General features: G+C 73.5%; 46 protein-coding genes (2 of these 46 cut by a window edge). 19 read left to right on the top strand and 27 right to left on the bottom strand.

All coding sequences use genetic code 11. From position 1 onward, the window contains the following. Both ACIA6A_RS08790 and ACIA6A_RS08785 read left to right on the top strand, forming a co-directional pair. Nucleotides 1-1,472 carry the 3' portion of an amidohydrolase gene (locus ACIA6A_RS08790; RefSeq protein ID WP_396096893.1) on the top strand. It extends 37 nt beyond the left edge of the window, so the window shows 1,472 of its 1,509 coding nt (coding positions 38-1,509); its start codon lies off the left edge, out of view; it ends in the stop codon at nt 1,470-1,472. After that, nucleotides 1,469-2,230, top strand: a complete 762-nt coding sequence (locus ACIA6A_RS08785; RefSeq protein WP_396096892.1) for a sulfite exporter TauE/SafE family protein — start codon at nt 1,469-1,471, stop codon at nt 2,228-2,230. Before ACIA6A_RS08790 ends, ACIA6A_RS08785 begins: the two co-directional genes overlap by 4 nt. A 12-nt stretch (nt 2,231-2,242) precedes the next feature. Here ACIA6A_RS08785 and ACIA6A_RS08780 read toward each other — a convergent pair whose 3' ends face one another. Together ACIA6A_RS08780 and ACIA6A_RS08775 are read right to left on the bottom strand one after the other, a co-directional pair. After that, entirely contained in the window at nt 2,243-2,716 is a 474-nt protein-coding gene (locus ACIA6A_RS08780; protein WP_396096891.1) for a hypothetical protein, read from the bottom strand. Nucleotides 2,717-2,742: 26 nt separating this feature from the next. Beyond that, nucleotides 2,743-3,624: a TetR/AcrR family transcriptional regulator gene (locus ACIA6A_RS08775; protein ID WP_396096890.1), complete on the bottom strand. Its 882-nt coding sequence runs from the start codon at nt 3,622-3,624 to the stop codon at nt 2,743-2,745. 115 nt (nt 3,625-3,739) lie between these two features. Here ACIA6A_RS08775 and ACIA6A_RS08770 point away from each other — a divergent pair, with 115 nt between their 5' ends. Beyond that, complete coding sequence (locus ACIA6A_RS08770; protein WP_396096889.1) at nt 3,740-4,783, top strand: medium chain dehydrogenase/reductase family protein; 1,044 nt, start codon at nt 3,740-3,742, stop codon at nt 4,781-4,783. A gap of 77 nt (nt 4,784-4,860) precedes the next feature. Here ACIA6A_RS08770 and ACIA6A_RS08765 read toward each other — a convergent pair whose 3' ends face one another. Together ACIA6A_RS08765 and ACIA6A_RS08760 are read right to left on the bottom strand one after the other, a co-directional pair. Next, the gene (locus ACIA6A_RS08765) at nt 4,861-5,316 is read right to left on the bottom strand and encodes a carboxymuconolactone decarboxylase family protein (RefSeq protein ID WP_396096888.1); all 456 of its coding nucleotides are present in this window, start codon (nt 5,314-5,316) and stop codon (nt 4,861-4,863) included. Nucleotides 5,317-5,341: 25 nt separating this feature from the next. Further along, nucleotides 5,342-7,522: an ATP-binding protein gene (locus tag ACIA6A_RS08760; protein WP_396096887.1), complete on the bottom strand. Its 2,181-nt coding sequence runs from the start codon at nt 7,520-7,522 to the stop codon at nt 5,342-5,344. A 194-nt stretch (nt 7,523-7,716) separates the two neighbouring features. On the opposite strand from ACIA6A_RS08760, the gene ACIA6A_RS08755 reads away from it, so the two are divergent. Together ACIA6A_RS08755 and ACIA6A_RS08750 are read left to right on the top strand one after the other, a co-directional pair. Further along, complete coding sequence (locus ACIA6A_RS08755; protein WP_396096886.1) at nt 7,717-8,418, top strand: Crp/Fnr family transcriptional regulator; 702 nt, start codon at nt 7,717-7,719, stop codon at nt 8,416-8,418. A gap of 118 nt (nt 8,419-8,536) precedes the next feature. Continuing rightward, nucleotides 8,537-9,754 carry a LuxR C-terminal-related transcriptional regulator gene (locus ACIA6A_RS08750; protein ID WP_396096885.1) on the top strand — a complete coding sequence of 406 codons (1,218 nt, stop codon included), beginning with the start codon at nt 8,537-8,539 and terminating at the stop codon, nt 9,752-9,754. Here the strand turns inward: ACIA6A_RS08750 and ACIA6A_RS08745 are convergent. The 7 genes from ACIA6A_RS08745 to ACIA6A_RS08715 all read right to left on the bottom strand — a co-directional run bounded on the left by ACIA6A_RS08745 (nt 9,648) and on the right by ACIA6A_RS08715 (nt 16,358). Next, a complete protein-coding gene (locus ACIA6A_RS08745) occupies nt 9,648-10,349 on the bottom strand; it encodes an isochorismatase family protein (protein ID WP_396096884.1) in 702 nt (233 codons plus the stop codon). The two genes, ACIA6A_RS08750 and ACIA6A_RS08745, sit on opposite strands and share 107 nt — an antisense overlap. Next, a complete protein-coding gene (locus tag ACIA6A_RS08740; protein WP_396096882.1) occupies nt 10,346-11,092 on the bottom strand; it encodes a 2,3-dihydro-2,3-dihydroxybenzoate dehydrogenase in 747 nt (248 codons plus the stop codon). The genes ACIA6A_RS08745 and ACIA6A_RS08740 overlap by 4 nt, the downstream gene beginning before the upstream one ends. After that, nucleotides 11,089-12,312: an FAD-dependent oxidoreductase gene (locus ACIA6A_RS08735; protein WP_396096881.1), complete on the bottom strand. Its 1,224-nt coding sequence runs from the start codon at nt 12,310-12,312 to the stop codon at nt 11,089-11,091. Before ACIA6A_RS08735 ends, ACIA6A_RS08740 begins: the two co-directional genes overlap by 4 nt. A 17-nt stretch (nt 12,313-12,329) precedes the next feature. After that, nucleotides 12,330-13,583: an AMP-binding protein gene (locus ACIA6A_RS08730; protein WP_396096880.1), complete on the bottom strand. Its 1,254-nt coding sequence runs from the start codon at nt 13,581-13,583 to the stop codon at nt 12,330-12,332. Nucleotides 13,584-13,723: 140 nt separating this feature from the next. Beyond that, nucleotides 13,724-14,464, bottom strand: coding sequence for an amidohydrolase family protein (locus tag ACIA6A_RS08725; protein ID WP_396096879.1), 741 nt, complete (start codon nt 14,462-14,464; stop codon nt 13,724-13,726). Further along, entirely contained in the window at nt 14,461-15,585 is a 1,125-nt protein-coding gene (locus tag ACIA6A_RS08720) for a 3-dehydroquinate synthase II family protein (RefSeq protein ID WP_396096878.1), read from the bottom strand. The genes ACIA6A_RS08725 and ACIA6A_RS08720 overlap by 4 nt, the downstream gene beginning before the upstream one ends. After that, nucleotides 15,582-16,358 carry a 2-amino-3,7-dideoxy-D-threo-hept-6-ulosonate synthase gene (locus ACIA6A_RS08715; protein WP_396096877.1) on the bottom strand — a complete coding sequence of 259 codons (777 nt, stop codon included), beginning with the start codon at nt 16,356-16,358 and terminating at the stop codon, nt 15,582-15,584. Before ACIA6A_RS08715 ends, ACIA6A_RS08720 begins: the two co-directional genes overlap by 4 nt. Nucleotides 16,359-16,469: 111 nt before the next feature. Between ACIA6A_RS08715 and ACIA6A_RS08710 the strand changes: the two genes are divergently transcribed. From ACIA6A_RS08710 to ACIA6A_RS08695, 4 genes are all read left to right on the top strand, one after another. Beyond that, the gene (locus tag ACIA6A_RS08710) at nt 16,470-18,248 is read left to right on the top strand and encodes an anthranilate synthase family protein (protein WP_396096875.1); all 1,779 of its coding nucleotides are present in this window, start codon (nt 16,470-16,472) and stop codon (nt 18,246-18,248) included. A gap of 111 nt (nt 18,249-18,359) precedes the next feature. Next, nucleotides 18,360-21,218, top strand: a complete 2,859-nt coding sequence (locus ACIA6A_RS08705; RefSeq protein ID WP_396096874.1) for an AAA family ATPase — start codon at nt 18,360-18,362, stop codon at nt 21,216-21,218. A gap of 59 nt (nt 21,219-21,277) precedes the next feature. Then, on the top strand, nt 21,278-22,879 hold the full coding sequence (locus ACIA6A_RS08700) for an FAD-dependent monooxygenase (protein ID WP_396096873.1): 1,602 nt from the start codon (nt 21,278-21,280) through the stop codon (nt 22,877-22,879). A gap of 68 nt (nt 22,880-22,947) precedes the next feature. Then, complete coding sequence (locus tag ACIA6A_RS08695) at nt 22,948-23,553, top strand: hypothetical protein (protein ID WP_396096872.1); 606 nt, start codon at nt 22,948-22,950, stop codon at nt 23,551-23,553. 109 nt (nt 23,554-23,662) lie between these two features. Here ACIA6A_RS08695 and ACIA6A_RS08690 read toward each other — a convergent pair whose 3' ends face one another. From ACIA6A_RS08690 to ACIA6A_RS08645, 10 genes are all read right to left on the bottom strand, one after another. Next, nucleotides 23,663-25,480 carry a hypothetical protein gene (locus ACIA6A_RS08690; RefSeq protein ID WP_396096870.1) on the bottom strand — a complete coding sequence of 606 codons (1,818 nt, stop codon included), beginning with the start codon at nt 25,478-25,480 and terminating at the stop codon, nt 23,663-23,665. Next, nucleotides 25,477-26,568 carry a hypothetical protein gene (locus ACIA6A_RS08685; RefSeq protein WP_396096869.1) on the bottom strand — a complete coding sequence of 364 codons (1,092 nt, stop codon included), beginning with the start codon at nt 26,566-26,568 and terminating at the stop codon, nt 25,477-25,479. Before ACIA6A_RS08685 ends, ACIA6A_RS08690 begins: the two co-directional genes overlap by 4 nt. Then, nucleotides 26,568-27,449, bottom strand: coding sequence for a hypothetical protein (locus ACIA6A_RS08680; RefSeq protein WP_396096868.1), 882 nt, complete (start codon nt 27,447-27,449; stop codon nt 26,568-26,570). The genes ACIA6A_RS08685 and ACIA6A_RS08680 overlap by 1 nt, the downstream gene beginning before the upstream one ends. After that, the gene (locus ACIA6A_RS08675) at nt 27,446-29,608 is read right to left on the bottom strand and encodes a hypothetical protein (protein ID WP_396096867.1); all 2,163 of its coding nucleotides are present in this window, start codon (nt 29,606-29,608) and stop codon (nt 27,446-27,448) included. Before ACIA6A_RS08675 ends, ACIA6A_RS08680 begins: the two co-directional genes overlap by 4 nt. Before the next feature lie 3 nt (nt 29,609-29,611). Further along, nucleotides 29,612-32,746: a tubulin-like doman-containing protein gene (locus ACIA6A_RS08670; protein ID WP_396096866.1), complete on the bottom strand. Its 3,135-nt coding sequence runs from the start codon at nt 32,744-32,746 to the stop codon at nt 29,612-29,614. A gap of 23 nt (nt 32,747-32,769) precedes the next feature. Further along, nucleotides 32,770-35,064, bottom strand: a complete 2,295-nt coding sequence (locus tag ACIA6A_RS08665; RefSeq protein ID WP_396096864.1) for a vWA domain-containing protein — start codon at nt 35,062-35,064, stop codon at nt 32,770-32,772. A 216-nt stretch (nt 35,065-35,280) separates the two neighbouring features. Beyond that, a complete protein-coding gene (locus ACIA6A_RS08660) occupies nt 35,281-35,778 on the bottom strand; it encodes a hypothetical protein (RefSeq protein WP_396096863.1) in 498 nt (165 codons plus the stop codon). Beyond that, nucleotides 35,775-36,731: a hypothetical protein gene (locus tag ACIA6A_RS08655; RefSeq protein WP_396096862.1), complete on the bottom strand. Its 957-nt coding sequence runs from the start codon at nt 36,729-36,731 to the stop codon at nt 35,775-35,777. The genes ACIA6A_RS08660 and ACIA6A_RS08655 overlap by 4 nt, the downstream gene beginning before the upstream one ends. A 28-nt stretch (nt 36,732-36,759) precedes the next feature. After that, nucleotides 36,760-38,889: a hypothetical protein gene (locus ACIA6A_RS08650; protein ID WP_396096861.1), complete on the bottom strand. Its 2,130-nt coding sequence runs from the start codon at nt 38,887-38,889 to the stop codon at nt 36,760-36,762. Continuing rightward, entirely contained in the window at nt 38,882-39,589 is a 708-nt protein-coding gene (locus tag ACIA6A_RS08645) for a hypothetical protein (protein WP_396096860.1), read from the bottom strand. The genes ACIA6A_RS08650 and ACIA6A_RS08645 overlap by 8 nt, the downstream gene beginning before the upstream one ends. Nucleotides 39,590-39,825: 236 nt before the next feature. Between ACIA6A_RS08645 and ACIA6A_RS08640 the strand changes: the two genes are divergently transcribed. Both ACIA6A_RS08640 and ACIA6A_RS08635 read left to right on the top strand, forming a co-directional pair. After that, nucleotides 39,826-40,380, top strand: a complete 555-nt coding sequence (locus tag ACIA6A_RS08640; protein ID WP_396096859.1) for a Pycsar system effector family protein — start codon at nt 39,826-39,828, stop codon at nt 40,378-40,380. Nucleotides 40,381-40,434: 54 nt separating this feature from the next. Beyond that, a complete protein-coding gene (locus tag ACIA6A_RS08635; protein ID WP_396096857.1) occupies nt 40,435-42,702 on the top strand; it encodes a M48 family metalloprotease in 2,268 nt (755 codons plus the stop codon). A 39-nt stretch (nt 42,703-42,741) separates the two neighbouring features. Here the strand turns inward: ACIA6A_RS08635 and ACIA6A_RS08630 are convergent, their stop codons facing one another. Beyond that, nucleotides 42,742-43,365, bottom strand: coding sequence for a lipoprotein (locus tag ACIA6A_RS08630; protein ID WP_396096856.1), 624 nt, complete (start codon nt 43,363-43,365; stop codon nt 42,742-42,744). Between the two features lie 148 nt (nt 43,366-43,513). On the opposite strand from ACIA6A_RS08630, the gene ACIA6A_RS08625 reads away from it, so the two are divergent. The 3 genes from ACIA6A_RS08625 to ACIA6A_RS08615 are packed head-to-tail and all read left to right on the top strand — an operon-like array spanning nt 43,514 to nt 45,397. Further along, a complete protein-coding gene (locus ACIA6A_RS08625; RefSeq protein ID WP_396096855.1) occupies nt 43,514-44,188 on the top strand; it encodes a hypothetical protein in 675 nt (224 codons plus the stop codon). A 20-nt stretch (nt 44,189-44,208) separates the two neighbouring features. Next, complete coding sequence (locus tag ACIA6A_RS08620) at nt 44,209-44,724, top strand: sigma-70 family RNA polymerase sigma factor (protein ID WP_396096854.1); 516 nt, start codon at nt 44,209-44,211, stop codon at nt 44,722-44,724. Beyond that, nucleotides 44,717-45,397 carry a hypothetical protein gene (locus ACIA6A_RS08615; protein WP_396096853.1) on the top strand — a complete coding sequence of 227 codons (681 nt, stop codon included), beginning with the start codon at nt 44,717-44,719 and terminating at the stop codon, nt 45,395-45,397. The genes ACIA6A_RS08620 and ACIA6A_RS08615 overlap by 8 nt, the downstream gene beginning before the upstream one ends. Before the next feature lie 82 nt (nt 45,398-45,479). On the opposite strand, the gene ACIA6A_RS08610 is transcribed toward ACIA6A_RS08615, so the two are convergent. The 5 genes from ACIA6A_RS08610 to ACIA6A_RS08590 all read right to left on the bottom strand — a co-directional run bounded on the left by ACIA6A_RS08610 (nt 45,480) and on the right by ACIA6A_RS08590 (nt 51,121). Further along, nucleotides 45,480-46,385 (bottom strand): RimK family alpha-L-glutamate ligase, encoded by a 906-nt coding sequence (locus ACIA6A_RS08610; RefSeq protein WP_396096852.1) that lies wholly within the window; start codon nt 46,383-46,385, stop codon nt 45,480-45,482. Then, nucleotides 46,382-46,699, bottom strand: coding sequence for a contact-dependent growth inhibition system immunity protein (locus ACIA6A_RS08605; RefSeq protein ID WP_396096851.1), 318 nt, complete (start codon nt 46,697-46,699; stop codon nt 46,382-46,384). Before ACIA6A_RS08605 ends, ACIA6A_RS08610 begins: the two co-directional genes overlap by 4 nt. A gap of 2 nt (nt 46,700-46,701) precedes the next feature. After that, nucleotides 46,702-47,091 carry an NUDIX domain-containing protein gene (locus ACIA6A_RS08600; protein ID WP_396096850.1) on the bottom strand — a complete coding sequence of 130 codons (390 nt, stop codon included), beginning with the start codon at nt 47,089-47,091 and terminating at the stop codon, nt 46,702-46,704. 67 nt (nt 47,092-47,158) lie between these two features. After that, nucleotides 47,159-48,961, bottom strand: coding sequence for a glycoside hydrolase family 6 protein (locus tag ACIA6A_RS08595; protein ID WP_396096849.1), 1,803 nt, complete (start codon nt 48,959-48,961; stop codon nt 47,159-47,161). A 798-nt stretch (nt 48,962-49,759) separates the two neighbouring features. Continuing rightward, complete coding sequence (locus ACIA6A_RS08590; protein WP_396096848.1) at nt 49,760-51,121, bottom strand: cellulase family glycosylhydrolase; 1,362 nt, start codon at nt 51,119-51,121, stop codon at nt 49,760-49,762. 223 nt (nt 51,122-51,344) lie between these two features. On the opposite strand from ACIA6A_RS08590, the gene ACIA6A_RS08585 reads away from it, so the two are divergent. From ACIA6A_RS08585 to ACIA6A_RS08565, 5 genes are all read left to right on the top strand, one after another. Further along, the gene (locus ACIA6A_RS08585; protein WP_396096847.1) at nt 51,345-53,999 is read left to right on the top strand and encodes a cellulose binding domain-containing protein; all 2,655 of its coding nucleotides are present in this window, start codon (nt 51,345-51,347) and stop codon (nt 53,997-53,999) included. Nucleotides 54,000-54,034: 35 nt separating this feature from the next. Then, nucleotides 54,035-55,180: a lytic polysaccharide monooxygenase gene (locus ACIA6A_RS08580; protein ID WP_396096846.1), complete on the top strand. Its 1,146-nt coding sequence runs from the start codon at nt 54,035-54,037 to the stop codon at nt 55,178-55,180. Nucleotides 55,181-55,197: 17 nt separating this feature from the next. Further along, complete coding sequence (locus ACIA6A_RS08575) at nt 55,198-56,559, top strand: glycoside hydrolase family 6 protein (RefSeq protein WP_396096845.1); 1,362 nt, start codon at nt 55,198-55,200, stop codon at nt 56,557-56,559. Between the two features lie 378 nt (nt 56,560-56,937). Further along, on the top strand, nt 56,938-57,447 hold the full coding sequence (locus ACIA6A_RS08570) for a hypothetical protein (RefSeq protein ID WP_396096844.1): 510 nt from the start codon (nt 56,938-56,940) through the stop codon (nt 57,445-57,447). A gap of 2 nt (nt 57,448-57,449) precedes the next feature. Then, nucleotides 57,450-57,671, top strand: the beginning of a protein-coding gene (locus ACIA6A_RS08565) for a hypothetical protein (protein ID WP_396096843.1). The gene runs 291 nt beyond the window's last position; only the first 222 of its 513 coding nucleotides appear in the window; the start codon lies at nt 57,450-57,452; its stop codon lies beyond the right edge, outside the window.

The raw sequence follows: 57,671 nt of genomic DNA, 5'->3' as shown, positions 1-57,671 counted from the left end.
AGGACCCGGACCGGCCGGTCGCCTCCGCGGTCGCCGTCGCCGGCTCCCGCATCGCGGCGATCGGCGACCTCGCATCGGTACGGGCAACCGTGCCGCCCGGCACCCCGGTCCTCGATTTCCCGTACGTGGTCCCGGGTTTCGTGGACAGCCACGTGCACCTGCTCTGGGCCGGCCGGGCCGCGACCCGGCTCGCCCTGGACGACGCGACCGGCGTCGACGACGTCCTCGGCCGCATCGCGGCGCACGTGGCCGCCCACCCGGGTGAGGCGTGGATCGAGGCGGACGCCGGGTTCGACGGCCCGTTGCCGGACGCCGCCCGGCTGGAGGCGGTGGCACCGGGGATCGGGCTGGTGCTGGACCGCAAGGGCCACGACGCGCTGGTCAACGAGACGGCGCTGCGGCGGGCCGGGATCGGCGCGGGCACCCCGGACCCGCCGGGCGGGCGGATCGAACGGCACCCGGACGGTACGCCGACCGGCCTGCTCGTGGAACATCCCGCGGTCGCCCTGGTCCGGGCGGTCATGCCGGCGGCCACGGTGGACGAACGGGCGCGGTGGATCCGGGCCGGGCAGGCCGAGCTGCTGCCGCACGGGTTCACCACGGTGGTCGACCCGGCGGTGGACGGGACCGGGCTGGCCGCGTACGAGATGCTGGGCCGGACCGGGCAGCTGCGCCTGCGGGTCACCGCCATGCCGCACGGCGTGGTCGCGCCGGCGCTGGCCGGCACCGGCCGGCTGCGGCTGGGGCCCACCAAGATCTTCCTCGACGGCGGCGGGTCGCTGGGCACCGCGCTGCTGTCGACCCCCTGGCCCGGCACGGACGGTTATCTCGGCAATCAGACGGTCGGTTACGACGAGCTGGCGGCCCTGTGCGCGGCCACCGAGCGTGGTGTCGGCATCCACGCCGTCGGTGACGCCGCCATCGACCTGGCCCTCGACGCCATCACCGCGTCGGGGCGCGGTGCACGCAGCCATCTGATCCACGCTTATCTTGGACCGACCCCGGCCGCGATGGCCCGGGCGAGACAGCTGGGGGTGGCGGTGTCGGCTCATCCGGCCCTGCAGTGGGAATTCGGTGCCGGGCTCGCCCAGCGTCTCGGTGCCGAGCGGGCCGCCCGGGCCAATCCGTTGCGCGACTGGCTGGACGCGGGCGTCACGGTGGGTGGTGGATCGGACGGTCCCGGGCCACCGCTGTCCGCGCTGCACGGGATGTGGCAGGCGCGTACCCGGATGGTCCGTGGTCGTGACGAACCGCTCGGAGCGGGCCAGGCGATCACCGCGGCCGAGGCGTTCGCTCTCTTCACCACCGGCGCGGCCGCCATCGCCGGCTTCGGTGACGGCCGGCTGCGTGCCGGCGGCCCCGCGGACCTGGCCGGCCTCGACGTCGACCCGCTCGCCGCCGACCCGGCGGCCCTGTTGGACGGACGCGTGCTGGCCACGGTCCTGGACGGAAACCTGGAGTTCACGCTATGAGCCCGTGGGAAGCGATCGGACTGCTCGCGGCGGGTCTGGGGGCCGGCACCGTCAACGCGATCGCGGGCGGCGGCTCGCTGATCACGTTCCCGGTGCTGGTCGCGATCGGGCTGCCCGGGGTCGCGGCCAACGTCAGCAACTCGCTGTCGGTGGCCCCGGGTTACGCCTCGAGCGCGCTCGGCAGCCGCGCCGACCTGGCCGGGCAGCGTGGCCGGGTGCTGCGGGTCATCCCGACGCTGATCCTGGGCGCACTCGGCGGGTGCGCGTTGCTGCTGCTCACGCCGCGGTCGGTGTTCGACGTGGTGGTGCCGTTCCTGGTGCTCGGCGCGACCGCGATGCTCGCGTTCCAGAACAAGCTGCGCGGGCTGGCCGGGCACCCCAAGGACTACACCCCGCGCCGGGCGGCGGTCTATCTGCACGTCGCGGTGTTCCTGTGCGGACTGTACGGCGGCTACTTCAACGCGGCGCTCGGCGTGCTGCTGATCGCGGGGCTGGCGCTCGTGCTCGACGAGCCGCTGCGCCGGGTGAGCGCGCTCAAGAACGTGCTGTCCGCGGTGGTCGGTGTGGTCACCGTGCTCATCTACAGCGCGTTCGGGCCGGTCAACTGGGCGGTGGTGGCGGTGCTCGCCCCCGCGACGGTCGTCGGTGGCTACGTCGGCGCCAAGCTGGCCCGCCGGCTGCCCTCGCACATCCTGCGCTGGGTGATCATCACCTTCGGCGCGGTCGTCGGCGTGGTCCTGCTGGTCCGCGCGTTCTGAGCAGGGCCCGGATCACCCGAACGCGCGCGGGGCGACCGGCTGCCCCTGCTCCCGCGTGACGAGCGGCTGCTGGTACTCGTCGCGGATCGCCTCGAAGGACTTGCCGGAGAAGACCCGCAGCGGCGGCGTCGGCCAGGGTGTGATCGGCAGCCCGGCCTGGGTGATCGGCAGCGCGGCCTGGGTGATCGGCAGCCCGGCCTGGGTGATCGGCAGCCCGGCCTGGGTGATCGGCAGCCCGGCCTGGGTGATCGGCAGCCCGGCCTGGGTGATCCCCAGCGCGCCGGCGTCTCCAGCTGGGTGCGGATCTCGTCCTCGGTCAGCCCCTCGACCATGCCGAGGTGTCCGTTGCCGATGGTCGAGGATCCGCGGTGGCGTGGCCGGGCCGCACTCGCCCTGACCGCGGCCGGCCCCTCCCCCACCCCCACCGCGCCGGCGATGCTCCTGGCCCTGCGCCACGTGGCGGCGATGCTCCTGGCCCTGCGCCACGTGGCGGCCTCGCCGGTGTGACCGGTTCAACCTCTCCCGGCCGGGTCGAGGATGCTGTCGAGCTCAAGGTTGATCAGCATCTCGGCGTCGAGGGGATGGTCGTCGAGCATGCCGGTGAGCTCGAGGCCCACGATCCCGTGGACCCGGGTCCAGATCAGGAGCGCGGCACCGGCAACGCGTGGCGTGATGTCCGGCCGGCCCTGGATCCGGGCCCACGCCTTCAGCCGGCTGTCCAGTTCCGGGCTGCCGCCGGCACTCTCCCGCGGGGCGTCCTCCGTCGCGGCGACCATCAGGTCGATGAGCAACGCCATCGCCCGATCCAGCGGCGTCCGGGTACCGGGCCCACCGGCTGCCCGCTCCCCGGAACCAGCGACCGCCCGCTCTCCGGAACCAGCAGTGGCGCGGTCTCCCGGGACCGCGGCGGCGCGGTCTCCAAGCACAGCAGTGGCGCGGTTTCCCGAGCCGGCGGCGGCGCGATCTCCCGGCACGGCGGCGGCGCGATCTCCCGGGCCGGCGGCGGCGCGGTCTCCCGGGACGGCGGCGGTCTGCTCGCCGAAGAGCATCGCGTAGCGGCGGGGATGGCGCAGTGCCCACCCGCGGTAGGCCTCGACCACGAACCGGATCTTCGTCTGCGGCGCCCGGCCGCTACCGGCGACGGCGACGGCATCGGTCATCGCGGTCGTGAGCTGCTCGTAGGCCAGGGTCGTCAGATGGGCCATCAGAGCGTCGCGGGACGGGAAATAGCGGTACACCGCCGGTGCGGACATCGCCATGCTCCGGGCCAGCGCCGCGATCGAGAGCGCGTGACCGCCGTCCGCGTCGATGATCGCGAACGACGCGTCCCTGATCTCCTCCAGCGTCTGCGACCGCAGTCGTTCGCGCCGCGTCAACGCCTGCCCGTTATCCATCGTCGCATCGTAACGGGTCAGCCACTCTAGTTATTGGTTGACGCAGTTCAACGGACCAGTGCATAGTTACGGCCATTAACAGTGTGATGCACATTCACGAAATGCGGGAGCGACCATGAACTCGACCCTCGAGGTAGTCCTGCCCGGCAAGGTCGGCCCCTCCGGCCTACGGCTGGTCCGGCGCGAACTGCCCGCACCCGCCGCCGGTCAGGTCGTGGTGCGCGTCGAGGCCACCGCCGTGTCGTTCGCCGAGAGCGCGATGCGCCGGGACCGCTACTACGGTCAGCCCGCGTTCCCGTTCGTGCCCGGCTACGACCTCGTCGGCACCGTCGAGTCCGTCGGGCCCGGGGTGGACCCCGCCCTGGCCGGCCGCCGGGTCGCCGCGCTGACCAAGACCGGCGCCTGGGCCACCGCGGTTCTGCTGACGGCCGCCGAGCTCGTCGAGGTGCCCGACGGGATCGCCGCCGACGAGGCGGAGACACTCATCGTCAACGGCATCACCGCCTACCAGATGCTGCACGCCAAGGCGAAGGTGCGGGCCGGGCAGACGGTGCTCGTCCTGGGTGCCGGCGGCGGGGTGGGCAGCATCCTCGTCCAGCTCGCCCGCCAGGCCGGCGCCCACGTGATCGGCACGGCCGGCCCGCGCCACCACGACGCGCTCACGGCACTCGGCGCGGAACCGGTCGACTACCGCGACCCCGACCTGGGGTCCAGGATCCGCGCGCTGGCCCCCGACGGTGTGGACGCGGTGTTCGACCACCTCGGCGGGGCGAGCGTCGACCTCTCGTACCGGCTGCTCAACCGGACGGGGACGCTTGTCTGCTACAGCATCGCCAGCAAACTCGACGACAAGAGTTCCGTGCTGCTCAGCTTCCTCATGCTGCTGAGCAAGCTCGCGTTCTGGAACTACCTGCCGACCGGCAGACACGCGAGCTTCTACGACATCTGGGCGGGCGCCGGCAAGCCGGGCTCGGCCAAGCGGGACGCGTTCCTCGCCCGTACCCGTACCGATCTCTCGCATGTTCTCGGTCTGTTGCGCGACGGCACGCTGTCCGCCACGATCGCGGCCCGCTTCCCCCTGTCCGAGGTGGCCGCGGCCATGGAACTGTCCGAGTCGTCCGGCCGCACCGCCCTGGGCAAGATCATCCTCATCCCGTGAGCACACCCGCCGCCGCGACGCTCGTCCTGACCGGCGCCGGCCCCGGCGGATGCGGGCCGGCGACGGATCGGGTGGGGTCAGCCCCAGTTCTGGGGTGCCTGCTGGCGGGTGGTCACGTTGAGGCGGTTGAAGAGATTGGTGGTCGCGATCCAGATGATCAAGGCGGCCCGTTCCGGTTCGGTGAAGTGCTTGCGGGCCTCGGCCCAGATGGGGTCCGGGACCGGGTCAGGCCGATCGGCCAGGCGAGTGGCGGCCTCGGCGAGGGCGAGGGCGGCCCGTTCGGCGTCGGTGAAGTAGGGCGTCTCGCGCCAGGTGGCGACCGAGAACAGCCGGTCGTCGGTCTCACCGTCCCGGCGGGCGCTGCGGGCGCCCGCGTCGGCGCAGGGGCCGCAACCGTTGATCTGGCTGGTCCGCAGGTGCACGAGTTCGAGGGTGGATCCAGGGACGCCGGCGGAGTGGGCGGCCCGGTAGAGGGAGTTGATCGCCGTCATGGTGTCCGGCAGAACCGTCGCGGGGTTCGTCATTCGCTGCATGCCGGGATGACACGCGGCGGGCGGATCATGTGACGAGCAGCCGGGCTGCCTCCGCGCCCCAGGTCCGCAGGCCCTTGCCCTCGGCCAGGTCGACGGCGGCCTGGGCCTCGGCCCGGCCCTCGGCGTGGGAACCGGTGGTCAGGAGCAGCTCCGCGAGCGCGGTGCGGGCCGGGACGAGGGGCCAGACCGCGCCGACCCGGGTGGCCTCGGCGATCACCTCGCGCATGCCCGCCTCCGCGACCTCGGTGTCACCCTCGCGGAACCGGAGCCGGGCCAGGTAGAGGCGGGCGTCGGCCATGGCCTGGGGCAGGCGGTAGGGGCGGGCCAGGAAGTGCAGCAGGCGGGCCGTCAGGTCGGTGCGGCGGTCCGCGGCCAGGTCGAGGCCGAGTTCGGTCAGTTCGACGACCGGGCGCAGGCGTTCGTAGTCGGCGTCGTCGACCAGGCGGCGGCCGGTGGCGGTGAGCTCGGCCGCGGCGGTGACCTGGCCGGTGTGCAGTGCGCCCTGGGCCCAGTTTATGCAGGCCCGGGCACGCTCGCGGGGGTAGCCGGCGAACGTCTCGCCGGCCAGCGCCGCGGCGATCGCGGGCAGGGCACCGGGGTCGCCGGTTTCCAGGGACAGCGACAGCCGGGCGATCAGGACCGCGAGAGTGGCGGCCGGGTCGCCGGACAGGGCGGCTGCCTCGGCCGCCTCGGTGCACAGTCGCTGGTGCTCGGTGAGGTGCCGTCCGACCACCGTGTCCGGTGCGCTGAGGACGGCGAGGGCGCGGGCCCGGCGGGCGTGCTGGCGCAGGTACGGGACCGCGCGCTCGATCTCCTCGTACCCCGCACGGGCCTCGCCTTGTTGTCTGAGCATGCGCCCGAGGGACAGACCGAGCTCGCCGCGGGCGCCCGGGGGCAGGCGGCGGTCGGCGAGCAGGCGGCGCAGCACCGGGATGGCGTCGGACTGGGCGACGCTCTCGATGGCCGAGCGGCCCAGTTTCACCGCGAGGCGCACCCGGACCGGGCGGGGCAGCGCGGGATACCCGGTGGTGCCGAGCAGGAAGCGGGCGGCGGTGGCGTCGTCGCCCTGGGCGGTGGCGAGGTCGGCGGCGGCCTCGGCGTTGCGCACGTGGTCGGCGGCGCTGCCTGCGAGCCGGTAGTGGTGGGCGAGGCGGGCCACCGGGCGGGGCTGCTGCTCCTCCAGCATCCGGGCCGTGCGCAGGTGCAGCATGCCGCGCGTGACCGGGGGCACCAGCTCGTGGACGACCTGCCGGGCGAGCGTGTGGCGGAACCACAGGCGGCCGTCGCGCTCGTGCAGCAGTCCGGCGTCGACGGCCTGGGACAGGGCCGCGGCGACCGTACGGTCATCGGATCCGAGGATCGCGGCGAGCGGGCGCGGGTCCGCGGCCTGGCCCACCACCGCGGCCGCGCCGAGGATCTCCTGGGTGTGTTCGCCGAGGTGGCGCAGGCGGGCCAGCAGCACGTCGCGCAGCAGGGCGGGCACGGCGACGTCGGCGAGGACCTCCGGATGCTGCCGGATACGGTCGACGTCACCGTCGGTGACCAGCGAGCGGACCACCTCCTCGATGAGGAACGGGATGCCGGCCGTGCGCTCATAGAGGTGGGTGACGAACCGCCCGGGGGGTTCCGCGGCCGCGTCGTGGCGTTCCAGCAGCGCGCCGGCGAGACTGCCGACCTCGTCGCGGGTCATCGCCGAGACGTGCAGCTGCCGCACGCCGGCCGGCGGCTGCCACCCCGACGGGCGCGTGGTGATCAGCACGGTCAGGCCTTCCACCGGGTACGCGACCAGGTGCTCGACCAGCTCCACAGTGGCCGGATCGGCCATCTGGAGGTCCTCGAGCGCGACCACGAGCGGTGCGCGCCCGCGCAGCAGGCCGGCCATGGCGCGCAGCAGCCGGGCGCGTTCGGCGTCGGCGTCGAGCGGGGGCCCGTCCACCAGCGGGCCGGTCAGCCGCAGTCCGTCGATGAGCGGGCCGAGCGGCTGGGGTTCGCGCAGGTCGTCGCAGTGCGCGACCACCACCGGCACCGGGGAGGTGTCGAGCACCTCGGCGACGAGCCGGGTCTTGCCGACGCCGGGCTCGCCGGTGAGCAGCACGACGGCGGACGGCCGGGCCAGCTCCGCGCGCAGGGCAGCGAGCAGCCCCGCACGGCCGACGAACGATCCGGGTGCCGTGGGCAGGGCGAAGGCTGCGGCGAGGTGGGACACCGCAGGGAACCATAGCCGTTGATCCGGCCGGGTGTCCGTGACGCCGGACACCCAGCCGGATGACGGTTGCCGGATGACGGTCCCGTCACCGGACGTGCCCACGATCGCACCAGGACGGACCGGGCCGCGTTGCCCCGTCGCCTGTGGCGTGATTGGCTGGTCCGGCAGATCCGGTGCCGCCGACGGGAGGTCCGATGAGCGAACAGGCCCGCGCCGACGGGTGGGCGCCCGCCACGTTCCTCGGCAGCCTGTCGCCCGCCGCCACGGCCGAGATGGTCACGCTCGGGATCCGGCAGGTGTTCGCCGCCGACCGCATGATCCTGCGCGAGGGCGCGCCGTCGACCACCGTGGTGCTGATCCTGAGCGGGTTCGTCAAGGTCACCACCGCGGTGGAGGGCATCGAGACGCTGCTCGGCATCCGGCTGCCCGGCGAGGTCATCGGCGAGACCGGGGCGCTCACCGGCGACCCCCGCAACGCGACGGTGACCGCCTGCGGCCGGGTGGTGTCCCGGCTGGTCACCCGGGCCGACTTCGAGGCGTTCCTGCGCCGGCGGCCGGCGGCCGCCACCCCGGTCATGGCCGCGGTGGCCCGCCAGCTGCGGTGGGCCAACCAGCGGCGCACCGACTTCGCCGCGTTCCCCGCGCACATCCGGCTGGCCCGGCTCATCGCCGAGATCGCCCAGGTGTGCGGGCTGCCCCGGCCGGACGGCACGGTGGACATCGCGGTGCCGCTGAGCCAGCCGGAACTCGCCGCGATGATCGGCATCGCCCAGGCCACGGTGCAGAAGGCCGTCGCCGACCTGCGCGAGCGCGGACTGGTCGCCACCGGGTACCGCCGGGTCACCGTGCTCGACCCGGCCGGCCTGAACCGGCTGGCCTCCGGTCATGACCAGTGACCGTTTCTGATACCCCGGCGTCGGCAAACCGACCGGTCCGCCGGATCCCCTACTAATAGCCGATCTCTCCCGGCCACGCCCGCCACCATCGGTGGTACGCGCAGCTCGAGGGGGAAGCATGGGGTCCGCAGCACTGATCGGCCGTGACCATGAGATCCGCACCATGTCGGCACTGCTCACCACGGTGACCCCGGGTCGCCCGTCCGTCCTGGTCCTGGACGGCCCGTCCGGCAGCGGCCGGACCCGGATGCTGCGCGAGATCGTCACCATCGCCGGCGACCGCGGCGCGACCGTCATCCCCGAACCGGAGTGGACCGCCGAGGACGGCGCCCGCCGGGTCACCCGGGAGCTGCGCCGCGACCCGCCGCCGGCGTTGTCCGCCGGGCGGCTGCTCGTGTTCGGGTGTGATCATCCGCTGCGGGTGGACGCCCGGGCCTGGGACGCGCTCGACCTGCTCGCCGAGACCGCCCCGGTGCTGATCGTGGTGCCCGCGCGGCCCGGCACCGGACCGGTCCTCGTCGATCGGCTGACCTCGCCGTCGGTGCGCCGTGTCGCGCTGGCTCCGCTGTCCCCGGCCGACGTGCTGCGGCTCGCCACCGGCTGGCTCGGGGCACCACCCGGCCCCGACGTCGCCGACCTGCTCCGGGTCGCCGCCGGCCGGCCCGGCGTGGTCCGCGAACTCGTCGCCGGACTGGCCGAGGAAGGACTGGTACGCACGGACGCCGGCCGTACCGTGCTGACGGCTGCGCGGCTTCCCCTGCGTACCGGATCATGGGTTTCCGGACAGCTCGCCGCGATGTCGCCGCCGGCGCGGCACCTGCTGCAGGCCGCGTCGACGTTGCGCTCGCCCTTCCCGCTGGTCCGGCTGACCCGGTTGTTGCGGGTCAGCCCGCTGGAGGTGGTGCCGGCCGTCGCGGATGCCCTGGACTCCGGGCTGCTGATCGCCGACGGCGAGAACGTCGCGTTCAGCCACGACCGGGTCCGCGCGATCGTCGCGGCCGGGCTGCCGGTCCCGGTCGCGGCGACCCTGCGGGCGATGCCGGCCGGCCCACGCTCGGCCAAGGCGGCGTTGCCGTCGGTCCCGCCCCCGGCCCCACGGGAACGGTCGCACACGGGCGTGGACCTGGCGGTACTGAGCCCCCGGGAACGGCAGATCGCCGAGCTCGCGGGCCTGGCCGCGATGACGAACCTGCAGATCGCGCACCGGGTGCAGCGGTCCCCGCACACCGTCAACTTCCATCTCCGGCAGATCTTCCAGAAGCTCGGGATCGCGTCGCGGATGGAGCTGGCCGCGCTGTTGCGGCACGGTCCAGGAAGCGACGTGTCGTCGTCGTGACCGCGCAGCACCCGGCGGCGTGGTCCAGGGCCATGAGGTGGTCCGCGCGCGAGAAGTCCGCGACCGCGTCACCGAGCAGGAACGCCTGGACGTCGTGCGAGACCGCGTCCGCGACCGTGAACAGGCAGCCGATGTGGGCGAAAACACCGCACACGACAAGCTGGTCCCGGCCGAGAGATTCCAGCAAGGCAGCCATTTCGGTACGGAAGAAAGCGCTGTAACGGGTCTTCGTCACGACATGGTCGCCGGGGCCGGGCCGGAGCGCCGCGATCACGTCCCGGTCGGCCGGTTCGCCGGTCATCCCGGGCCCCCAGAAATCGTGCAGCAGGCCCCGCCGCGCGCGGGAGACCCGGCCCGGCTGCACGCTGTAGAGCACCGGGACACCCGCGTCACGCGCGGCCGACCGGACCCGGCCGATGTTCGCGACCAGGTCGGTGACCGGGGGCCGCCCGGGCGGGAAGCAGCCGACGAAGTAACCCTGCATGTCATGGATCAGCACGGCCGCACGGGCCGGGTCGATCTCCCAGTCCACGTCGGCGACACTGAGCTCCGCCGCGGTGGGCATGGGGTAGGAGACGATCCTGGGAATGGTCACAACGCGGCACCGCCGTCGACGTAGAGGTTCTGCATGGTGATGTGCCGGGCCGCCGGGGAGGCCAGGAACACGACCGCCGCGGCGATGTCCCCCGGGTCGGCGATGCGGCCCAGCGGGATGCCGACCTTGTAGTTCGCCGGGTCACCCCGGACGACCGCCGCCGCGCCGTCCGGGCCGGTCCACAGCGCCCGCTGCATCGGCGTGTCGGTCGACCCCGGCGAGACCACGTTGCACCGGATGCCGGCGCCGGCGAGCTCCAGCCCGAGACAGCGGGTGAAGTGCACCGCGGCGGCCTTCGACGCGGCGTAGGCGGCCATCCCCGCCCGGGGCACGCCCGCGGCGTTGGAGGCGACGGTCACGATCACGCCCCGCCGCCGGCCGGCCATCCGGGCGGCGACGGCGCGGCTCACCCGGAAGACGCCGGTGGCGTTGACGTCGAGGACCGCGGCCCAGTCGGCGTCGCCGGTGTCGAGCACCGGCCCGGTCCGCAGGATCCCGGCGACGTTGACCAGCACCTCGATCGGCCCGGCATTGCCCTCGACCCGGGCCACGGCCGCGTCGACGGCCGCGGTGTCCCGCACATCCATCGCCAGCGCGCACTCCGCACCGGGCAGACCGGCGGGCGCGACCAGGTCGGTGGCGACGACCCGATGGCCGGCCGCGGCAAGAGCACGGACAACCGCCGCGCCGATCCCCCGAGCCGCACCGGTCACCAGCGCCACCGGTCGGCCGGGCGCGGTCATCGGATTGCTGCTTCCGTGCGGCGCAGCAGGTCGTCGCGGCGGCGTTGGGCGGGGCCGTCGGGCAGGTGGTGATCGGTCGCCCCGGCCCGGGACAGCGCGACCGCCCGGGCCACCGCGGGCCGCCGTACCGCCTCGTAGTGCGCGAACGCGTCCGGCCGGTGCACCGCCGCGGCCAGCGCCGCCGCGTCCTCGATCGCCTGGGCGGCACCCTGCGCCGCGAACGGCAGCATCGGGTGGGCCGCGTCGCCCAGCAGCACCACCCGGCCCCGATGCCAGGTGGGCAGGTCTTCGCGGTCGAACAGGCCATGATGGTCGAACGGCCCGGCGAGCGCGAGCAGGCCGCGGACCGCCGGGTGCCACCCCTCGTACGCCGCGAGCACGTCCCCGGTCACCACCTCGCGAGCGGCCCGGGGTGGCCGGGCGGCGGGCACCGTGGCGACGATGTTGATGCTCCGCCCGCCGTCGATCGGGTAGGCGACGCAATGCCGTCCCGGCCCGAGCCACACCACGACGTCCATCGGTGCCAGCCGTCCGGCGCGGGCCGCGGGCACCACGGCCCGGTACACCGCGTGCCCGGAGTAGCGCAGCGGGACGGTGCTCAGCTGGGCGCGTACCGATGATCGTAGTCCGTCCGCTCCCACCACCGCGTCGGCGGTGAACCGGGTGCCGTCACCGGTCCGGACCACCACCCCGTCGCCATGATCGACGATGCCGACCACCCGTTGTCCAAATAGGACGCATGCTGGTCCGGCGGCGGCGAGCAGAGCGCGGCACAACGCCGTCCGGCGCAGCGTGTAGTGCGGCGCCGGCCCCTGCAGCGCGGTCCGGCTGATCACCGAGTTGTCCGACCAGCGCCGCAGCTCCCGCGCACCCGGCTCCACCGCACCCCCCAGCCCGACCCGATCCAGCCCGACCCGATCCAGCCCGACCCGATCCAGCGCGCCCGCACCCAGCGCGATCGCACCGCCCAGGCCGAACCGATCCGGCCAGGCCGCAACCGGCGCGCCCGCGCCCAGGGCAACCGGGCCCAGGGCAGCCGGGCCGCCCATGCCGAGCCGGTGCAGGACGGCGGACGCGGCCGGTGGGATCTGGATGCCGCCGCCGGTGCGGTCGAGGGTGGCGCCGCGCTCGAGGACCACGCACCGCACCCCCGCCCGGGTCAGGGCGAGCGCCGCGGTGAGGCCACCGATGCCGGCTCCGACCACCACTATCCGTTGCATGCGATCCACTCCAGGGTTCAGTAGTAGTTCAGGGCCTTGTCCCAGTTGTCGCCCGCCCCGAACAGGGCGCGCGGTTTCATCACCTCGGGTTCACCGGTCAAGGACGCCGCCGGTACGAGCGTCGCGGCGCGCACCGAGACGTCGATGCCGAACGCCGCACCGACCGCTTCGCGCAGTTCCCGGGTCGCGGCCTGCCGGTACCGCGGTGCCACCTCGATCTCGATCCGCAGCCCGGCCCCCTCGGTCCGGGCCCGCCAGAACATGACGCCGTACTCCGCGGGCAGAGCGAAGACGAGCTGCTCCACATCGGTCTGGGTCAGCCCGAGCGTGCCCGTGTGCGCCCGGCCGAGCACCCGGATCGCCGGCAGCACCCAGCCGCAGGGACAGTCCGCGTACGTGATCTCCACGTCGTCCTCGATCGCGTAGCGCAGCAACGGCATCGCCTCCCGGTACAGCGGGGTGACAACCAGCTGCCCGCGCCCGTCGCGCCCGATCCGCCCGGTGACCGGGTCGTGCACCTCGAACAGCGCGCGGTCGGCCCACAGGTGCAGGCGGCCGTGCGGGCACTCGCCGGCCAGGCTGCCGGTCTCGGTCGCGCCGTACTCCTCGACGACGGGTGCGTCCCAGATCGCGGCGATGCGGTCGCGGCGGGCCGGGCTCAGCGGTTCCCCGCCGACGAACAGGGCCCGCAGATGCGGGAAGTCCTTGCCGGGGCGCCGCCCCGCGAGCTCGGCGGCGGCGGCCCAGAGCAGCGTGTCGGTCGGCAGTGACCAGGTCAGGGTCACGCCGAGGTCCTGAAGTAACCTCAGCACCTTCGCGTACGGCATGGCGAGCGACCGGTTGTCCGCCGGCACCACCGTGGCCCCCCGGGACCGGGCGGCTGCATGCGCCAGATGCCCGGTGATCATGAGCGCGTACGGGGTCCGGACCAGGAACGTGTCCGCCGGGAAGATGCCGACGTGTTTGCGGGCGTACCGCTCGGCGAGGTCGAGCCAGTCGTCCGCGGTGTAGTACGACGCGGTGGGCACGCCGCTGCTGCCGCTGGACTCGTGGTAGGTCGCCAGCTCACGACGGTCGACCGCGAGCAGCCCGAACGGGTACGCCGCGCGCAGGTCGGCCTTGGTTGTCATCGGATAATCAGCAAGGCCGGCCCGGTCGGCCGGGACGCCGCGCCGGGCGTAGAACGGGGACCGGGCGGCGGCGGTCAGCAGCCGGCCGAGCTGAGCGTCCTGCCGGGCGGCCAGCTCACCGAACGTCGACCAGTCCCCCACCTCCGGCCGCCCGGCCCCGAGCGGCGCGGGCGACCCGGGCGCGGGCGACCCGGGCGCGGGCGACCCGGGCGCGGGCGACCCGGGCGCGGGCTTGGGCGCCGGTAGGCCCGATGGGCATGGCGTGGGCGGAGGATGGGCGGTCATGGGTTCTCCTCTCCTAGGATGCGGCGGGCGTTCGCTCCCAGCACCGCGGTCCGCTGGGTGGGGGTAAGGCCGAGCACGGCGATCTTGGCGAGTTCCACCTGGGGGTGTTGCAGGGGGTATTCGGTGCCGAACAGCACCCGGGCCGCTCCGAGGCGGTCGATCGCCGCTCGGGCGGTCACGGTCAGGCAGCCGGACAGTTCGGCCAGGATGTTCGGTTCGGGGGCGATCGTGGTCAGGCCCGCGAAGTCCAGGCCGGTGTGACCGCAGTGTCCCCACACGAAGGTGACCTGGGGGAACGTGCGGGCCAGCCGGACCAGGTCAGCCGGGCGGGCGCCCGCTCGGGCCAGTGTCACCATGTAGACGCTGTGGGCGGCCCGCGCCGCGGTCTCCACCAGCGCGGCCACCGCCGGGTGGTCGAGGCGGAAGCCGTGCACCGCCGGGGAGATCTCCAGACCCCGGAAGAGCGAAGACCGTTGTGCGTACGCGGCCACGTCGCGGAACGGGTCCGCGAAGTAGAACGGCAGCAACCGGCCGGCGGACCGTGCGCACCGCTCGTACACCTCGTCGTTGGCCGCGCCGGCTTCCGCCCGGCCGCCGGCGTCGATCTGGGCGGAGAGCCGGTCGAGGCCGATCAGGCCGCCGGCGGACACCGCCGCGCGTTCGATGCCGGCGCCATCCATGGTGGGGAGCAGCCTGTCGTCGCCCGGGACCAGCCGGGCGTGGAAGTCGAGGATCATTGTTCGCGGCAGAACTCGTCGATGGGGTAGCCGACGTGCCGTTCCCGGCCGGGCAGGTAGCCCAGCAGCTCGTCGCCGGGGCGCAGCTCGGTGGAGTTGAGCACCCGGGCGCCGGGGCCGAGCACCCGGACGTGCCAGTCGTCCTGCACGATCAGGTTGACCGGTTCGCCGTCCGGGGCGACCGCGTCGATCGACAGCAGCGGCCGGGTCTCGATCTTGACCCGGCCGACCGTGACGCGGCGGGTCCGCCCGTCCGCGCCGACCGCCAGCACGGTCCCGCCGGCGGTCAGTTCGCTGAGGTACCGGGTGTGTTCGTGGTCGGCGAGCGTGTACGACATGATCGCGCCGGCGTTGACCCGGAACGGGCGGGTCGGCATGTAGGGCAGCGGGTGGGTCTCGCTGACGCACAGCACCATCGCGCGGGAGCGGGAGCCGACCAGGATGCCCTCGTCGCGGCCCAGGTACGTGCAGGTGTCCACGCAGGCCCGGTCCCCCGTACCGGCGTGGTGCACCGCGGTGACGGTGAGCGTGACCAGGGCGATGTCCGGTGACCGGTCGCGCAGCACGCCGGCCAGCCGGGTCGCCTCGCCGGGCGCGGACGGGGTGAGCAGCACGCCCCCGGGACCGTGTTCGAGGACGCCGAGGTGCACGGCGGCGTCGGCGACCCGGTCCACCGTGGTGATGATCGTGCCGTCGGCGCCGTCCGCCGCGGCCAGCACGATCTCCATCGGGATGTTGGTGGGGTCGCGGAACCGCAGCAGGGTCACCGCGTCGCGGCGCACGCTGGCGCAGGCCGCGTCGAGACCGGCCGGGTCGCCGACGTCGAGGGCCGTGCCGAACCGGGTTTCCGGATGGCGTCTCGCGAGCGCAGTCAGATCATGCGAGCGAGGATCGGCGAGTACGAGGTCAGCGCCGTCGAAGCTGTCCGGCAGCTCGTCACCGGCGGGCACCAGCACCCGGCGCACGGTCGGCGGCAGGCCCTTGAGGTGGCCGGGGTCGTCCGCCACCACCGCGTCGAACCGTTGATGCACGGCTTCCTCGCACGCGGCCTGCCGCCAGTCCCCCGCGGCGCGCAGGTCCAGCCAGCACTGCTTGTCCGCGGTCTCGCGGGCCGGGCTCATCGGGCTGCCGCCGGGGTGCGGTCGTGCACGACGGCGGCGAGCTGCCGGACCATCGCACCGGGGTCGGGGGCGGTGAAGACCGCGCGGCCCGCCGCGATACCGCCCGCACCGGCCCGGACCGCCACCGCGAGGCTCCGCGGGGTGGCACCGGTGCCCCCGGCGGCCAGTACCGGGACCGGGCACCCGGCGGTGATCGCGGCGATCTCCGCCGGGTCGGCCGGCAGGCTGGTCTTGACCAGGTCGGCGCCGAGTTCCGCGGCGACCGTGACCGCGTGCTCCACGAGCCTCGGCGCGGTGCCGTCGAGGACGTCCGGGCCGCGCACGTACATCATGGCCAGCAGCGGGACGCCCCAGCGCTGGCAGTCCCGGGAGACCTCGGCGAGGTGGGCGACCTGCCGGTCCTCGGTCCGTGAGCTGAGGTTCACGTGCACGCTGACCGCGTCCGCGCCGAGCCGCAGCGCTTCCTCCACGGTCGCCACCGGGTACTTGGCGTCCGGGTCCCGGGCCAGGCCGGTGCTCGCGTTCAGGTGCAGCACCAGGCAGAGCCGCCCGATCCGGTGCGGCCGGAGCCGGCGCAGCGCGCCCTTGTGCAGCACCACCGCGTCGGCGCCGTTGGCGGCGATCTCGGCGACGAGCGTGTCCAGGTCGCCGCGGTGCCGCAGCGGGCCGGCCCCGATCGCGTGGTCGAGCGGCACGATGAGCAGGCCCGGAGCGTCGCCGCGGTACAGGTGACGCAGTCGTGGGCGGCGGGCGAACATGGCGTTGTCGTCCATTGTCGAACCCCCATTCTTTCGTTCGGGGCTGACGCTAGGTTCGCGATCGGACGCCGGGTACTACTCGTATGAGTAGGTGCCGGCGGGCAGCGGGGCGGCCACGCTGAGGGCATGACTTTCGCCCTGCTGCACCGACCGGAGACGTTCCCGGGGACGGTGGAACTGCTGCGCTGCGGCACCGGGCCCGCCGCGCCGGGAGAGGACGTGCTGCTGGTGGTTCCGGCCGGGGCCGCTCCCCCGGTGACGCTGCGGGTGCTGGACCGGTCCACCATGCCGGTCGCGGTCGCGCTGCGGACCCTGCCGGCGGAGCTGCCCGAGCTCGGCGACGGCGACTTCGACCTCAGCGACGAGGAGTACGCGGCGGTCACGCGGCGGGTGCTGGACGAGAACATCGCCCGGGGTGACGGCGCCAACTTCGTCATCCGCCGGACCTACCGAGCCGACTACCCACAGTGGTCAGCAGAGCACGCGAAGGCGCTGTTCCGTCGTCTGCTGCTCGCGGAGAGCGGGGCGTACTGGACGTTCGTGGTGCACTGGGCGGGCCGGACCCTGGCCGGGGCCACCCCGGAGCGGCATGTCCGGATGCGCGGCGGCCGGGTCTCGATGACGCCGATCAGCGGCACCTACCGTTACCCGCCGGACGGGCCCGACGCCGCGGGCCTGCGCCGCTTCCTCGCCGACCCCAAGGAACGCGACGAGCTGCTCATGGTGGTCGACGAGGAGCTCAAGATGATGGCCCGGGTCTGCGCCGGCGGCGGCCGGGTGCGGGGTCCCCGGCTGCGCCCGATGGCGCGGCTGGCCCACACCGAGTACGAGATCGAGGGCCCGTCGGACCTTGCCCCGGCCGAGGTGCTGCGCCTGACCATGCCGGTGCCGACGGTCACCGGCAGCCCGGTCGCCCGCGCCCGGCGGGTCGTCGCCGCGCACGAACGGACCGACCGCCGCTGCTACGGCGGGGTCCTCGCCCTGGTCACCCAGCACGACACCGGGCCCGAGATGGACTCCGCGCTGATCATCCGGACCGCCGACATCGACGCGGGCGGCCGGGTGGAGGTCGCGGTCGGCGCCACGCTGGTATGGGGCTCGGACCCCGCGGCCGAGGCGGCCGAGACCCGGGCCAAGGCCGCCACCGTCCTCGCCGCCCTGCGCCGCGAGGACGCCCCGCCCGTGCCGCCGGCGCCACACCGACCCGGCGAGCTGACCGGCGAGCTGACCGGCGAGCTGATCGGGCGCAACGACGGGCTCTCCCGGTTCTGGCTGGGCCGGGAGCGGCCGGTGCCGGTGCCGGCCGGGCGGCGGATGCTGATCGTGGACGCGGAGGACGACTTCACCGCGATGCTCGCGCGGATGGCCGAGGCACTGGGCCTGGACGTGCGGGTCGAGCCGTGGCACCGGGATCCGCCGACCGCCGGTGCCGACGTGGTGCTGATCGGCCCGGGACCGGGCGACCCGCGGGACCGCACCGATCCCCGGATCGCCCGACTGCACGCGATCACGCGGCGGTTGCTGGCCGCCCGTACCCCGTTGCTCGCCGTCTGTCTCGGCCATCAGGTCCTCGCGGACGAACTCGGTCTGGTGATCACCCGGATGGGTGAATCCGCGCAGGGCGTGCGCCGGACGATCACCGTCGACGGCCGGCCCGAGCGGGTGGGGTTCTACCACTCGTTCACCGCGGTGAGTGCCCACGACGAGGTGCGCGGCCCGCTGACCGCCGGCCCGGTACGGATCCATCGTGACGGTTCCGGCCAGGCGGTTCACAGCCTCAGCGGGCCCGGTCTGCACTCCGTGCAGTTCCATGTGGAGTCCCTGCTGACCGAGAACGGCCCGGCTCTGCTGGAGCGCATGACCCGCGGTGTGCTCAGCGGTTCACGTTCGCTCGCCGTCCGGTGACAAGGTGCACCCAACAGTCGGGTGCTAGAAGATTCTTCCGGGCCGGGCTCCGGGAACTCGGCGATGCCCCGGCTACGGACGGAGACGCTTACGGTCCGAACGGACAATGAATTGAACGCCGGTTCTCGAAACAATCTTGTCGTATCCCGCCACCATCCACTGTCGAGCGAGCCGGGGGAGGACGTCCTGAGCCAGCACACGTTCGGCCGCGGCGACGAGACAGCGGTCATCCGCCGCGCCCTCGCCGGGACCGCGGCCGGAGCGGGCGGCTGTCTCGTGCTCACCGGGATCCCCGGGGTCGGCAAGTCGCACCTGGTCCGCGCCGCCGTGGAGATGGCCGCCGAGATGGACGTCGCGGTCGCCGCCCGGGAGGCGTTCAAGCTGGACAGCGCCGCGCCGCTGCTCACCCTGACCATGGCGTTGCGCGCGTTCCGGTCCCGGACCGTCGAGTTCGACTGGCTGTTCGACGGCGCCCGGCGCGAGGAGCAGTACCACACCATCGACCGGCTGCGGGCGTCGCTGGAGAATTTCGCCGCCGAGCAGCCGCTGCTGATCGTGATCGACGACGCGCAGTGGATGGACGAGCTGAGCGCGCTGGCGATCCGCGAGCTGGTGCCGGCGCTGGCCAGCTCGCCGGTGCGGTGGCTGTTCGCCGGGCGGCCGGAGGCGCAGGAGACCCCCGGGCTGCAGACCCTGACCTGGCTCGGCCGCGGGCACGCCGAGCCGGTGCCGGTCGGCGTCCTCGACGAGGCGGCGATCGCGCAGCTCAGCGCCGCGGTGGCCGGGGCCGAGGTGGACAACACGGTGCTCGCGCTGGCCGGCGGCTGCGGCGGCAACCCGCTGCGGGTCGGTCAGCTGCTGCGGGCGCTGCGCGCGTCCCGGCAGCTGGTGATCAACGACGGGGTCGCGACGGTGGTCGGCGGGGAGCTGCCGTCCAGCTTCGTCGACACCGTCAACGACGTCCTGACCAGCCTTTCCGAGGGTACCCAGCGCCTGGTGCGGGCCGGGTCGGTGTTCACCGGGCCGTTCCGCGTGCAGACCGTGGCCCGGCTGCTCGGCCACGAACCCGCCGAGGTGTACCCGCAGGTCGAGGAGGCGCTCCGGGAGGTCCTCACCGAGGACGGCGACGAGCTGGCGTTCACCCACGACCTGGTCCGCCAGGCGGTGTACAGCACGGTGCGCCGGCCGGTCCGCGAACAGCTGCACCGCGACGCGGCGGCGATCGCGCGCGCGGAGGACCGCCCGGCCCTGGAGGTGGCCGAGCACCTGCTCAAGACCGGCCGCTCGGGCAGCGCCGACGCGGTACGGATGCTGTGCACCGCGGCCCGGGAGGTCGCCGGGGTCGCGCCCGCCACCGCCGCCGACCTCATGCTGCACGCGCTGGGCGCGCTGCCCACCCACCACCCGGACCGCACCGCCCTGATCGCCGAGACGGTGCAGCTGCTGGCGTCGGCGGCCCGGGTCAGCGAGGCCCGCGAGCTGGGTGAGCAGGCCCTGGGCGCCGGCCTGGGCGCCGAGACGGAGGCCGAACTGCTGCTGGGTCTCGCCGAGGCGTGCAAGCACTCCGGGCAGAACCGGTCCGCCGTCGGGTACGCCGACCGGGGCCTGGAGCACACCACGCTCGGGGAGCCGTTGCGGGCCCGGTTGCACGCGATCCGGGCGCACGCGCTGATCTATGTGGACGATCTCGCCGCGGCGGACGTCTCCGGCGCGGAGGCCGACCGGCTCGGCACCGCCGGTGGCGAGTACGGCGCCGCGGTCTTCGGGCGGACCGCGCGCAGCCTGGTCGCGCAGGCCGAGGGCCGGCTGGAGGACGCACTCGGGCACGCCGCGACGGCCACCCGTACGGCCGACGAGCACGGTGGCCCGGCCCGGCTGCGGCATCCGCGGATCTGGCTGGGCAGCACCCTGACCGACGCCGACCGGTTCGACGAGGCCGGCCGGGCGCTCGGGGCCGGGCGGCGCGAGTCCGAGCGGCTCGGCACGCTCTGGGCGCAGCCGCTCTGGCACTACTACTCCGCCCAGCTGCTGTCCGCGCGGGGCCGGCTCGACGATGCCGTGGCCGAGGCCGACGCCGGGGTGGCGACCGCCGAGCAGCACACCGCGTACCAGCTGGCGGTCCCGTTGCTCGGCACGCTGACCCGGCTCGAGGCGATGCGCGGCGAGCTGGCCGCGGCGACCGTGCACCTGGAACGGATGCGGCAGCTGATGCGCACCGGCATCACCGCGACGCCGGAGGACGTGACCTGGCCGGAGACGCTGCTGCTGCACGCGAGTGCGGCCGGCGACGTGGCGTTCTCGGTGGCGGCCGAGTTCTACGAGACGCTGGAGCACCGGCCGGCCCTGATCGTGCAGGACCCGGCCGCCGCGGCCACGCTGGTCGGGCTCGCGCTGACCGCCGACGACCGGGACCGGGCCGCCCGGGTGGTGCGGGCGGCCCGCGCGCTGGCCCGGCGCAATCCGGGATCGAGCTCGGCGGCCGGTGCGGCGGCCCACGCCGACGGGATGCTGCGCGGTGACCTGAGGTTGCTGACGGAGGCGATCGGGCACTTCCGGCGCACCCCGCGGCGGCTGGCCCTCGCGGCGGCGCTGGCGGACGCGGCCGTGACCGGGCGCGCCACCGAGGACCGGACCACGGTCGAGGCCTGGTACGACGAGTCGCACACGATCGTGGACGAGTGCGGGGCGGTGGCCGCGCGACGGCGGCTGGAGGCACGGCTCGGTGCGTGGCGGGGTGCGGCGCTGCCGTCCGTACCGATGGCGTCGCCGTTCTTGCCGGACCTGTCGGACGCCGAGCGCCGGGTCGCCCTGCTCGTCGCCGACGGCCTCACGAACCTGCAGGTCGCCGCGCGGCTGTTCGTCTCGCGCCACACCGTGGACAGTCACCTGCGGCACATCTTCGCCAAGCTGGCGATCAACCGCCGGGTGGAGCTGGCCAAGCTCGTGGCCAGGGAGACACCGCCACCCTGAGCCGTTATCACGTGACTGCGTGATGTCGCCGCGACTGCCCCGCACCGAGCATGTGCGGTATGGCAGTTCTCTATACCCCCGTCCTCATCGTCGGCGCCGGTGTGGCCGGATCGGTGCTGGCCCTCGAGCTCGCCCATCACGGGGTGCCCAGCATCGTGGTCGAGCGCGCGACCCGGGACCCACGGCATCGCGAGCTCAACCTCGTGAGCGGCCGCAGCATGGAGCTGTTACGCCGGCTCGGCCTGTCCGACGCGATCCGCCCGCACGGGATCGACCCGGACGGCGAGGCCGACGTGCTCTGGGTACGCGGCCTGGACCAGCCGCCCGTGCTGGTGTCGCGGCTGCCGTCGGTCAACCAGCTGCTGAGCGCGTACGCGCAGGGCGGTGACGGCCGGGCGCCGGTCGAGCCGTACCTGGTGCTGCCGGGCTCGGAACTGACCGGCCGGCTGCGGGCCGCGGCCCGGGCCCATCCGCTGGTCGACCTGCGGGAGGGGTGGACGTTCACGGACCTGAGACCGTCGGCGTCGGACAGCCGGACCGAGGGTGATCAGGGCGGAGCGGTGGCCGTCCTGCTCGAGGCGGGGACCGGCGTACGCCACGTCGTGCAGGCGCGGTACCTGGCCGGGTGCGACGGCGCGCAGAGCACGGTGCGGCGGTGCCTCGGGGTGGTGATGGAGCATCTGACCACCCCGGTGCAGCACTACACGGTCTATTTCCGCAGCGACGAGATGACCGATGGCCCGGCGCACCCCCGCACGATCATCACCGCGGGGCTGACCCTGAGCTGGCGCCCTGACGAGGACCTGTGGATCGGTTACCTGCCGCTGTCGGCGGACGAGGCGACCACGGCCGACCCGGCCGCGCTGCTGCAGGACCGGCTGGGCCTGGGCCCGGACGCGGCGGAGATCGTGGCGGTCGCGCAGTCCGAGGAGTCGCCCCGGGTGGCCGCGGCGTACCAGCGCGGCCCGGTCTACCTGGCCGGGGAGGCCGCCCACCGGTTCCATCCACCGGGCGACACCGTGGACACCTGTGTCGGCGACGCGGTCGACCTGGGCTGGAAGCTCGCGGCGGCGGTCCGGGGGTGGGGCGGGCCGGCGCTGCTGGCCAGCTACGAGGACGAGCGGCGGCGGCGGGCGCTGATCGATCAGGAGCTGGCGTCGCGGGCGCTGGAGACGCGCAGCCGCTTCGGGCGGCTCGCCGACGCCGGCGCGTCGCACGAGGTGCTGGCCGGGGTGCTGGGCCCGGAACCCGCGCCGACGGACGTGGCGGGCACCGGGCCGGCCGACGGCGCCGGGCGCTCGGCGGTGGTGTGGCGGGAACCCGGCGCGGTGACCCGTACGGTGCCCGGATGCCGGCCCCCCGCGGTGCGGATGAGCGACGGCGGTCAGCTCTTCGACCGGCTGGGCCCGCAGTTCACGCTGGTGGACCTCACCGACGGGGCGCACGGGACGGCGCTGGTGGCCACCGCCGAGGCGCGCGGCATCCCGATGCGGCACCTCACGGTCGCCGACACGGTGGTCCGGGCCTGCTGGGAGGAGGGTCTCGTGCTGGTCCGCCCCGATCAGCACGTGGCCTGGCGTTCGGGAGCGGATCAGGCCGACTGGGACCGGGTCCTGGACGTCGTCACGGGACACCGCAGCCAGGAACACGTGAACACGTGATGGTGCCGTGCACCTTGCAGACGCCAGGCTCGACATCGCAGAACATCAACCCGAGAGGGACGACTGAGATGATCACAATGGACCTCGGGCGGACCGTCACCGGCGAGTGGCACGCCCGGCTGTCGGGCAACCGGTCCCCGCGGCGGAACCACTGGCAGACGAAGATCATCTACTTCCGTGCGGCGGCGGACCTGCTCGCCACCAGACCCGGGACGCCGCTGACCTGGAAGAGCGTCGTGGCCGCGGCCCAGCCGCACGGCTGCCGCTCCACGTTCTACGAGGTCGCCGGCGCGCACGCCCGGCACCGCATGGTCGACGACCTGATCGCCGACGGGCGCCCCGACTCGATCCAGCTCGCGCTGCGCTACCTGCGTACCGATCCGGTCGAGCAGCTTCTCGACGAGACCAAGATCTGGTCGTACTGGCCGCACCGCCAGCACCTGCTGACCCGGGTCCTCGAACCCGGCATGGCCACCGAGCAGGCCGCCACCGCGCTGTCCGCGTCGGTGGCCGCGTGGGGCCGCGCCCATCCCGCCCTCGCGGCCGCGGTCGGCCACACCCCGCCCGCCTGCGCGGTCGAGGACCTCACCGTGCTGCATCAGGGCCGGCTGGCCGCGGTACGGGCGGCAGCCCACCTGGCCGACGTCCTGCGCCACGCCACCGGGGCGCGCTGACCGCCCGTCCCAGCACGGGCGGGCGGGTCAGCGCGAGAAGAAGCCCGGCGCCGGGGTCGGTGGCGGCCACCCCGGCGCCGGGTCTTCTCGTTTCCCGGAAAGCCGGGGCTCACCGGTGCGGGACGACCGGGACCTCGGTCCCCCAGCTCTGCTGGCGTCCCGTGCTCCGCCCCCGCTCGGCGGCGGCCGCCAGCTCGGGCACGGCCTCCAACGGGATGTCGACGGCCACGAGCTCCGGTTGATCCGGTAGGGCGCCCGCCCGCCGGCCGCACTCCCAGAGCCCGTCCCCCACCGGCGCGCAGGCCTGCTGGGGGTAATACCCGGCCGCCGCCTTCACGAACGCGAAGACCTGCCGGCCGGGCTGGATCGTGAGCACCGCCTGGCCGCTGTCCACGATCGCGGCGACCGGCGCCGGCCCCGGCGGTGGCGGGAACGGGACGGGGACCGCCGCCGCGGCGGCCGGGTCCGGGTTTCCGGTCGTGCCGGCCACGAGGTATCCGCCCAGGAACACCAGACCCAGCAACGCCACCGCGGCGACCAGGACCGCCACCGGCAGGTACCGGCCGTACCGCTGGGCCCGCAACCGGCGCAGCAGGACCCCACCGGGCTCGGGACGGCCCCGGCGGCCACCACCGGCCCACCGGTGGTAGGCGGCCTCGCGCAGCTTCTCGTGGTCGTTGCGCCGGGCCGCCCCGAGCATCAGCGTGACCTGTTCCGACTCGCCGTCGCGGACGGTCAGGGCGGCGTGCTTCAGCGCCGCCGGGTCGGTGAGGTCCTCGAACCGGGGGCCGTACAGCGCGGCGAGCAGCTCCTCGAGCAGCTCCTGCCGGACGTCGATCTCGATCTGCCGGGTGACCTGGTCCAGGGTGGCCACCGGCAGCGCGGCCCGCAGCGCGTCGCGGTACTGCCGCGACGACCGCCCGGCCAGCACGCCGAGCTCCTCGGTGAGCTGGCGCACGGTGCCGGCGCCCAACAGGCCCGAGGCGGCGCCACCCGGCCGGGTCACCGGGCGCGCGACACCCGGACGGGTGCCACCGCCGTTCTCCCGGGACACCGCCGGTGCCCGCGCCGGGACCGCGTACTCCGGCTCGGCCTGGGCCCGGGCCGGCACCGGGTCGCGTTGTTCCGGCGGGACGCCCTTGAGCAGCTCGTCGACGTAGTACCCGGCCTCGTCGCGCAGGCCGGCGTCGAGCCGCGGATCGAGCATGTCCACGATGGTGCGCTCGACGACCCCGGCACCGGGCGGCAGCGCCGGCAGGAAGATCACCCGGGGCAGTGCCTCCTGGGAGACGTCGTGGCGGTCCTCGTACGTCGAGAACGTCCAGTCGGTGACCCGGCCCAGCCGCTGCGGCCGGTAGCTCCCGGCGATCTCGGCGAGTGCCCAGACGATGGGGAGCTGGTCCTCGGGCCGGGCCCCGACGATGCTCACCGGTCGGGCGGGGTCCGCCAGCAGCCGTCCGAGGACGGTGATCACGGCCTCCCGGCGCGCCCGCACCGAGTCGCCGATCCGCTGGGCCGTGGCCCGCGCCAGGTCGACCGCGCTGAGCGCGGCTTGACGCATCGGCGCGATCGGCTCGGAATTCTCCCAGCCGTTCCACCGCGACAGCCCGAGGGCGACCTCGGTGGTGAGCAGGTGCGCCGGGCCGATGAGGGCGTGCGAGTCGTTGCGCCCGGCCGACTTCCCGCCGGGGATCCGGCGCAGCACCACCGCGTTGCCGTTTCTGGCGTGGAAGTAGGACAGGGCGCTGGCCGGCAGCACGGTGTCAGGTACCGGCTGCAACCGGATGCGGCCCTCCAGGAAGCGGAACCAGCGCTCGGCGGTCTCGTGGTGCTCGAAGGAGTGGGCCAGCACCGAGACCTGGTTCCGGTCCCGGGACCAGCCGAAATAGGCCTGATGGAGCGGGGCGTCGGTCCGGGGACCGGTCATGGCATGCCCACCTTCTGCGCTTCGGGACCGGTGATCATGCCGGTCATCGCCAGGATCGAGATCAGCGGATCCAGCACGTTCACCGGGTGCACCCCTCGGGGAAAGTAGGCGGGGTCGCTGTCGGTTTCGCCGTCCAGTGCGTCGCCGCCGCTGGCCGACACGAAGTGCAGGGTGCAACGGCGGAACGCCTCGAACGGCCGCAGGGACGCGGCCGCGCCGGTGTGATGCAGGTAGGCGTACACGTCCCGGCTCTGCTCCCGGATCCGGGTCGCGTCGAGCACCGGGGCCTCGCGGGGTGCCATCCACCGGTCCATCGGGGACACGTAGCGCAGCCGGTCGGACTTGGTGACCGCGATGGTGACCGGCATCCGGTCCGCGGCGTACGGCAGGTCCTGCAGTCGCTCGACGGCCAGCTCGAACGACCATCCACTGGTCGCCGCCGCCGTCGGCAGCCCGTCCCCGGGCGGGTCCTCGAGCCCTTGCACGAAGATGACCGCGTCGGCTCCGGTGAGGAACCGGGTGCTGCGGTTGAGGGCCTCGGTGCTCTCGAGGTCCTCGCCGGCCACGTCGAAGAACGCCACCGGTCGCTGGCCGCCGGGGCCGCGCAGCAGCAGGATGTCGGCGGCGTCGATCACCCCGGTACCCGTTCCGGCCAGCGCACCACCGGCGTCGAAGGGCCGGATGAACCGCCGCTGGAACGCCTCGTGGCGACGGAAGTCCAGGGCCGCCGCCCGGACGCCGTACGGGCTCAGGCCGCCCCGGTAGACCTCGCGGATCATCGCGGTCAGCAGGTGGGTCTTGCCCGCGCGGGCCGCGCCGACGAGCCCGATCACCAGAGGCGGGAGGTACGACGCGTACGTGGCCGGCAGGAAGTGCGCCGGGGTGTCCTTCGACGGGTTGGGGCACTGCCGGTACCCGGTGCGGATGACGTCCGCCCGCTTGCCGGCCGGCATCCGGGAGACATCGACCGACCGGTACTGGCTCTGTTTGGTGTCGTAGACGGCGACCGTCGGCTCGGGCCGCCAGACGAACTCGTCGACGCAGATGGGGCAGCGCACCACCTGCTCGCTGTTCAGGGTCTCGGTCATCAGAAGATCCCTCGCCATCGGGACCGCCGGCCAGGGGCGGGAGGCTCGCTCGCGGGTGGCTCGGTGCGCTGCCCGGGCGGGCGCCGGCCGGCACAGATCTCGTCGAAGCGCAGCCGCCCGGCCGCGAACGGTGCCTCGGGATCCCCGGCGGCCGGCACCGGGGTGTCGTCGCGCATCCGGCGGCGCAGCTCGCCCGGACGGGGCCGCTGGGCGACCGGGCCGAACACGCCGTCGAGCAGCGCCCGCAGCTGGGGTGGATCGGTGGCGTGCCCGGCCGCCGGACCGCCGTCCGGGGCGCCGAGCACCAGCGCGCGCAGCAGGGCCCCGGCCGCCCACAGGTCCTCCCGGCCGTCGCCCGGCCGGGCCGACTCGAAGTCGACGAGCTGCGCGTACGAACCCGCCCAGCGCAACCGGTCGAGGGTGACCGCGCCGTGCACGACACCGGCGGCCGCGGTGAGTTCCAGGGCCCGCAGCAGCCCGGTCTGCAGCATCCGGCGCCGGCTCTCGTCGAGGCGGCCGGCGACGTCCGGGGCCGGCTCGCCCGCATAGGCCCGCAGCAGCACGAACGGTTCCGCGGCGTCCATGTCGTACCCGACGACGCAGGCCAGTTCCTGGGGGTACCCGCCGGCGTACACCTGGCCCAGCCGGGTGCCGGCCCGGACCTCGTTGTCCAGCAGCGTGTAGAGCTCGGGAGCGGCACCGGGCGGCACCGACTTGCGCACGAGCGGGACGCCGCTCGGTGGCATGACGAGCCGCTGCGGCAGCGCCGAGCCGGGTGAGGAGAACGCGCCGTGGTCGGTGAGCCGCAGCGTCCGTATCCGGCCCCCGACGTCCCGGCAGCGCACAGTCACCGGCTCGGGGCCGATCGGCTCGGGGTTCATCCGGCCTCACCGCCCCAGCCGATCCGGACCGACTCGGGCCGCAGCGGGAGCAGGCGCAGCGCGCCGACGGACTCGCTGGTGTCGGTCCACAGCATCGCCGGGTCGTCGGCCACGGTCCGGTCGGCCGGGTCCTCGCGCAGGATCGGGCCGAGCCTGCGCGGGGCGAACCGCAGCAGGTGCGGCTCGGCCACACTGCTCAGGTAGCTCAGCTGCCGGCCGTCGCAGAGCTGGGTCAGCTCGTCGTACGCACCGAGGCGCAGGGTGGCCCGGGCCTGCGGGGACGTGTTCCAGACCCGGCGCAGCAGGGCGTCGCGGGGTCCCGGGCCGGTGCCGGGGTCGAACGGGCTGATCAGGCCGTACCGGGCGACGTGCAGTCCGTACTCCGCGATCCGGTGCCGCAGGCGCAGCGCGTACTCGTCGCCGTCGCGGGCCGCCAGTCCGCCCAGCCAGAGCGGTTCCAGGGCGTCGCGGCACAGCCCGGCCAGGTCGCCGCGGACCACATCGGACAGCTCGGGCAGCAGCGGGTTCGCCGCCGCCTCGCCCGGGCCGGGGCCGGCGTGCTGCCGGGACGCGGGGAAGAGACCGTCCGCCGCATCCTCCAGGGTGGTGTTCATGACCTCGATGGCTCCGGCTGCGGCCGCGGTCAGCTCGGCGATCCGCTGATGCCGGCGCAGCGGCTGCCACTCGGTCACCCACACCCCGGCGACGACCTCACCGATCGTGGTGACCGCCGCGCGGACCTGGTCGAGCGGGAGGTCCGCCCGCCAGCGCCGGACGGCGGCCCGCCAGCCGAGCAGGGTCGCGGCCACGACGCCGGCGAGCAGCAGGACGAGGACCGGGATCGGGTACGGCACCCGGGGCGCATCCGCCACGTACCGGCGCAGCAGGACGCCGGCGAGGACACCGGTGACCGCGGCGAGCCCGTACGTCGCGGCCGCCCGCGTCGCCGTGGCGCCGAATCCCCGCGACCCGGCCGGTCCGGGGCGCCGGGCGAGCAGCAGCCAGCCGCCCAGGAACCAGCCGGCGGCCGGCCCCGCGGCGAGGACCGGGTTCGGTGACAGCGCCAGGACCAGGCAGCTCAGGGCGATGACGGGCAGCAGGACGAGGCGTAGCGGCCACCGGGGGAAGTCCGGCGGGGTGATGCTCTGCGGGCCGAGTCCCCGGATCCGGGCGATCGCCGTCCCGACCCCCTGCGGGCCGCAGTACGCGGTCGCGGTCCGCAGCTCCCGGGCCAGCACCGGCAGGGTCACGCCCGCCTCGATCCGGGCGCCGACCAGCGCGCGCAGGCCGGTGGCGAGCTCGCGGTCGCGGGCCGGCGCCGGTGTCCCGGCCCCCAGCGCGGCGACGTCCTCGACGGCCGGCCGGCCGTTCTGGATGTGGCCGTCCATCCGGTTCAGCAGTTCGTCCGCGCAGCGCCGGTAGTTCTCGGCGGCCTGGCCGGCCGGCTCCGGGTCGGTGGACAGCACCCGGGTGGGTTCCGGCCCGGCCAGGGCCCGCCAGGTCGCGGCCGCGTCCAGCGCGCCGTCCAGGCGGTCCAGGCGGCGCACCGCCTCGGCCCCGGCGGCCGCGATCGGCCCGGTCAGGGCCGCTCGTGGGGCATCGGGTGCGGCGTCGAGGTCGCGGATCCGCCCGGCGAGTTCCCGGGACGGGTCGGTGCGCGCCAGGCAGAGCGAGCGGATCGCCGTGGCGCCGGCCTCGTCGAGGTCCCGCGCCGTGGTGGGGCCGAGCGCGAGCCGGACGCCGGGGCTGGCCACGGTGTGGGCCATGCCCCGGGTGGCGGACTCGACCTCGTCGAAGACGTCCTCCGCGAGCAGTGCGGCGATCAGGTCGGGCAGCGCCGTGCGGGTGTGGCCGGGGAACCGCGGCGCGGCCCGGCGGACGCTCCACTCCAGACCGATGACGTCACCGACCCAGAGCACGGTGGTGCCGCGCAGCACCGTGGGCAGCGGGAGCACGACGCCGTCGGCCGCCGCGGCGCCGCCGGCCTCCCCGATCGCGACGCAGATGACGCCGGTGACCAGCGGGTCGCCGAACAGGCTCAGGTACGTCTCGGTGTGCCGTACGAGCGCTTCCGCGTCGTCGAGGACCAGCACCTTGCCGGCCAGCCGGTCCGGCCCGGTACCGCCCGGGTCACGCAGGTCGAGCAGGGTCACCGGCATGGCTCAGTGCCCCAGTCCGTGCGCGATGCCGACCTGTTCGCGCAGCTCGGCCAGGTTCTTGTGGCTCGCGTCGAGGCGCTGGTCCAGCGCGGCCGGCAGCGTCGTCCACCAGAACTCCCGGAAGACCCCGAGCTGGGGGTCGCGGGCCAGGGCCCGGCTCTGCTCGGCCTCCTTGATCTTCTGCTTCTCCTGCTGGGCGATGTCCAGGAACGCCTCCAGGACCGGCGCGGGCGGGGCCGGGGCCCGGTCGGCGTCGCGGGGCTGGTGGATCATCAGCCGGGCGGCCAGCCCGCGGCGGATCGGGTTGTCGTCGGCGAGGATCCACTGCTCGTACGCCTGCAGCACGCTCGCCCACGACGACAGCGTGCCGAGCGGGGCCAGCTCCAGCCGCATGGCGACCGCCTCGCTGTTGCCGATCTCCACGGTGATGTGGCGCGGGCTCGCGGGGTCGCCGTCGACGATCACCTTGCCGTCCCAGGCCGCGCAGAGCAGCCGGTGCAGCACCTTGCGCCGGTCGGCGGCGGTCATGAGCAGGTATCCGTGGTCCGGGGCGAGCCGTCGCCGCCAGCTCGTGTAGTCGTGCGGGCGGGGATGGCGCTGGGCCTCCGACCACACCTTGACCACCCGGCGCAGCTCCGGGACCTCGGTGATCCCCATCGAGCTGCGGTTCAGCACGACCACCATGGAGTCGGCCTGCACCGCGCGGAACTCGGGTTCGCCGCCCAGGTCGGAGGGGAGCGGGACCTCCCGGCGCAGGAAGCGCTCGAGTTCCGCGTCCTGTTTGCCGGCCGGGTAAGTGATCAGCGCCTTGAGCGGGGCCCGGCCGTCCGGGGCGAATCCGCCGGGTACGAGCTCGGCGAGCTTCTGCCGGAACCGGGTCAGGTCGGTGTCGGTCACGGTCTTGTCCCGGCGCAGGGCCGCGTTGCTGAGCAGGTCCTCCATCCGGGGCACCAGGGCCGGGCGGCCGCGGTCGCTCGGGCGCAGGTGCTCGGTGACGACTTCCTTGATCCGTTGCCGGACGTACCCGACCGCGGCTTCCGGGTCACGGCGGCCCTTCGCGTACGCGGTGGCCCAGCCGTCGGAGCCGAGCATGAGGTTGAGCAGGTGACCCTCGTTGGCGTTGGCGCTCAGGCGCTGCGAGTACTCCTGCTTGAGCCGTTCGACGACCACGTCGTAGAAGCCCTCGAGGCCCCGGTCCTCAGCCGGCAGCAGGTAGGTCACGCCGACCCGGGATTTGTACAGGTCCTGTGAGCGCAGGGAGAACTGCTGCCGGTCGGAGCGTACGAGGGTGCGGAACTGGTCGGTGATCTGGCGCAGCTCCTCCAGGTAGGCCTGCCACGGCCGGGACCACAACCGCCGGCTTTCCTTCCACGCCGCGTTGTACAGCGTGCGGGTCTGCCACGCGTACCAGGCGTCCTGCCGGCGGATGACCGCCTGCGCGGGCTCGTCGGTGATCCGCAGGCGCTGCATCAGTTTGCGGGGCAGGTTGTCCGGCATGGGCGGGGCCGCCGCGGTGAGCCCGTTGACCGGGGCGGGTGGTGACTGCCAGGTCTCCAGCAGGGTCTGGAAGCCGCCGCGGTCGAGCGGGTCGGTGAGGGCGGGGTCGCCGAACACGGCCCGGCGCATCCGGAACAGGTCGACGTCGCGCAGCAGTGCCTCGGTCGCGGCCACCGGCTCGAAACCCTGGGCGAGCGTGGCGATCGGCTTGCCCAGGGTCTCGCGGCCCTTCTCGATGGCCGCCCCCATCGCGTTGGCCCGGTCGGTGAGGGCCTTGAGCACCGGGCCGTAGCCGACGGGGTCCTGGTGCGGGGGGATCCGGATCGGGGTCGCGTCGAGCAGCCGGTCGAGGCCCGAGGCGGCGATGAACGTACGGATGTGGCTCTTGTTGAGCTCCGCGGCCCCCGGCGGTTGCTGCAGCTCGGTGATCGCGTTGGCCAGCAGATGGGTGCTGAGGATGTCGGTGATCTCCAGCAACGGTGTGGTCAGCGCCGCCACCGCGCTGGTGGTCACCCCGCGCCGGCCGACCCCGGTCTCCGAGGTGGCATAGCGTTCCACAGCGCCGTTGATGAAACCGTCCGCGAACGACTGGTACTGCCGGTTCGCCGACTCCTCCTGGTCCTGGTCGCTGGGGCCGGCGCCGACGAGCGAGCCCATCAGCGACACCATCGAGCGGTGCAGGTCGTCGCGGCGGACACCGCCGACCGGCCGGCCGAACAGGAACGCCGTCTGGATCATGTTGGGCGGCAGCTGCACCTCCTCCAGCCGCGGGTAGCGGACCGAGACGTTGCCGTGCCCGCCGCTGGAGTCGAGGTGCCCCGGGGAGCCCTGCGCGTTCTGGTCGTCGATCAGGCGGAACAACTCGATCAGCGCGGACCCGGCGTTGAGCTCGGCCGGCCGGCCGCCGCCCTGCGCGTCGTCGAACGCCGACGGCATCAGCACCAGCGGATAGATCTCCGCCTGCTTGTGGCCCTGGACCATCAGATTGCCGATCAGGTGCAGGTAGTCGTAGTAGATGCCGCTGCCGGTGCCACCGGCCACGGAGAACACCACGAACACGATGACCGGGTCGACGCGCTGGGTGCGCTTGCCGCTGACGACGAACAGGTCGCCGGCGGACTCGTTGATGTCGGCGATCGCCTCCTTGATGCCGAGCAGGGCGGTGTCCGCGTTGCGCCGGACCGTCTCGAACAGCACCGCGCGCCCGACGGTCGGCAGCTGCCCGGCACCGCGTACCAGAGGGCCGATCCTGGGGTCCGAATCAGCCGGCGGCAACCAGCCCACCGTGTCCTCGTCGAGATTGATCCGCAGGCTCTGCGCGACCTCGGCGGAATTGCCCAGCCCGGCCGGCACCAGATCGGTGATCAGCCGCATCGTCTTCTGCGCGGCCTGCTCGTGCTCCCGCCCGGGCACCACCTCACGACGGACCCGCTGCAACTCCTGCGCGCTCAGATCGGCATACACGAACTGGATGCACGACGGGAGCTGGTACGGCAGGAAGTTACGTCCCTCCATGTCCCCGAGCAGCCGGGTGCCGTCCGGACCGCACAGGTCCTCACGCAACCGCCGCTCCAGCTCGGCGCCGACCTTGCATCCGGTGCCACCGAGCCCGATGAACAACATCGGCTGATAGATCCTCATAGCCCTCGTCCTCACAGTCCCGGTCAGCGGAAGGGGTTGTTGGGGTCGTCGCGGACGGGTTCCGCGAACGGGTCGCCCGTGGCGTAGCCGAACGGCTGGCCCGGGATCGACGGCTCGGGGACGAACGGGTCGGGGGTGCCGGGAGGGGGGAGGTACGGATCGGGTACGGATGGTGGCGCGCCGCCGGTGTGCCGGTCGTCCTGGATCACGACGCTGAACGTCGTGCCGATCGGGTGCCGGGCACCGGGTGCCAGGCCGGTGCGCCCGGCGGCCGTCGTGATGCTCAGGCCGTCCTTCGCCCGGCGGACCTCGATGAGCCCCTGTTCACCCGGTCGGCCGGGTTGCAGCAGCGGGGCGTTGAACCCGTCGTCGTACAGGACGAACCGGAAGACCTTCGCCGCTCTGTCCTCGGGCACCAGATCAGCGGTCCTCGTGTCACCGCTGTACAGCTCGGCGGTGAGCCCGCCGACCTTGCCGGCGTTGTTGCGGGCCATCACGCGCAGCAGCACGAGCACCACCGCGACGCCGAGCAGGGCGATCAGAGACATCCACCACCAGAAGAAACGATCCCACCAGCCGGGTACGGGGGTCACGTCCGCGGCGAACAACCGCTCGGCGACCGCGACGGCGGGGTCGTCGACGACCACCAGGCGCAACCGGGCCGCCACCACGCCCTCCGGGGTACCCGGCCCCACCCGCAGTGTGAAGCTCGCCTTGCCGGGGCCGGCCGGCAGCTCGGCCTCGGCCGGGTCCACCGACAACTCGGCACCGGGCGAGGGTTCGGCCACCAGCAGGCGCAACCGGGCCGGGCGGCCGGAGTCGTTGGTGACCGCGACCGTGCCGGTGATCTCGCCGCCCGGATGCACCCCGGCCCGGTTGACGTCGAACAGGATCTGTCCCTTGATCGCCGCGCCGGGCGGCTGCACCCGGGTCGGCAGCGTCCGGGTGTCCCCGCCGATGCCGACCCCGGAGACCTGTCCCCGGAACGTCAGCGCGCCGGTCGCGGACTCGGGCACCCGCACCGTGCCGGTGTACGTGCCGTCCCCGTCGGGGTCGGCGAGCGGGACCGGCAACCGGCTCATGCCGTCGCCGCTCAACGCGGTGACGAACGTGAGGCCACGCAGGGCCTCCTTGTCGGTGACGGCCTGCCCGCGCGCCCAGACCTGCATCTCGACGCCGACGTCCTGGCCGGGCTCCGGGCGCGGCGGGTTGGCGGTGAGCACGGCCTTCACCGCCGCCTGGTACACCACGGTGGCCGCGACGTCGGCGGCGGCGACCTCGGCCGACGAGAGCCGGATCGTCCAGCGGCCCGGCACCGGGTCGCTGACCCGCAACGACTCCGTGTCGGTGCTCTGGCCGGCGAACTCGAACGCCGACCCGCCCGCGGCCGGCGCGGCGGCCGTGTCGCTGCCGGGGGCGAAGTACTCCACCTGGACCCGGGGATCGTGCTTGTAGACCACGATGGACGCGTCACTGGCGATCGTGGGGATGTCGATGTGCAGGTCGGCGGGCTCACCGGGGCGCAGGTCGGTGACGTCGCGCGGGCCGTACTTCACGCAGCCGGCCGAGCTGAACGCCTCGGCCACCGCGGCCGTCAGCTCGCCGGAACTTCTCGCGATCCGGGCCTCCGGGTCGACCGCGGCCGGCGTGCAGCTGGTGCCGGTGGCGAAGCCCTTCAGCGCCGCGTCGTCGACCGCGCCGAAACCCAGCGGCCACACCTGGGCCCCGATCGCCGCGAGATCGGCGAGGGCCTCACGGGTCAGGCCGGCGGCCGCGGCGTTGCGGCGCTCGGCCGTGTCGCCGTACGCCGGGCTGTTCGGCACGTCGAGCTTGCCGTCGGTGAGCAGGAAGACCACTTTGCGCTCCGGCTTGCCGGTGCGCACGAACGAGAGCGCCTGCTGCAGGGCCGCCGCCTGGTCGGTGTCGTCGCCCTCCGCCGGGGTCCTGCGGTGCAGGTCACCGACGCACTCGGCGAGGGCGTCGCGGGCCTGCGGGCTGTCGAGCACCGTCGGGCTGCACGCGACGTCCACCGCGCTCTGACCGGACCGGTCGGAACTGCCGAAGCCGACGACCGAGACGACGGAACCGGGGGCGAGCACGCTGAACGCGATGGTCCGGGCCGCCTCCCGCTCCTTGACCACGTCGGTGTCGCTGAGACTGCCCGACTCGTCGACCAGCACGACGACCTGCATAGCGGGCAACGTCGCGGGCTCGTCGCGGGCCGCCGCGGGGGCGGCGCCCGGCAGCACCGACAGGGTGAGGGCCGCCGCGACCGGCAGCAGCCACCGGCGACCTGAATACCGATCATCTCGGGGCACCGGATCCACCTCCATTCGCATCACTGCGGGAATATGTATTGATTTTTCTGATGGCGTCCGGCATCCGTCGCTCGCGACGCCGGAGCCTCGCACGGGGGCGCCGGGAATACCAATAGCGGAAAGTGCGACGTCACTCGCACGGGTCAGTCGAATCGGGAAACGATCCGATCATCGGAATTGCCGCATCGTTCGGGCCATGCATTCCGGGAAAGCCGGTCAGCCATCACCGATCCGGTCGTACCAGGTCGCCACCGGCCGGGCGCACGACGCCGCCTCGTCGGGGCAGTACCCGTCGTTCCACAACCAGATCCAGGCCAGGCTCACCAGGATGAGCAGGACCGCGTTGAGCCGGGCGGCCCGGGCGAGCGCCGTGGTGGCGCGGGTGGCACCCGACGACGCGGCGGTCACCCAGGAGGCCACGATGTCGCCGACGTTGTAGACCACCGCCGGGGGCCGCACCCCCCGCCGGCGGTAGCCACCGGCGACCGTCATCTCGCCCAGCAGGACGACCGCCCCGGCCAGGGTGAACGCCGTACGGAGCACGAAGGACGCCGCCCGGCACAGCGGTTCCAGTGCCGTGCGGACGAAGACGACGAACGCCGTGGCCACCACGACCACGAACAGCGGCACGAACAGCACCGCCGCGGTCTCCGGGGCGAGGCCACCGAGCAGGCGGAGCAGCAGTTCCGCCATCATGTCCAGCGGCCCGGTCATCCCGGTTCCCCGGACGTACCCGCCTTCTCCGCATCCGCCTTGCCGGCATCCGCCTTACCGGCATCCGCCTTGTCCGCGGCGGGCAGCTCGGCGCCGGGTGCGTTGTACTGCCCGAGGATGGCCCGGAAGTTGCCGACCGCCGCGGCCACCGCGCCGTCGAGCTCACCGACCCGGATCTCACCGCCGTCGATGAGCACCTTCATCGCCTCCAGCGCGCGCTGCTTCTCCCGGTCCGCCATGGCCGCCATCTGGCCCACGACCTCCAGGCCCTTGGTCTGGTCCTGCTGCAGGACGAACGCGTAGAGCCGCTCCGGACCGCCCCCGATGATCGCGTCCATCTGCTCCTGGCGGGCGGCCTGCCGCTCGATGGTGGCCCGCTCGGCGAGCATGGACAGCTCGGCGTCGCGCCGCGCCCGGTCGAGATCGCGTTCGCGCTCCACCGAGGCCACCGAGAGATCGGCCAGCGCGGTGATCTGCTCGGCACTGATCCGCAGGTGGGCGTACACGTTGTCGATGCGCAGGCCGCGCCCGGCGAGATCGAGGGGCCGGCCGGTGAGCCACTTCTGCAACTCCTCCTCGGCGGCGGCCGGCTTGCCGTACTCGTGGCGCCTGGTGACCCGGGGCAGTACCTGGAACAGGTAGGCCTGGCAGTCCGCCTCCGGGGTCAGGACCTGCTGGCTGACCACCGTCACCGGCTCGGCCACGCTCCACGTGTAGTTGACGGTGGCCTGGAAGAAGACCGCGTCCCCGGCGGCCGGGAGCTGGCAGGTGAAACTGGCGCCGTGCGGGCGGATGTCCACGACGTACGCGGCCTTGGGCCCGCGCCACCACGTCTCCCCCGTGGTGTACGGGTACTGCGGGGTGACCAGCTGGTTGTCGGGCATCTGGAAGACGAGCGTGGTGCCCGGGTCGGCGATGGGGCGGCGCTGGAACGGCAGCCGCTTCAACTCCATCCGGTGAAGGATCGGTCCGGACATAGGCCTACAACCCCTTCATGAGAGCGTCGAGCAGCTTGCGTGCGGTGTCCGGAGAGGCGGGCTTGCCGGTCCGGAGGGTCTCGGCGTGCCGTTTCAGCAGGTCGGCCTGGCGACGGGTGGTCGGCACCGCGGTGAACAGGCGCACGAACGCGGGCCGCAGCGCCTCGGTGCGCTCGGCGAGCTGCGCCCACGTGCGCAGCACCACCCACAGCCCGTCGTCGGCGTCCGGGGCGACCAGCGCCCGGCTCCACAGCCGGGCCACCACGTCGCGCGCCGCGTCGTCGTGGTCGGCGATCCACAGCAGCGTCGGCCAGCGGACCCCGTCGACCTCGGTCCACAGCGTCCAGCCGACCTGCAGGAACCCGAGGATCCCGGCCAGCTGGCGGCCGTTGCGGCCCTCGGCCGACCAGCTGTCGAGCAGCCCGAGCAGGACGAGCTGACGATCGGGTTCCGCCTTGGCCATGAGCTCGGCGATGCTGTCGCCCAGGGCGACCGCCAGATCCTCGTCCGCGCCCTTCGCCAGCCGGGTCAGCGACGCGTCCGGGCCGCCGTCGAGCACCGCGCCGACGCTGCTGCCGAGCGCCCGGGCGGCGGTCATCCGGGCTGCTTTCCCGCCACGGCGCGACCAGTCGGCGACCAGGGCCACCGCCCGTGCCGCGGTCCCGGGTTCCCGGGCCGGCAGCGCCAGCGCGTTGACCGCCAGCTCCCGCTCGTCGACCTTCTCCCCCGCCACCCAGGGCACGATCACGGCCCGCCGGACGATGTCGAACGCGTACGTGCCGAGGTAGCCGACCGCGATGGACGCCCGGGTCCGGACGTCGACCTCCACGTCGTCGGCGATCTCGCCGAGCCATTCCAGCAGCAGCGGGCGGTCGTAGTCGTGCTCGTGCCAGTAGTGCCGCAGGATCCGCTGGGGATACGAGCTGTCCAGGAACGCGGCGATCTCCAGCGTCGCCGGGCCGTACGGGGTCCGCCGGGTCTCCATGGTCAGCCGGGCCCGGGCGGCCTTGAGGCGCTGACGGCGGCTGCTGCGCTCGCGGGTCCCGGCCGCCGGTGCCGCGTGCTGCGCCGACCAGGCCTCCTCCAGCAGCAGCGCGGCCCGGGACACCGCGTCGAACGCCATCGCGTTGAGGACGGCGAGCGCGAGCACGAGGGCGCGGGCGCTGACACCGGTCACCTCGTCGTCGAACCACTCCTCGACGGCCCGGTCCGCGCGCACGGCGAACCGTTCGGCGGCGTCGGCCAGGGTGCCGTGCCCACGGGCCGCCTCGGCGAGATCGCAGGCGAGTTCCACGAGGCGGTGCACGTCGAAGGCCCCGGGCGTGGTGGCCCGCAGCTCGGCGGAGGTGCCGGCCCGGTCGAGCAGCTCCACCGCCTGCTCCCGGGAGCCCAGCCGGTGCTCGAGGTGGCGCACGGTCAGCTCGTAGGCGTCCGGTGGGGTCTCGAGCATCCGCCACACGGCCCGGCCACCGTGCTCGGCCACCCGGTCGGCGTCGGTGAGCACCACGAGCCGGCAGTCCGCCTTGACGAGCCGTTCCTCCAGGTCGTCGAGGTACTGCGGGCTCAGCGCGGCCAGCGTCCGGGCGTCGAGGGCCTCGAGGACGAAGCCGGCCCCCTTGGGCAGCCGGTCGACCGGCAGCTCGGCCAGCCGGCCGGCGAAGCGCAGTTCGTAGAGCTCGGTGGTGCCCTCGAGCAGGCGGATGCCGGTGGCGGTGTTGCCCCAGCGGGGCCGGGTGCCCAGCAGCACGAGGCGGTGCCGTTCGAGCGGGCCGCGCAGCTCGGCGAAGCCGTCCGGTTCCACGTAGACCGCGGCGATCTCGACGACGGTGCGCGCGGTGACCTCGGTCAGGATCGGCCCGGACTGGTCACCGCCGGGGCCGGTCGCCTGGTCGCCGCCGATCAGCGTGCCGACCTGCACCCCGTCGCCGATGATCACCACGCCCGAGGTCCGGGAGCCGAACATCGACATCGCGTCGTCGACCGCCTGGCGGCGGGCGCCTCCCGCGGCGGCGTCGTCGCGCGTGCCGGCACCAGCCCGCTGCGCACCGAAATGCGACGTGGGCTCCGCCTTCTTGTCCTCCGCGGGCTTGGGGTCGGACTGCTTCGGATCCGGGGCTTTCTCCTGCTCAGCCATTCTTGTCACCACCGATGACCGTGCCGTGGATGATCGTCCCGTCGCCGGTGATGTGGACCTCCGAGTGGCGGTCAGCACGTTGGGGCCGACCGGGCGTCGCCGGTGCCGGCGCGGGCTGCGGCGGGGCGACACCCGGCAGGTACGCCCACGCGTCGCGATCGGTCTCCTTGACCTTGACCCGGATCCGGCTGAACGACGCCGGGTCGAACGAGGCACCGCCGCGCACCACGTCCTGGTAGAACGTGTCCGACACCAGCACCACGTAGTCCACCCCGGGATGGTCGGCGAGCAGCTCACGGCCCGCGTCCGCGTCGAGGAGCCGGGCGCAGTCCTTCAGCGGGGTCCCGGTGAACGTGCCGCCGTCCTCCGAGAACAACAGCCCGCTGTGGACGGCGATCCGCAGGCGCAGGCGGTTCTGCTCGTTGGCGCCGGCGCGGTGCATGCGCAGCTCGATGGCCAGCCGGTCGACGAACGGGGCGAGCGCGGTGTGCGGCGGCACCGAGGCCGGCAGCAGCACCCGGAAGCCGTCGCCGTCGTCGATCCGGACCAGCGCCGCCGGGTCGAGGTGCAACCGGGCGAGCGTGTCGTCCAGCATCTCCCGCAGGTCCCGGCGCATCCGGACGAGCAGCACGTCGCTGCGCGCGCTGGAGCCGGCCACGTCGGTCGCGATGATCGTGTGGTGCAAAGGATCGAGTCGCACGCTGCCACCCCGTCTTCCCCGAAGATATTGTCGCCCTCCATTTATCGGAGGCACTTTCTCAAACCCTCCACACCGTAGGAAGTAACGCAGCCGGTATCGATCGACTGACAGGCGCGAAACAATGTCGATGATCGTTATCCGGAGCGGCCCGTCCGCTGGAAAGTCCGTCCGGTCGGATAGGTCATCCGGAACGGAATTCCTTGGACTCCGGCTTTCCTGTGTGGAACTCTTCGGGGGTGATCGCGTCACCGCGGCGAGGCCCGCGAACAACCGACCGGCCCGAGGTGCCGCAGGAGCAGCTCCGGCTCAATCTTGATCTCGCGTGGCGCCGGCACACCGCCCAGGAGAACTGGATCGCCCGGGTGGACACCAAGGCGTCGATCCTGCTGACCGTCAACGGTGCGGTGCTGGGCACCGTGCTCACCGCCCGGGCCCAGAGCAGCGGCTTCGTCGCCGACCTCACCGGCTGGCGCGCCGTCGTGCTGTGGACGGCGATGATCCTGTGCGGACTCGCCGAGGTCGCCGCCGGCGCGGTGATCGTGCCGCTGCTCGGCCACGGCCGGACGCCGGACCGCGCGGGCACCATCTTCTTCGGCGATCTGCGCCGGCGGGACCCGGCGGCCCTGGGCGCCTACCTGATGGGACTCACCCCGGAGGAACAGTTCGACCAGCTCGCCCACCAACTGGTCGTCATGGCCCGGGCAAGCTGGTTCAAGCACCGCGTCATGCAGGCCCTGACCGGCACGGCGTTCACCGCCTACCTGCTGATCTTCGTCGCGCTGGCGAGCTGATCGCCGGGGAAGGCCCGCATTGACGTGGGTCGCGGTGGATGACCAGACTGTCGCGTGAGCGTTGAACCGCGCGTGCCGGCCGCCGTGCGCTCCCGGTTCGTGCTGCTGGTGGGCACCGTGCTGGCGTCCACCGTGTTCACCGGCCAGTGGATCTCCCGGCTGCTGCCGGGGCAGGACCGGCGCGGCAGCGAGATCCGCACCGGGTGCTCGCGGGCCGCGACCGAGGCCGCCGGGGCCGCCGATCCGGCCGGGTGGGCCACCACCTTCGCGCGGTGCTCCGCCGGGCTCGAGCGCGACCGCGCCCTGGTCGTCACCGGCGGGGTCGTGCTGCTGATCCTGGTCACCGCGGTGCTCGGCTGGCTCCGGCCGTGGCTGCGCAACCGCCGGGACCGCCTCGCCGCGCTGCGCGAGGACGACGACCCGGAGCTGACGGCCGCGCTGCGCGACCTGGTCACGCTCAGCGGACTGCCGCGCGGCCCGGTCTTCATGACCGGTTCCTACGGTACGGCCACCGGTGCCCTCGCCTACGGCCGTCCCCCGGACCACCGGATGCTGATCGGCGCGGACGTGATCACCCGGTGTTACACCGACCGGGCGGCGTTCCGGGCCGTCGTGCTGCGCGAACTCGGGCATCTGCGCAATCGGGACGTGCTCGTCACGTACGCGTCGGTGGCGCTCTGGCAGTCGTTCCTGATCGTCGCCCTCGTGCCGTTCGGCGTGAGCCTGTGGTGGACCGCCCCGGGAGACCTCGCCGGCGGGGTCTGGCGGATGGTGGTGCTGACCGTGCTGGTGCACCTCACCATGCGATCCGTGCTGCGGCTCTGCGAGCTGCACGCCGACGCCCGGGCCCGGGAGTGGGACGGGCCGGGCGGGGCGCTGGGGCGGCTGGTGGCGCAGGCCGGCACGGCCCGGCACCGTCCGGAGTGGCTGGACACCCGGCCGTCGCCGCGGCGGCGGGCGGCGGTGGTCGGCGACCCCCGGCTGGTGCACGACCAGCCCCGCTGGGTGCCCGCGGCGGTGGCGTTCGGCGCGGGCCTGGTGATGGCCGTGGCGCAGGCCGGGGCCACCGGGCTGATGCTGCTGCTGACGCCGGGGATCGCGCCGCTGGCCCCGCGCCGGCTCGGCCTGGTGCTGGTCGCCGGGCTGGTGGTGGCGACGGTGGGCGCCGATCTCGGGTCCCGGGTCCGGCACGGCCGGCCACCGGCCGTACTCGTCACCGGCACCGCGCTGACGGCCGGGCTGATCGCCGGGTCCGTGGTGGCGTCCACCGCCGGTAGCCAGTCGCTGACAACCACGTTTCTGCTGGTCGCCGCCGGTGTGTTGTGGACCGGATGGGTCGCCCTGGACGCCGGGTTGCGGACCACCGCGGGGCCGGGGCCGGCCGTGGCCGCGGTGGCGCTCGGCGTGGGCGTCGCCTGCTGGCTGCTGATCGACGAGCTGCGGCCGGTGCTGTCGGCGGCCCGCACCCTGACCGCCGGGGACCCGGGCGCCGCCGGCCTGCTGACCGACCCGGTGACGGTTCTGCTGGCGGGACGCCCGGAGGTGCTGGTGGCGGCGGTGCTGCTGGTGCTGCGGCTGCTGCCGTTGCGGATCCTGGCCCCGCTGACCGCCGGGACGGCCTGCTGCGCGGTGGCCGCCGTCCTGGTGCGGACCGGGATCCTCACCGACGGCCGGGACCTCGCGCCGGGCGGGGAGCTGGTGCCGGGCGGGGCTCTGCTGCCGGGCGGCGTGCTGGTGCTGGCCGGCTCGGTGGTCGCGGGTGGCCTGGCCGCGGTCCGGTTGCGGACCGGGGCGGTGGCCGGTGGTTTCGCGGCGGGCCTGGGCACCGGCGGGGTGGGTGCGCTGATGGTGCTCGGCGACGCGGTCAGCGCGCTGGCGCTCACCGGGGCGGTGGCGGGCCTGCTCGGGTCCGCCCTGGTGCGGGCCGGCACGCTGCTGTGGCGGGTATCGGCGGCGTCGCGGCACCGGGCCGCGGCGAGCCCGGGACAGGCCGCGGTCACCGCGTCGGTCATGCTGGGCGTGCTGGCGGCGGGACTGATCATGCCGGCCGGTCCCGGGGTGCGCCCGGCCGTCACTCCCCGGGCCGGCATCGGCTCGGCCTGCGTGCGGTTCCGGTCCCTGAACGCGACGCTCGGCACGATCCCGGCCGGTGAGTCGTACGCGCGGCTGGTCGAGCTGGACCGGGTCGCCGCCGGCACCGGCGCGGCGGACCTGGCGGCCGGGGTGGCCGATCTGCGCCGCTCACTGACCGACGGCGACCCGGGCCGGTGGAACGCCGCCGTGCTGCGCCTCGACGCGACCTGCGCCGCCGCCGGCTACTGAGAGCGCGGCCAGTGCGGAGAGCGCGGCCCGCCGGTCAGGTCATGGGGTGACGGTCAGGGTCCGCTCGGCCAGCCGCAGCGCGGGCAGCGTCTCGTCGTGCTCGTCTGCCCCGAACGCGGACAGGTGCACGACGACCGCGCCGCCCGCGGTGTTCACCGCGAACGCGGAGTACTTCCCGGCGTGCTCCATCGACGTGTTCCAGGTCTCGTACGTGACCTCGGCGGCGGCCTGCCCACCGGTGGTGACCTCGGCGTAGCCGGACTTGACCACCTCGAAGTTCCCGGCCCTGCGCTGGTCGGGGAACTGCCCGGCGACGAACGTCTCGAGGTGCGAGCGCGGGGTGCCGGTGCGCCCGGCCGCGACGTACACGCGCAGGAAACCGATGCTGCCGGCCGGCTTGGCGCTGATCTCGCAGAGCATGGTGAACGGGCCGCTGCGGAACAGGTCGGCGAGCTCACCGGCCGCCGCCGCGTCGACGGCGGCCGGCTTCCAGCGGGTGGCCAGGTCGAACTCCACCGGCAGCGTGCAGGCGCTGCCGTCGGCGCCCACCCGGGCGGCGGGCAGCGTGGTGGCACCGGCCGTCGCGGCGGCCGTGGGCTCGGCGGGCCCCGCCGAGCAGCCGGCCAGGAGCAACAGGGACGCGGCGATCGTGGCGGTCTTCACAGGTCCGGGAGCCTAACCGGTATCCACGGTCCTCGCTGGCCCGGGCATCCCGGGCCAGCGTGACCATTTCGTGACATCGATGGTGAAATCAGCGCCGCTCGCGGGGCGTGTCCACGGCATACATCACGTCACCCCCCGAGGAGTTCCCGTGCGCACGATCGCTTTCGCCGCCGTAGCCCTGGCCACCGCCGCCACCCTGACCGCCTGCGCGAACGCCGAGCCCCCCGTGGCCGGCGCCCCCGCCCCCACCACCCCGTCGCCCGCCACCCCGTCGCCCACCACCCCGTCGACCGCCACCTCGTCGCCCGCGGCGACCACCACCTCCCCTTCCCCGGCGAAGAGCGCCACTGCCACATCGACCAGGCCGGCCGAGGGCACCTCGGACCTCAGTCAGTTGAAGAAGTTCGGCATCGACCTGGGCGAGGGTGTGCTCATCGACGTCGCGGACGACGGCGTGGACCGCTGGATGCAGATCGGCAAGAACGGTGTCGTCGACTTCACCGGCACGACGAAGACCGACTCGACCATGATGTCGCTCAAGGCCGCACCGGGCCGGGTCAAGAACCGGGTGCTGATCAAGCCGCCGTTCTGGAACGAGGACCTCGGCAAGGGCTCCTGCGTCGCGGACACCCCCGGCGCGGCGCTGGCGCTGCAGACCTGCGAGGCCGGCAAGGACGCCCAGGTCTGGACCGTGGTGCCGGCCGGGGATTCGGGGCAGTTCGAGCTCAAGGGCGCGTACGGTGTGATCACGGTCGAGAACGGGAATATCACCACCGGCGGCACGGGTCGCACCGGCCTGCAGACGATCCCGTTCGCGAGCTGAGCGAGACGGGAGTTCACCTGGTGACGCGCGACGCCGAGGACTTCGACACGTTCTACGCGACGTCCTCGCGCCGTGTGACCGCCCACGTCGCGATGATGGTGGGCAACCGGGCCGAGGCCGAGGACGCCGTCGCCGAGGCCTACCTGCGCGCCTGGAACCGCTGGCACAGGATCAGCGCGTACGACGACCCCGAGGCCTGGGTGCGCCAGGTCGCCTACCGGCATGCGGTGAGCGCCTGGCGCAAGGCGGTCAACCGGTTGCGCGCCCATCGCAGCGAGACCACCGACCGGCACGTCGAAGCGCTCAACCCCGATCACGTCGCCATCGTCGCGGCGCTGCGGCAGATCCCCGCCGATCAGCGGCGGGTGATCGTGCTGCATCATCTCGCGGGGCGCAGCGTCGCCGAGATCCACCGGGAGACCGGCATCCCGCCCGGCACCGTCACCACCTGGCTCGCCCGCGGACGACGGGCGCTGGCCGCCCATCTGACCGACCGCGAGACCTACGAGACGGGCCGGGAGCACCGCGATGTCTGACGACCGCATCCAGCAGGGCCTCGACGCGTACGCCGACCACCTCCAGCACACCACCGCCCCGGCCCCGGCCCGGGAGATCCGGCATCGCGCGGCCCGCCGGCGCCGCAACCGCACGGCCGCGGGGGCCTTCGTGGCCGCGCTGGTCGTCGCCGGTGGTCTGGGCGCGGTCCTGAACCGCCCCTCCGGACCCCCCGTGGTCCCGGCCGCCTCCCCCTCGGCCTCGGCCTCGGCCTCGGGAAGTGCCCGGACCTCGGACGTGAGTCAGCTGCGGGAGCTCGGCATCGACCTCGAGACCGCCGTCCTGCTCGACATCGCCGACGACGGCGTGGACCGCTGGATGCAGGCCGGGGCCGGGGACGTCGTCGACTTCACCGGCACCGCGCGCGACGCCACCACCGAGATGGAGCTGCGGCCCGCGCCGGTGTCCGCCCGCAACAGGGTGACGATCGCCCTGCCGGCCCGGCCCGGGATGTGCGTCGCGGCCACCACCGGCGTGACGCTGACGCTGACGACCTGCCGGGACGGTGACGCCACCCAGACGTGGCGGGTCGTGCCCGCCGGTGACTCCGGTCAGTTCGAGCTCGAGGGCAGCAACGGCATCCTGCGGGTCGAGGACGGCCGGCTGGTCGCACCCGACCGGAGCGGGCGCACCGGCATCCAGACCCTGCGCTGAGCCGCCGGACCCTGCGCTGAGCCGACCCCAGGGGGTGGGCCGCCGGACCACAGGGTGGGCCGCCGGACCCCATGGTGGGCCGTCAGCGGGCCAGGCGCTCCTGGACCGCGCGGACGAACGCCGGCACCGCCTCCGGGACGACGTCGACGAAGTAGGCCGGCTCGAAGATCTCCACCTCGATCACCTCCGGCGGCAGACCGGCGGCGATGTCGACCCGCGCGTACAACGGCAGGCCCGCGTCCGCGCCGAGACCCTTCGCCGCGGCGATGGTCCTGACCGCCGCCAGCACCCGGGCGCCCAGCACGATCTCGTCGGCGTGCGGTTCGACGCGGGAGATGTCGGAGGTGTAGGAGCCACCGACGTACCCACCGCCCGGCACCAGGATCGGGCCCTTGTGGAACGCGTGCGAATACTCGCCGTTGAAGAAGAACAGCGCGTTCTCGCCGTCCTCGATGACCCGCTCGGCCGCCGGCTGCACCATCACGGTCTTGCCGTCCGCGAGGATCCGCCCGGCCAGGTCGAGCGCGCGCGGGTCGCCCGGCTCGAACAGCCCGGTGTCGCGCGATCCCGCCGAGACCGACGGTTTGAGCACGACCCGGCCGGTGGCGAACCCCGCGACCGCGGCCCGCACCTCGTCGGCCGTCACACAGAAAACGGTCGGCACGACCGGCACACCCAGCGCCTGGAAGTCGTCGAGATACCGTTTGTCGATGTTCCACCGGATCAGCTCCGGGGCGTTGAGCACCCGGGTGAGCCCGGCCGCCCGGTCGAGCCAGGCCAGGAATTCCGGGTACCGCTCGGAGTAGTCCCACGGCGTCCGGATGACGACCAGGTCGTACCCGGCCCAGTCGACGGCCGGATCGTGCCAGACCGGCGCGTCCACCGTCAGCCCCACCGCCCGCAGCGCGTCGGCCAGCGGCCCGGTGTCCTGGTCCCGCCCGCCCAGCCCGGCGGGGTCGGTCGTCACCATCGCGATCGTGTACGTCACGCCTGCCAGCCTAGAATCACCCGCAGCCGGGCGTGCTCGGCCGGGTGCGTGGTCCAGAATTCCCCGGGTACGCCGACCACGGCCGCCACCAGGTCCGCATGGGCCGCGGCATCACGGGTGAGCAGGGTGAGCACCCGCGGCATGAGCACCGACAGGCCGATCCCTCGGTCGACCAGCAGCCGCAGGTCCCCGGGCCCGAGCGTGCTCATCGGCCGGCGCCGCAGCTCGTGAGCGGCGACGAGCGCCGGGGGCGACCCGGGCGGGGCGTCGCCCCACACGTCGCCCTCCATCTGCTCGAGGGAGAGGTCGCGCACGCTCAGAGCCGCCCGTCGCGCAGCAGCTCCGTGATCAGCGGCGCCAGCACGGTCGTGCCGGGGTCGCGCGGGTCGACCCAGCGGGCTTCCTCGATCTCGGCGAGCGGGGTGACCGGCCCCGGGTACGGCGTCGTGTAGACGTCCGCGTCGATGTCGAAACCCGGCTCGTTGGCGGCCGGTGCGGCGAACCGGCCGAGGTGTCCCAGCGATGCCACGCCGACGGTAAGACCGAGTTCTTCGCCCAGTTCGCGTACCAGAGCCTCGGCCGGACCCTCGCCGGGCTCGAGCTTGCCGCCGGGTTGCATGAAAACGCCGGTCCCGCGCTTGCGGACCAGCAACCACCGCCCACCGGGATCGCGGATCACGGAGGCGACGATACGCAGCGTAGGCACTCGATCATCATAAAGACCCGCGGACCGTCGGGTCACGACGGTCCGCGGGGTGTGGGAGAGGGTCAGGTCAGAGAGCCGGGTACGCGTTGGCCATCAGCTGCTGGAACTGGGCCGAGAACCAGGCACCCGAGATCGGTGCGCCCGCGAGCGCGCCGGTCAGGCTGTTGCCGTTACGGGGGTTACCGGTGTAGGTCGGGTCACACATCCGGTCGAAGCCCTTGCCCTCGTCGTTCGGGATGAGGGTGCTGGAGCCGTCGGACTCACCCGGGGGCTTGACCCAGACGTAGGCGTCGATGCCGGCCGCCGGGGCCGCCGTCGGACGTTCGCCGAGGCCCGCTCCGGCCTGGTTGCACCAGTTGCCGGCGTGGATCCGGCGGTCGATGCGGGACTGGTCGACGTAGGTGTTCACGTCGGTGGAGGTGCTGGCCGCGGTGGGCCGGCCCGAGCCGCCCCAGCCGTTGCGGGACGTGTCGATCAGCATGCCGATGTTCGAGTTGAAGCCGATCGAGACGAGCTGGTTACGGAACGCCTGGGCGAACGTGAGCTCGTCGGTGTACTGGTTCCAGTCGACCCACTTGGACTGCCGCACCGAGGTGCCGTTGACCGTGGTGGTCGGCTGCACGTACGGCTCCCGCAGCGCGGAGTAGTTCGCCGTGTTGGTGATGAAGCCCTGCACGTTGTTGACGCTGCCGGACGCCTGGGCGGCCTGGAGCATGATCTGCGCGGTCGGGAGGAAGTTGCTGTCCCAGCCGATCCAGCCGTGGTGCGCCGCGTCGACGTAGTTGTACGTGTTCGCCAGCGCGCCCAGCTTGTTGAGCGCGTACCCGATGCCCTGGACGTAACCGCCGTTGGCCTTCATCGTGTCGCAGGCCGCGGTGCCACCGGCCTGACCCGAGGTGTTGGTGACCAGGTTGGGCAGCGAGTCGATCTCGACGATGTTGATGATGCGCAGGTTCCGGTACTTGGTGTCGGCCTGGATCGCGGCGATCGGGTCGATGTACTCGGTCTTGTAGCGCGGCAGGTCGTTCGGGCCGAGCTCACCGTTGGAGGCGAGCGCGGCGCAGTCGCGGCCGGGCAGGTTGTAGATGACGAACTGGATGTACCCGGCACCCTGGGCCAGCGCGGCGTCGAGGTGGTCGCGGACGCCCATCGAGCCGTTGGAGCTGCTGTCGTCGGTGCCCTCGATCGCGGCGATCCGGTCCAGCCACACCGCGGTCGGGTTGTTCGAGACCCGGCTGCCGCCGGGCTCCGCGTTCGCCTTGGCCTGCCACTCCGGGTTCCGGTAGCCCTGCACGCCCGAGTACGGGTTGTCGACCTTCGCGCCGGCCGGCGGCGGGGTGGTCGGCGGGGGCGTGGTCGGCGGCGGGGTCGTGGTGGGCGGGGTGGTCGGCGGCGTGGTCGGCGGCGTCGTGCCCGGCGGGGTCGTCGGGGCGGTGGTGCCGGTGCAGACCGTACCGTTGAGCTTGAACGACGCCGGGGTGGCGTTGGTGCCGGAGTAGTCGGCGTTGAAGCCGAGGCTCGCCGACGCGTTCGTGGCCAGGTTCGCCGCGTAGCTGGGCGACGCCGCGGTGACGTGCGTGCCGCTCTGCGTGAACGTGGCGCTCCAGCCCTGGGTGACCCGCTGGTTGCCGGCGAAGTCCCACTCGAGGCGCCAGCCGTTGGTGATCGGGTCGCCCAGGTTGGTCACCGAGACGTTGCCGGTGAACCCGGTGCTCCACTGGTTGACGGAGTACGTGACCCGGCAGCCGGCAGCGGCGCTGGCCTGCGTGGCGGCCACGACGCCGAGACCGGTCACCAGCGTCGCCGCGGCGGCGATGGTGACTGCTCGGGTGAGGGTGCGTCGGGGCGCACCGGAGGGATGGGGACTCATCTCAGATTGCTCCTCGGAGGACGAAGGGCGGGTGGCGGAGAAGGAGAGCCGACGAGAACAGACCATCGATGCTCGTTGGTGCCGAACAAGCGACTGAGCGTGATGTTTCCATGGGAGCGCTCCCAGCGCAATACCAGGGAAACGCTTTCGAAACTTTTCGGAAACTGGGCTCAGTTTCAGGGACCGATCCGGCTTACAGGGACCGATCCGGCTTACAGGGACCGGTCCGGCTTTCAAGGACCGATCCGGCTTTCAAGGACCGATCCGGCTTTCAAGGACCGATCCGGCTTTCAAGGACCGATCCGGCTTTCAGAGACCGGACCTGCGTAGAGCCCGAACCAGAAGGTCCACAGCCGACGGCCGGGCGCCGGGCCGGACAGCGTGGACGCGCCGCCCGACCCGGGCCGGGGGCCCCGCCCAGCCCCGGCTCCCCCTGGCACCCGGCCCGGCACCGGGTCCGGCACCGGGCCCAGCACCGGGTCCGAGTCCGGGACAGCCGGGCGCCGGACCGCCGAGCCCGCCACGGAGGAGCCGGCCCGATCGGGTGGCCGTCTGATCACACATGAGACAGACCCCCGCGGCGACCCGGCGAACCACCTCGCCGGCCGCGGGCGAACGGCTTCCCGAACCGACGGCCGTGCGCGACAGGCCGGGTGAGCGAGGGACGACCGGGACGCCGCCAGCGACGCCGCCCCGGACGGGCAGCCGCACCACCGCCGGAGCGGTCAGCCCGGGCGCCAGGACGGGTGGCCCGGGCGCCGGCACGGTCAGCCCGGGTGTCGGCGCCCGGGGGCGGGGTCAGGCGGCTGCGCATGTCGGGGTGGTGGTCGGGGACGCTCCGGTGCCCTGGAAGCCGAACTCGGTGGATGCTCCCGCGGCCAGGGTGCCGTTGTAGGAGACGTTGGTGAAGCGGACCGTGCCTGTCGAGCCGGTGGCCTGGGCGCTCCAGGTGTTGGTCACCGCGGTCCCGGACGGCAGGACGGCCGAGACGTTCCAGCCGGTCAGGGCCGCGCTGCCCGCGGTCACCCGGACCGTGGCCACGAAACCGCCGCCCCACGAGTTGACCGACACCACCGCCGTGCACACTCCGGAAGAAGGCGGCGGCGTGGTCGGGGGCGGCGTGGTCGGGGGCGGCGTGGTGGCCGGCGGGGTGGTGACCGGCGGGGTGGTCGGGGTCGCGCCACCGAAGACGGAGGCCTCGCGGGATGTGGCCTTGATGCCGTTCGCACCGTTGAAGAGACGCTGGCCCCAGGAGGTCAGCTGGTTCGCGTCGAAGTTGGTGACCAGGTCGAGATATTCGACGCCGCCGCCGTTGCCGCTCCAGGACCAGCCCAGGTAGCCGATGCCGAGCGACTGCGCGGTCGCCAGGATGGTGTCCTCGTCGGGGTTGCCGTCGGAGTGGTTGTGGCCGAATTCCCCGACCACGATGGGCAGCCCCGCGGTCCGGAACCGGCCCAGGTAGTCGGTGATCTCGGCGGCCGTGTCGAAGACGCCGTACATGTGGATGGAGAAGATGGTGTTGCGCTGGGGGTCGGCGGCGAAGACCGCGGCCGCGTTGTCGCGCATCACGAACTGCCAGTCCTGACCCCAGTTCGGGGCGTCGACCATGATGGAGTGCTCGAAGCCCGCGGCACGCAGCCGGGTGATCGCGTTGGTCGTCGCCGTCGTCCAGGCGGTCGCGCCGGTGTTCCCGTACGGTTCGTTGCCGATGTTGAGGATGACGTACCGCTCCTGGCCGGCCAGGGCGCTCTTGACGTTGATCCAGTAGGTGACGGCCTGGTCCAGGGTGGCGGCCGCGCTCTCCTCGCCGTACCCGGTGGTGTCGTGCACCTCGAGGACGCAGATGAGCCGGTTGGCGCGGCACTGGGTGATCACGTTGGTGACGTCGGCGGCGGAGTTGGCCGTCCAGCGCTGGCCGCCGGCGAGGACCACCCGCACGGTGTTGGCGCCGAGGGCCTTGATGTCGGCGAGCGCCTGGGTGGTGCGGGTCGGGTACCACGTGTGGGCGTGGTTGACGCCGCGCATGACGAACGCGTTGCCGTTGGCGTCGAGGATCCGGGTGCCACTGACGGTGAATCCGGCGGCGGCGTTCGCGGAGACGAGCGGGACGGCCACGAAGAAGGTGAGCACGGCGAGGGCGAGCAGGAGTAGTCGGCGCACAGGGGGATGCCCTTCCATCGGTTGACGGGTGCGCTCCCACGATGGATCGACAGCGGTCTTTCTAACCCGCGGCCGGCGAACGTGTCAACACGGTGTACCGACAAATCGTCCGATGACGCGAGAGTTTGTTTCCGGCTCTTGACACAAGGGTTAACAACCGCGATTGTCTGGGAGCGCTCCCACACTGAAGTTCCTCGATGCGACCCCATCGATGGGAGGACCGTTGTCCCGCCTGAAGAGCATCCTCATCGCCGCCGTGGCCGGCACGCTGCTGAGCGCGGCCGCCGTGCCCGCCCTGCAGACCGCGCAGTCCGCACAGGCCGCGCCCGCCGACGCGTACGCCTGGAAGAACGTCCGGATCGACGGCGGCGGCTTCGTGCCGGGGCTGGTCTTCAGCCGGGCCGAGCAGAACCTGATCTACGCCCGTACGGACATCGGCGGCGCGTACCGATGGAACCAGGCCGGACAGAACTGGGTGCCGCTGCTCGACTGGGTGGGCCAGAACAACTGGGGCTACAACGGGGTGCTGAGCATCGCCGCCGACCCGGTGGACGCCGACCGGGTGTACGCCGCGGTGGGGATGTACACCAACAGCTGGGACCCGAACAACGGCGCGATCCTGCGCTCGAGCGACCGCGGCGCCACCTGGCAGACCACCACGCTGCCGTTCAAGGTCGGCGGCAACATGCCCGGCCGCGGCATGGGTGAGCGCCTCGCGGTCGACCCGGCCAACAACCGTAACGTCTACTTCGCCGCCGAGGGCGGCAACGGGCTGTACCGCAGCACCGACTACGGCGCCACGTGGGCCAAGGTGACCGCGTTCCCGAACGCCGGCAACTACGTGGCCGACCCGGCCGACACCAGCGGGTACCAGAGCCAGAACCAGGGCCTGACCTGGGTCACGTTCGGCGCCGCCAACACGATCTTCGTGGGCGTCGCGGACAAGCAGAACCCGGTCTACCGCAGCACCGACGGCGGCGTCACGTGGGCGCGGGTCGCCGGGCAGCCCACCGGATACCTGGCGCACAAGGGCGTGGTGCAGGGCAACTACCTTTTCATCGCGACCAGTGACACCGGTGGCCCGTACGACGGTGGGTCCGGTCAGGTGCAGCGCCTGGACCTGACCACCGGGGCCTGGACCGACATCAGCCCCACGCCGGCCGGCACCTCGGACGCGTACTACGGGTACTCCGGGCTGACCGTGGACCGCAAGAAGCCGGGCACGCTGATGGTGGCCACCCAGATCTCCTGGTGGCCGGACGCGATCTTCTTCCGCAGCACCGACTACGGCGCGACCTGGACCCGGATCTGGGACTTCACCAGCTACCCGAACCAGTCGAAGCGCTACACGATGGACATCTCGGCGAACCCGTGGCTGGACTTCAACACCAACCCGCAGCCGCCGGAGACCACGCCGAAACTGGGCTGGATGAACGAGTCGCTCGAGATCGACCCGTTCGACTCGAACCGGCTGTTGTACGGCACCGGCGCCACCGTGTACGGCACGACGCAGCTGACCAACTGGGACAGCAACACGACGTTCACGATCAAGCCGATGGCCAAGGGCATCGAGGAGACCGCGGTGCTCGACCTGGCCAGCCCGCCGTCCGGGGCTCCGCTGGTCAGCGCGCTGGGAGACATCGGCGGCTTCTACCACGCCGATCTGACCACCGTGCCGGCGAACTTCCACGACACCCCGAGCCTGGGCAGCAACACCAGCCTCGACTTCGCCGAGCTCAACCCCGCGGTCTTCGCGCGGGCCGGCAACGGTGACGCGGCACCGCACATCGGTGTCTCCTCCGACGGCGGCAAGAACTGGTACGCGGGGCAGGAGCCCGCGGGCGTCACCGGCGGCGGCACCATCGCGGTCGGCGCGGACGCGGGTGCGTTCGTCTGGTCCCCGGCCGGCGCAGGCGTGCACTACTCCACCACGCGCGGCAGCTCGTGGACGGCGTCGACCGGCATCCCCGCCGGCGCGAAGGTCGAGTCGGACCGCAACGACCCGAAGACCTTCTACGGGTACGCGGCGAGCAGCGTCTATGTCAGCAAGGACGGCGGCGCCACGTTCACCACGGTCACCGCCCCGACGCCGGCGCGCAATCTCAAGCCGGTCCCGGGGCGCACCGGGGACGTCTGGCTCGCCGGCGAGGGCGGGCTCTATCGGTCCACCACGGCCGGGGCGGCGTTCACGAAGGTCTCCACGGTCACGTCGGCGATCAACGTGGCGTTCGGGAAGGCGGCGCCCGGGGCCGCGTACCCGTCGGTGTTCCTGGTGGGTGTGGTCGACGGGGTGAACGGGGTCTTCCGGTCCGACGACGCCGGTGCGAGCTGGGTCCGGATCAACGACAACGCCCATCAGTACGGCAACGCGGGCGACGCGCTCGCCGGTGACCCACGCGTCTACGGGCGGGTCTACCTGGGCACCAACGGCCGCGGCATCCTGTACGCGGACCGGACCGGCACCACCCCGACCACGCCGGCCACCACCCCGCCGGCGACGCCGCCCACCACCCCGCCGACCACGCCCCCGACGACCACGCCGCCGGTGACCACGCCGCCGGTGACCACGCCGCCGCCGGCCACCACCGGCTGCACGGCGACGTACACGACCACCGGGTCGTGGCAGGGCGGGTTCCAGGCCGAGGTGACCGTGCGCAACGGCTCCACCGCGACCACCGCGTGGACGGTGACCTGGACGCTCGCCTCCGGGCAGGCCGTCACGCAGGTATGGAACGGCACGCTGAGCCAGTCCGGTTCGGCGGTCACGGTCAAGAACGCCTCCTACAACGGCGCGCTGCCCGCGAACGGGTCCACCTCGTTCGGTCTCACCGGCACCGGGACGGCCTCGGTCCCGTCGGTGACCTGCTCGCGTACCTGATCCTCCGCATCCCCCGTCCGGAAGGAGCACAACCCGTGAAACGCATCCTCCTGTACGCCGCGGCGGCCGTCCTCGCCTCCACGGCCGCGGTCACCGTCCTCACCAGCGGTCCCGCCGAAGCGCACGGCGCGATGATGGTGCCCGGTAGCCGTACCTATCTCTGCTGGAAGGACGGCCTGAGCTCGAACGGCGCGATCCAGCCGAAGAACCCGGCCTGCGCGGCCGCCGTCGCGCAGAGCGGTGTGACGTCGCTCTACAACTGGTTCGCCGTGCTGCGCTCCGACGGCGCCGGGCGCACCTCCGGCTTCATCCCCGACGGCCAGGCGTGCAGCGGCGGCACCGGTGGCCCGTACGACTTCAGCGGTTTCAACCTGGCCCGCACCGACTGGCCGGTGACCCACCTCACCTCGGGCGCGAACCTGCGCTTCGACTACAACAACTGGGCGAAGCACCCGGGCACGTTCAAGCTCTACATCACCAAGGACACGTGGAGCCCGACCCGCGCGCTGGCCTGGAGCGATCTCGAGTCCACCCCGTTCTCCTCGGTCACCAACCCGGAGTCGACCGGCGGGCCGGGCACCGTCGACGGGCGCTACTCGTGGACCGCGGCGCTGCCGTCGGGCAAGAGCGGCCGCCACCTCATCTACTCGGTGTGGGCGCGCTCGGACAGCCAGGAGACGTTCTACGGCTGCTCCGACGTGGTCTTCGACGGCGGCAACGGCGAGGTGACCGGCGTCGGTGACGGCACCACGACCCCGACCACCCCGCCCGCCACCACACCGCCCGCCACCACACCGCCCGCCACCACCCCGCCGGCTACCACCCCGCCCGCGACGACTCCCCCCGCTACGACGCCGCCCGCCACCACTCCCCCGCCGTCGTCGACGGGTTGCACCGTGACCTACAAGACCACCAGTTCCTGGGGTGGCGGGTTCCAGGGCGAGCTGAAGATCAACGCCACCAGCGCGATCTCGGGCTGGATGGTCCACTTCGTCTGGGACAGCGGGCAGACCGTGACCCAGACCTGGGGCGGCACGTACGGGGTGATGGCCGGGACCGCGATGATCTCGCCGGAGACCTGGAACAAGTCCCTGCCGGCCGGCGGCTCCACCACCGTCGGGTTCCTCGCCAACGGCACCCCACCGGCCACCCTCAACGGCCTGTCCTGCCTGCCGGCCTGATCCCCAGGAGCTCCCGCGTGCGATACCGACCCGTCCTCGCCACGGCCCTGGCCGCGGCAACGAGCGCCGGCCTGGGCATCATGCTGGCCCAGCCGGCCCAGGCCGCCGACTCCCCCTACTACGTCGACCCGCAGACCCAGGCCGCCCGCTGGGTCGCCGCCAACCCGAACGACTCGCGCACCGCGGTGATCCGCGACCGGATCGCGAACGTGCCGCAACCGCGCTGGTACACCGCCAACAACACGGCCACCGTGGCCGGTGAGGTCGACAGCTTCACCGGCGCGGCGGCCGCCGCCGGCAAGATCCCGATCCTGGTGGTCTACAACATCCCGAACCGGGACTGCTCCGGTGCCAGTTCGGGTGGGATGCCCAGCCACGCCGCGTACCGGGCGTGGATCGACCAGGTCGCGGCGGGCCTGCGCGGCCGGGCCGCCGCGATCATCCTCGAACCGGACGTGCTCGCGCTGATGACGACCTGCCAGTCCGCGGCGCAGCAGGCCGAGACGTACGCCTCGATGGCGTACGCGGGCAAGGCCCTGAAAGCGGCGTCGGCGCAGGCGAAGGTCTACTTCGACGCGGGTCACTCGGCGTGGCTGGCCCCCGCCGAGGCCGCGGCGAGGCTGAACCGCGCCGACATCGCGAACAGTGCGGACGGCATCTCGGTCAACGTCTCCAACTACCGGACCACGGCCGAGAGCACCACGTACGTCCGGAACGTCATCGCCGCCACCGGGGTGTCGCGCCTCAAGGGGGTCATCGACACCAGCCGCAACGGCAACGGCCCGGCGGGCAGCGAGTGGTGCGACCCGGCCGGCCGGGCGATCGGCACCCCGAGCACCAACCAGGTCGCCGACGCGATCCTGGACGCGTACCTGTGGATCAAGCTGCCCGGTGAATCGGACGGCTGCATCGGCGCCGCGGGCCTGTTCGTGCCGCAACGCGCCTACGACCTGGCCGTGGCCGCCGGCCCGGTCACCACCCCACCCACCACCCCGCCCACGACACCGCCCACGACCCCGCCGGTCACCACCCCGCCGCCGACCACGCCGCCTCCCTCGGGGGCGACCTGCGCGGTGACGTGGACGGCCAACCAGTGGTCCACCGGCTTCACCGCGGACCTGCGGATCACCAACAACGGCCCGGCGCTGAGCTCCTGGCGCCTGACGTTCACGGTCGGCAGCACGGTGGTGCTGAGCAACGGCTGGAACGGCGTCTGGTCGCAGTCCGGCACCACGGTGACGGTGGCCAACCCGGCCTGGGCGGGCACGCTCGCCTCGGGCGCGAGCGTCACCACCGGTTTCCAGGCGAGCTTCACCGGCAGCCCGGGCACGCCCGCCGGGTTCGCCCTCAACGGAACACCCTGCACCGCCTCGGTCTGATCCACCGGCCCGATCCACGGGCCACCACGAACGGTTCCGCCCGGTCGGAGAGCACTACTCCCGGCCGGGCGGAACGCCGTTTCCGGGTGGGACCGACGGCGAGACTGCCGGTGAGGGGCGCCCCCGTTCTTCACCCCGCACCGGCGTCCCACGCTCCGCTGGGGAGCCGGTGAACGTCCCGGCGATATGGACCGGGGCTGCGGCCGGCCGGGAGAACGGCCGGCCGTGCCCGGTGTCGCACCCGCTTGTACTGCCCCCTCGGGTGACATCGTCGGAGAGCGACACTACGCTCAGATCGAGCGCGCACGCAACGACCGTTTAGCCGTGCCGCTCTCGCAAAACATGTGTTTAGCATGATGGTCGGGACGGGGGTCCGAAGTGGAGCTGGCCGGCAAGCTCAATCACCTTTTCTCGACGTTCCGGCCCCGGCCGGAGGAGATCCAGCGGGGCCGGCCCGGCCGGGAGTATTTCAACAGCGAGCTCGCCGACCGGATCAACGGGCCCGGCGAGGTCGCCGACCGGATCCGGTGCACCGTCGGCGACGTGAGCATCAGCGGCGCCTACATCGGTGAGCTGCGGCAGGGCAAGGTCACCGATCCGCGGCTCAGCCACCTGAAGGCGCTCGCCCTGGCGTTCGGGGTGCCGGTCAGCTACCTGGTCGAGGACGACCCCGGCGGGCCCGCCGCCGCCGACGTCGCCCGGGATCTCGAGCGGCTCGCCGAACTGCGCCGGGCCGGGGTGCGCCAGGTGCTGCTGCGTGACGTGCTGGCCGGGACCGGGCTCTCCGACCGCAGCCAGGCGGCGATGACCGCGATCTTCGAGCAGTTGCTCGAGGTCGAGGGCATCGCCGGGCCACCGGTCGCCGGGCCGCAGCCGGACGACCGGTGATCATGGCGGTGTGGCGTTCGGAGGGCGGACAGCTGGACAACGCCGGGTTCCGCCGGATCATCCGCGAGTTGCGCCTGCCCCGGCGCACCGGGGTCGCCGAGCTCTGCGCCGCGGTCGGTGACCGCCTCGGCCGGCCGGTCCGGCTGCGGCGCGCCGAGCTGCCACCCGAGCTGCCCAGCGGCCTGGTGCTGGTCACCGGCACCGCGTTCGTGGTGTTCCTCGAC

Source organism: Actinoplanes sp. NPDC051494 (assembly GCF_044454705.1).
GTDB lineage: Bacteria > Actinomycetota > Actinomycetes > Mycobacteriales > Micromonosporaceae > Actinoplanes.
This window is presented reverse-complemented; position numbering and strand designations above follow the sequence as displayed.

Coding starts and splice junctions, on each gene's coding strand:
- ACIA6A_RS08715 (WP_396096877.1), bottom strand. CDS start 16,358: ATGGACGACAACGCCATGTTCGCCCGCCGCCCACGACTGCGTCACCTG.
- ACIA6A_RS08775 (WP_396096890.1), bottom strand. CDS start 3,624: ATGGATAACGGGCAGGCGTTGACGCGGCGCGAACGACTGCGGTCGCAG.
- ACIA6A_RS08650 (WP_396096861.1), bottom strand. CDS start 38,889: ATGGCTGAGCAGGAGAAAGCCCCGGATCCGAAGCAGTCCGACCCCAAG.
- ACIA6A_RS08680 (WP_396096868.1), bottom strand. CDS start 27,449: ATGAACCCCGAGCCGATCGGCCCCGAGCCGGTGACTGTGCGCTGCCGG.
- ACIA6A_RS08740 (WP_396096882.1), bottom strand. CDS start 11,092: ATGACCGCGCCCGGCCGACCGGTGGCGCTGGTGACCGGTGCGGCTCGG.
- ACIA6A_RS08710 (WP_396096875.1), top strand. CDS start 16,470: ATGACTTTCGCCCTGCTGCACCGACCGGAGACGTTCCCGGGGACGGTG.
- ACIA6A_RS08735 (WP_396096881.1), bottom strand. CDS start 12,312: ATGCAACGGATAGTGGTGGTCGGAGCCGGCATCGGTGGCCTCACCGCG.
- ACIA6A_RS08720 (WP_396096878.1), bottom strand. CDS start 15,585: ATGAGCCCGGCCCGCGAGACCGCGGACAAGCAGTGCTGGCTGGACCTG.
- ACIA6A_RS08690 (WP_396096870.1), bottom strand. CDS start 25,480: ATGACCGGTCCCCGGACCGACGCCCCGCTCCATCAGGCCTATTTCGGC.
- ACIA6A_RS08765 (WP_396096888.1), bottom strand. CDS start 5,316: ATGCAGCGAATGACGAACCCCGCGACGGTTCTGCCGGACACCATGACG.
- ACIA6A_RS08655 (WP_396096862.1), bottom strand. CDS start 36,731: ATGGAGTTGAAGCGGCTGCCGTTCCAGCGCCGCCCCATCGCCGACCCG.
- ACIA6A_RS08725 (WP_396096879.1), bottom strand. CDS start 14,464: ATGATCCTCGACTTCCACGCCCGGCTGGTCCCGGGCGACGACAGGCTG.
- ACIA6A_RS08615 (WP_396096853.1), top strand. CDS start 44,717: ATGTCTGACGACCGCATCCAGCAGGGCCTCGACGCGTACGCCGACCAC.
- ACIA6A_RS08770 (WP_396096889.1), top strand. CDS start 3,740: ATGAACTCGACCCTCGAGGTAGTCCTGCCCGGCAAGGTCGGCCCCTCC.
- ACIA6A_RS08750 (WP_396096885.1), top strand. CDS start 8,537: ATGGGGTCCGCAGCACTGATCGGCCGTGACCATGAGATCCGCACCATG.
- ACIA6A_RS08660 (WP_396096863.1), bottom strand. CDS start 35,778: ATGACCGGGCCGCTGGACATGATGGCGGAACTGCTGCTCCGCCTGCTC.
- ACIA6A_RS08595 (WP_396096849.1), bottom strand. CDS start 48,961: ATGAGTCCCCATCCCTCCGGTGCGCCCCGACGCACCCTCACCCGAGCA.
- ACIA6A_RS08700 (WP_396096873.1), top strand. CDS start 21,278: ATGGCAGTTCTCTATACCCCCGTCCTCATCGTCGGCGCCGGTGTGGCC.
- ACIA6A_RS08785 (WP_396096892.1), top strand. CDS start 1,469: ATGAGCCCGTGGGAAGCGATCGGACTGCTCGCGGCGGGTCTGGGGGCC.
- ACIA6A_RS08695 (WP_396096872.1), top strand. CDS start 22,948: ATGATCACAATGGACCTCGGGCGGACCGTCACCGGCGAGTGGCACGCC.
- ACIA6A_RS08675 (WP_396096867.1), bottom strand. CDS start 29,608: ATGCCGGTGACCCTGCTCGACCTGCGTGACCCGGGCGGTACCGGGCCG.
- ACIA6A_RS08670 (WP_396096866.1), bottom strand. CDS start 32,746: ATGAGGATCTATCAGCCGATGTTGTTCATCGGGCTCGGTGGCACCGGA.
- ACIA6A_RS08755 (WP_396096886.1), top strand. CDS start 7,717: ATGAGCGAACAGGCCCGCGCCGACGGGTGGGCGCCCGCCACGTTCCTC.
- ACIA6A_RS08685 (WP_396096869.1), bottom strand. CDS start 26,568: ATGACCGAGACCCTGAACAGCGAGCAGGTGGTGCGCTGCCCCATCTGC.